The 56,477-nt window shown below is 69.3% G+C and carries 47 protein-coding genes, 1 tRNA gene and 1 pseudogene (2 of these 49 cut by a window edge); 17 read left to right on the plus strand and 32 right to left on the minus strand.

Annotated features, from left to right (window positions below; all coding sequences use genetic code 11):
* From M3M27_RS14485 to murJ, 17 genes are all read right to left on the minus strand, one after another.
* Positions 1 to 2,259, minus strand: partial view of an RHS repeat-associated core domain-containing protein gene (locus M3M27_RS14485; RefSeq protein ID WP_434026084.1) — the beginning only. Its footprint begins 2,325 nt before the window's first position; the window shows 2,259 of its 4,584 coding nt (coding positions 1-2,259); it begins with the start codon at positions 2,257 to 2,259; its stop codon lies off the left edge, out of view.
* Positions 2,260 to 2,314: 55 nt separating this feature from the next.
* Positions 2,315 to 2,683 carry a hypothetical protein gene (locus tag M3M27_RS14490; RefSeq protein ID WP_140722843.1) on the minus strand — a complete coding sequence of 123 codons (369 nt, stop codon included), beginning with the start codon at positions 2,681 to 2,683 and terminating at the stop codon, positions 2,315 to 2,317.
* Positions 2,684 to 2,702: 19 nt separating this feature from the next.
* Positions 2,703 to 7,544 carry an RHS repeat-associated core domain-containing protein gene (locus M3M27_RS14495; protein WP_434026085.1) on the minus strand — a complete coding sequence of 1,614 codons (4,842 nt, stop codon included), beginning with the start codon at positions 7,542 to 7,544 and terminating at the stop codon, positions 2,703 to 2,705.
* Between the two features lie 22 nt (positions 7,545 to 7,566).
* Positions 7,567 to 7,695: a hypothetical protein gene (locus M3M27_RS14500; protein WP_256661910.1), complete on the minus strand. Its 129-nt coding sequence runs from the start codon at positions 7,693 to 7,695 to the stop codon at positions 7,567 to 7,569.
* Entirely contained in the window at positions 7,692 to 9,302 is a 1,611-nt protein-coding gene (locus M3M27_RS14505; protein WP_434026087.1) for a hypothetical protein, read from the minus strand. The genes M3M27_RS14500 and M3M27_RS14505 overlap by 4 nt, the downstream gene beginning before the upstream one ends.
* A 19-nt stretch (positions 9,303 to 9,321) precedes the next feature.
* A complete protein-coding gene (locus tag M3M27_RS14510; RefSeq protein ID WP_434026088.1) occupies positions 9,322 to 11,565 on the minus strand; it encodes a type VI secretion system Vgr family protein in 2,244 nt (747 codons plus the stop codon).
* Positions 11,566 to 11,727: 162 nt separating this feature from the next.
* A complete protein-coding gene (locus tag M3M27_RS14515) occupies positions 11,728 to 13,617 on the minus strand; it encodes a M61 family metallopeptidase (RefSeq protein WP_140722855.1) in 1,890 nt (629 codons plus the stop codon).
* A 261-nt stretch (positions 13,618 to 13,878) separates the two neighbouring features.
* Complete coding sequence (gene cyoD / locus M3M27_RS14520) at positions 13,879 to 14,220, minus strand: cytochrome o ubiquinol oxidase subunit IV (protein WP_140722858.1); 342 nt, start codon at positions 14,218 to 14,220, stop codon at positions 13,879 to 13,881.
* Positions 14,220 to 14,861 (minus strand): cytochrome o ubiquinol oxidase subunit III, encoded by a 642-nt coding sequence (cyoC, locus tag M3M27_RS14525; RefSeq protein WP_140722861.1) that lies wholly within the window; start codon positions 14,859 to 14,861, stop codon positions 14,220 to 14,222. The genes cyoD and cyoC overlap by 1 nt, the downstream gene beginning before the upstream one ends.
* Entirely contained in the window at positions 14,858 to 16,858 is a 2,001-nt protein-coding gene (gene cyoB / locus M3M27_RS14530; RefSeq protein ID WP_140722864.1) for a cytochrome o ubiquinol oxidase subunit I, read from the minus strand. Before cyoB ends, cyoC begins: the two co-directional genes overlap by 4 nt.
* Positions 16,858 to 17,802, minus strand: coding sequence for a ubiquinol oxidase subunit II (gene cyoA / locus M3M27_RS14535; protein WP_140722868.1), 945 nt, complete (start codon positions 17,800 to 17,802; stop codon positions 16,858 to 16,860). Before cyoA ends, cyoB begins: the two co-directional genes overlap by 1 nt.
* 286 nt (positions 17,803 to 18,088) lie before the next feature.
* Positions 18,089 to 18,164: transfer RNA gene (locus M3M27_RS14540), tRNA-Thr, on the minus strand.
* 100 nt (positions 18,165 to 18,264) lie between these two features.
* Complete coding sequence (gene ispH / locus M3M27_RS14545; RefSeq protein ID WP_140722872.1) at positions 18,265 to 19,215, minus strand: 4-hydroxy-3-methylbut-2-enyl diphosphate reductase; 951 nt, start codon at positions 19,213 to 19,215, stop codon at positions 18,265 to 18,267.
* A 55-nt stretch (positions 19,216 to 19,270) separates the two neighbouring features.
* Positions 19,271 to 19,774, minus strand: coding sequence for a signal peptidase II (lspA, locus tag M3M27_RS14550; RefSeq protein WP_140722875.1), 504 nt, complete (start codon positions 19,772 to 19,774; stop codon positions 19,271 to 19,273).
* Positions 19,775 to 19,953: 179 nt separating this feature from the next.
* A complete protein-coding gene (gene ileS, locus M3M27_RS14555) occupies positions 19,954 to 22,785 on the minus strand; it encodes an isoleucine--tRNA ligase (protein ID WP_434026089.1) in 2,832 nt (943 codons plus the stop codon).
* Positions 22,782 to 23,927: a bifunctional riboflavin kinase/FAD synthetase gene (locus M3M27_RS14560; RefSeq protein WP_434026091.1), complete on the minus strand. Its 1,146-nt coding sequence runs from the start codon at positions 23,925 to 23,927 to the stop codon at positions 22,782 to 22,784. Before M3M27_RS14560 ends, ileS begins: the two co-directional genes overlap by 4 nt.
* A gap of 127 nt (positions 23,928 to 24,054) precedes the next feature.
* Positions 24,055 to 25,647, minus strand: coding sequence for a murein biosynthesis integral membrane protein MurJ (gene murJ, locus M3M27_RS14565; protein WP_434026092.1), 1,593 nt, complete (start codon positions 25,645 to 25,647; stop codon positions 24,055 to 24,057).
* Between the two features lie 116 nt (positions 25,648 to 25,763).
* Between murJ and rpsT the strand changes: the two genes are divergently transcribed.
* Complete coding sequence (gene rpsT / locus M3M27_RS14570) at positions 25,764 to 26,033, plus strand: 30S ribosomal protein S20 (protein ID WP_140722889.1); 270 nt, start codon at positions 25,764 to 25,766, stop codon at positions 26,031 to 26,033.
* A gap of 224 nt (positions 26,034 to 26,257) precedes the next feature.
* On the opposite strand, the gene obgE is transcribed toward rpsT, so the two are convergent.
* From obgE to rplU, 3 genes are all read right to left on the minus strand, one after another.
* Positions 26,258 to 27,304 (minus strand): GTPase ObgE, encoded by a 1,047-nt coding sequence (gene obgE / locus M3M27_RS14575; protein WP_434026093.1) that lies wholly within the window; start codon positions 27,302 to 27,304, stop codon positions 26,258 to 26,260.
* Between the two features lie 201 nt (positions 27,305 to 27,505).
* Positions 27,506 to 27,763 carry a 50S ribosomal protein L27 gene (rpmA, locus tag M3M27_RS14580; RefSeq protein WP_140722896.1) on the minus strand — a complete coding sequence of 86 codons (258 nt, stop codon included), beginning with the start codon at positions 27,761 to 27,763 and terminating at the stop codon, positions 27,506 to 27,508.
* A gap of 19 nt (positions 27,764 to 27,782) precedes the next feature.
* The gene (rplU, locus tag M3M27_RS14585; protein WP_140722899.1) at positions 27,783 to 28,091 is read right to left on the minus strand and encodes a 50S ribosomal protein L21; all 309 of its coding nucleotides are present in this window, start codon (positions 28,089 to 28,091) and stop codon (positions 27,783 to 27,785) included.
* Between the two features lie 258 nt (positions 28,092 to 28,349).
* Between rplU and M3M27_RS14590 the strand changes: the two genes are divergently transcribed.
* The 3 genes from M3M27_RS14590 to M3M27_RS14600 all read left to right on the plus strand — a co-directional run bounded on the left by M3M27_RS14590 (position 28,350) and on the right by M3M27_RS14600 (position 33,386).
* Positions 28,350 to 29,834 carry an OmpA family protein gene (locus M3M27_RS14590; RefSeq protein ID WP_434026094.1) on the plus strand — a complete coding sequence of 495 codons (1,485 nt, stop codon included), beginning with the start codon at positions 28,350 to 28,352 and terminating at the stop codon, positions 29,832 to 29,834.
* A gap of 190 nt (positions 29,835 to 30,024) precedes the next feature.
* The gene (gene uvrA / locus M3M27_RS14595; RefSeq protein ID WP_434026095.1) at positions 30,025 to 32,979 is read left to right on the plus strand and encodes an excinuclease ABC subunit UvrA; all 2,955 of its coding nucleotides are present in this window, start codon (positions 30,025 to 30,027) and stop codon (positions 32,977 to 32,979) included.
* Complete coding sequence (locus tag M3M27_RS14600) at positions 32,976 to 33,386, plus strand: acyl-CoA thioesterase (protein ID WP_140722908.1); 411 nt, start codon at positions 32,976 to 32,978, stop codon at positions 33,384 to 33,386. The genes uvrA and M3M27_RS14600 overlap by 4 nt, the downstream gene beginning before the upstream one ends.
* Positions 33,387 to 33,473: 87 nt before the next feature.
* Here M3M27_RS14600 and M3M27_RS14605 read toward each other — a convergent pair whose 3' ends face one another.
* On the minus strand, positions 33,474 to 33,917 hold the full coding sequence (locus M3M27_RS14605; protein WP_434026097.1) for a copper chaperone PCu(A)C: 444 nt from the start codon (positions 33,915 to 33,917) through the stop codon (positions 33,474 to 33,476).
* A 38-nt stretch (positions 33,918 to 33,955) separates the two neighbouring features.
* Between M3M27_RS14605 and M3M27_RS14610 the strand changes: the two genes are divergently transcribed.
* From M3M27_RS14610 to M3M27_RS14625, 4 genes are all read left to right on the plus strand, one after another.
* Positions 33,956 to 34,729: an enoyl-CoA hydratase/isomerase family protein gene (locus M3M27_RS14610; protein WP_434026098.1), complete on the plus strand. Its 774-nt coding sequence runs from the start codon at positions 33,956 to 33,958 to the stop codon at positions 34,727 to 34,729.
* A 48-nt stretch (positions 34,730 to 34,777) separates the two neighbouring features.
* Positions 34,778 to 35,683 (plus strand): acyl-CoA thioesterase II, encoded by a 906-nt coding sequence (gene tesB, locus M3M27_RS14615; protein WP_140722917.1) that lies wholly within the window; start codon positions 34,778 to 34,780, stop codon positions 35,681 to 35,683.
* Positions 35,684 to 35,699: 16 nt separating this feature from the next.
* A complete protein-coding gene (locus M3M27_RS14620; RefSeq protein ID WP_434026099.1) occupies positions 35,700 to 36,224 on the plus strand; it encodes a putative signal transducing protein in 525 nt (174 codons plus the stop codon).
* 73 nt (positions 36,225 to 36,297) lie between these two features.
* Positions 36,298 to 37,461 carry an RNA polymerase sigma factor gene (locus M3M27_RS14625; protein WP_434026100.1) on the plus strand — a complete coding sequence of 388 codons (1,164 nt, stop codon included), beginning with the start codon at positions 36,298 to 36,300 and terminating at the stop codon, positions 37,459 to 37,461.
* Between the two features lie 152 nt (positions 37,462 to 37,613).
* Here M3M27_RS14625 and M3M27_RS14630 read toward each other — a convergent pair whose 3' ends face one another.
* The 3 genes from M3M27_RS14630 to M3M27_RS14640 all read right to left on the minus strand — a co-directional run bounded on the left by M3M27_RS14630 (position 37,614) and on the right by M3M27_RS14640 (position 40,745).
* On the minus strand, positions 37,614 to 38,846 hold the full coding sequence (locus M3M27_RS14630) for an acetylornithine transaminase (protein WP_434026101.1): 1,233 nt from the start codon (positions 38,844 to 38,846) through the stop codon (positions 37,614 to 37,616).
* Between the two features lie 147 nt (positions 38,847 to 38,993).
* Positions 38,994 to 39,812 (minus strand): SDR family oxidoreductase, encoded by an 819-nt coding sequence (locus M3M27_RS14635; RefSeq protein ID WP_434026103.1) that lies wholly within the window; start codon positions 39,810 to 39,812, stop codon positions 38,994 to 38,996.
* Positions 39,813 to 40,085: 273 nt separating this feature from the next.
* The gene (locus M3M27_RS14640; protein WP_434026104.1) at positions 40,086 to 40,745 is read right to left on the minus strand and encodes a serine/threonine-protein kinase; all 660 of its coding nucleotides are present in this window, start codon (positions 40,743 to 40,745) and stop codon (positions 40,086 to 40,088) included.
* A 194-nt stretch (positions 40,746 to 40,939) separates the two neighbouring features.
* On the opposite strand from M3M27_RS14640, the pseudogene M3M27_RS14645 reads away from it, so the two are divergent.
* Positions 40,940 to 42,925 (plus strand): annotated as a pseudogene (locus M3M27_RS14645) (VTT domain-containing protein); the annotation flags it as partial.
* Positions 42,926 to 43,173: 248 nt separating this feature from the next.
* Here the strand turns inward: M3M27_RS14645 and M3M27_RS14650 are convergent.
* The 3 genes from M3M27_RS14650 to M3M27_RS14660 form a co-directional block, all read right to left on the minus strand.
* Positions 43,174 to 43,755 (minus strand): LON peptidase substrate-binding domain-containing protein, encoded by a 582-nt coding sequence (locus tag M3M27_RS14650; RefSeq protein ID WP_434026105.1) that lies wholly within the window; start codon positions 43,753 to 43,755, stop codon positions 43,174 to 43,176.
* A complete protein-coding gene (gene mpl / locus M3M27_RS14655) occupies positions 43,755 to 45,074 on the minus strand; it encodes a UDP-N-acetylmuramate:L-alanyl-gamma-D-glutamyl-meso-diaminopimelate ligase (RefSeq protein ID WP_434028025.1) in 1,320 nt (439 codons plus the stop codon). The genes M3M27_RS14650 and mpl overlap by 1 nt, the downstream gene beginning before the upstream one ends.
* A gap of 438 nt (positions 45,075 to 45,512) precedes the next feature.
* Positions 45,513 to 46,076: an adenylate kinase gene (locus tag M3M27_RS14660; RefSeq protein WP_140722944.1), complete on the minus strand. Its 564-nt coding sequence runs from the start codon at positions 46,074 to 46,076 to the stop codon at positions 45,513 to 45,515.
* A 146-nt stretch (positions 46,077 to 46,222) separates the two neighbouring features.
* Here M3M27_RS14660 and M3M27_RS14665 point away from each other — a divergent pair, with 146 nt between their 5' ends.
* Positions 46,223 to 47,479 carry a 6-phosphofructokinase gene (locus M3M27_RS14665; RefSeq protein ID WP_434026106.1) on the plus strand — a complete coding sequence of 419 codons (1,257 nt, stop codon included), beginning with the start codon at positions 46,223 to 46,225 and terminating at the stop codon, positions 47,477 to 47,479.
* A 426-nt stretch (positions 47,480 to 47,905) separates the two neighbouring features.
* Here M3M27_RS14665 and M3M27_RS14670 read toward each other — a convergent pair whose 3' ends face one another.
* The gene (locus M3M27_RS14670) at positions 47,906 to 48,502 is read right to left on the minus strand and encodes an EF-hand domain-containing protein (protein ID WP_434026107.1); all 597 of its coding nucleotides are present in this window, start codon (positions 48,500 to 48,502) and stop codon (positions 47,906 to 47,908) included.
* Between the two features lie 194 nt (positions 48,503 to 48,696).
* On the opposite strand from M3M27_RS14670, the gene M3M27_RS14675 reads away from it, so the two are divergent.
* On the plus strand, positions 48,697 to 49,464 hold the full coding sequence (locus M3M27_RS14675; protein WP_140722953.1) for an arginyltransferase: 768 nt from the start codon (positions 48,697 to 48,699) through the stop codon (positions 49,462 to 49,464).
* 162 nt (positions 49,465 to 49,626) lie between these two features.
* Here M3M27_RS14675 and purT read toward each other — a convergent pair whose 3' ends face one another.
* Entirely contained in the window at positions 49,627 to 50,814 is a 1,188-nt protein-coding gene (gene purT / locus M3M27_RS14680; RefSeq protein ID WP_140722956.1) for a formate-dependent phosphoribosylglycinamide formyltransferase, read from the minus strand.
* 117 nt (positions 50,815 to 50,931) lie between these two features.
* Between purT and M3M27_RS14685 the strand changes: the two genes are divergently transcribed.
* From M3M27_RS14685 to M3M27_RS14710, 6 genes are all read left to right on the plus strand, one after another.
* Entirely contained in the window at positions 50,932 to 51,804 is an 873-nt protein-coding gene (locus M3M27_RS14685) for an SPFH domain-containing protein (RefSeq protein WP_434026108.1), read from the plus strand.
* A gap of 13 nt (positions 51,805 to 51,817) precedes the next feature.
* On the plus strand, positions 51,818 to 52,099 hold the full coding sequence (locus tag M3M27_RS14690) for a hypothetical protein (protein ID WP_140722962.1): 282 nt from the start codon (positions 51,818 to 51,820) through the stop codon (positions 52,097 to 52,099).
* Positions 52,096 to 52,290 carry an Arc family DNA binding domain-containing protein gene (locus M3M27_RS14695; protein WP_140722965.1) on the plus strand — a complete coding sequence of 65 codons (195 nt, stop codon included), beginning with the start codon at positions 52,096 to 52,098 and terminating at the stop codon, positions 52,288 to 52,290. Before M3M27_RS14690 ends, M3M27_RS14695 begins: the two co-directional genes overlap by 4 nt.
* On the plus strand, positions 52,287 to 52,466 hold the full coding sequence (locus tag M3M27_RS14700; protein ID WP_140722968.1) for a DUF4177 domain-containing protein: 180 nt from the start codon (positions 52,287 to 52,289) through the stop codon (positions 52,464 to 52,466). Before M3M27_RS14695 ends, M3M27_RS14700 begins: the two co-directional genes overlap by 4 nt.
* A gap of 204 nt (positions 52,467 to 52,670) precedes the next feature.
* Positions 52,671 to 53,216 (plus strand): PH domain-containing protein, encoded by a 546-nt coding sequence (locus M3M27_RS14705; protein WP_434026110.1) that lies wholly within the window; start codon positions 52,671 to 52,673, stop codon positions 53,214 to 53,216.
* A 9-nt stretch (positions 53,217 to 53,225) separates the two neighbouring features.
* Positions 53,226 to 54,041: a M15 family metallopeptidase gene (locus M3M27_RS14710; RefSeq protein ID WP_434026111.1), complete on the plus strand. Its 816-nt coding sequence runs from the start codon at positions 53,226 to 53,228 to the stop codon at positions 54,039 to 54,041.
* Between the two features lie 171 nt (positions 54,042 to 54,212).
* Here M3M27_RS14710 and M3M27_RS14715 read toward each other — a convergent pair whose 3' ends face one another.
* The 3 genes from M3M27_RS14715 to M3M27_RS14725 all read right to left on the minus strand — a co-directional run.
* Positions 54,213 to 54,887, minus strand: coding sequence for a DNA-3-methyladenine glycosylase family protein (locus M3M27_RS14715; protein WP_140722978.1), 675 nt, complete (start codon positions 54,885 to 54,887; stop codon positions 54,213 to 54,215).
* Between the two features lie 11 nt (positions 54,888 to 54,898).
* Positions 54,899 to 55,270, minus strand: coding sequence for a DUF423 domain-containing protein (locus tag M3M27_RS14720; RefSeq protein ID WP_140722981.1), 372 nt, complete (start codon positions 55,268 to 55,270; stop codon positions 54,899 to 54,901).
* 140 nt (positions 55,271 to 55,410) lie between these two features.
* Positions 55,411 to 56,477, minus strand: the 3' portion of a protein-coding gene (locus M3M27_RS14725) for a polyketide cyclase (protein ID WP_434026112.1). Its footprint extends 94 nt past the window's final position; 1,067 of the gene's 1,161 nt are visible here — the last part of the coding sequence; its start codon lies beyond the right edge, outside the window — the gene reads right to left on this strand; the stop codon is at positions 55,411 to 55,413.

Below are 56,477 nucleotides of genomic sequence, written 5' to 3' on the forward strand. Positions count from 1 at the left end.
CGATTCGCAAACGATGCGTCCCAATGCATCGCGCTGCAGCGAGTAGGTCTGGCCGGTGGCATTGGTCACCTCCAACAGTCGTTCTTCCGTGTCATAGCGGTAGCGGACATCGCTACCATCCGGATGCACACGGCGGCCGAGTTGGCCGATGCCCACGTATTCCAAGCGGGTCGTCCGTTCCGCCTCGTCCGTATAGCCGATCAGCTGATCCTCGGCGTCGTACTGCAAGCTCGCGACCATGGTCGTCTCCATCCGCACCGACAGAAGACGTCCCTTGCGATCGTAGGAGAGCAGCGCGACATTGCCGTCGGCACCGTGTTGCCGCAACACCCTGCCAAGGGCATCGCATTCGAACCGTCCCTTGTCGGCCCGATCATCCGCAATACGGATCAGGTTGCCGTAGCGATCGTATTGCAGCCTGGTTTCCACTCCAGAAGCATCGATGTGCCGGCATAACTGCCCGAAAGCATCGTATTCATAGCGCGAGACGGCCCCCATCGGAGTGATCTGTTCGAGCAATAGATCACGCTCGTCCCAGGCCTGCCGCCATACGGCATTGCCTGGCTCGATGAACGACCGCTCGTGATCGAGTTCATCGTATTCGCAACGCAGCACGCTGCCGTCCGGCCGCGACAACGCAACCAGATTCCCCCGCTCGTCATACTCGAATCCCGTCCGCAAGCCTTCCGGGTCCGTCACCGCCACGGTGCGGCCGAAGTCGTCGTACTCGAACACGGTGACGCCGTCGAGCGGATCGATCTCGCACAGCGGCAGGCGATGCTCGTCGAACTTCACCACCGTGGCGTGGCCGAGCGAATCGGTCAGGCGGGTCTCGCGGAGCAGGTCGTCGTATTCGAAGCGGTAGTCGTACAGTCCGCCATCGCCCCAGGAATGCACCACCCGCCATTGGGCGTCGTAGGCGTAGTGGAACGACAGACCGACCCGGTCGGTGTGGCGCACCATCCGGTGCTGGCGATACTCGAACGTGCGCGCCGCATCGAGCGCGTCCAGCGCCGCGGCCAGGTCGCCGTCCGCGTAGCGGTAGGACACCAGCGGATGGTTCAGGCCGGTGGCCGGGTCGTGCAGCTGCAATCGCTCGATCCGCCCCTGCCGCGCTTCCACTTCGATGAAACGCCCCTGCAGGCCGTCGATGCCGCTCTCGACGATGCGCACCAGGTGCCCGTCGCGGCGCTCGAAGCGCCAGTGGTTGCCGCAGGCATCCTCGATGCGCGCGATCGGTAGCGTGCGGTCGCCCGGCAGCACCGCCACGCCGGGAGCGGGCGCGTGTTCGAAGCGATAGCGGCGGCCGTCCTTGAAGCGCACCAGCAGATGCACGCCTTCGCGATACAGGCGCGCGCCGTCGACGAAATCCAGCACATGGTGGGCCATGCCGTCGCCGGCCGGCAGCTGGGGAAACAACGCCGCCTCGTCCGGCCCCGACAGCCAGGCGCTGCCGTCCGCCGACAACTGCAGCCGGATGTCGGCCGGCGTCTGCCAGCCATGGCCGCAGTTGCCCGCATGCGCGGCCTCGCGCGAGCTGTACACGCGCCGCCACGGCAACGGCAGCCGCCCGGGAATCGAGAAGTCCTCGTGCGTCACCGAGACGCTGCCGTCGCGGATGTCCACCGGCTCGGCGCGCAGCACCTTGCACTTCAGGAATCCCGGCGGCAGATTGCCCCACTTGGCCCTGCGCCAGTTGGCGAACGCGTCCAGCTTCTTGCGCACGAAACTGGCCTTGCGCAGCTTGCCGAGCCCGGCGAACAGGCCGCGGAACGCCAGCGCCGTCCACGACACCGTCGGCGGGCCACCCACCGTCACGTTGGTCGGGATCGCCACGTTCAACCCCGTCGGCAGCGACAGCGCGCGCAACGGCTTCTTCGGCTTCTTGCGCCGGAACGGCACCACCAGGCCCACCAGGTTGCAGTCCAGCACCGGCATCGCCAGCCGCGAGAATGGCTCGCCGTCCGCCGACACCGTCCGGCTCCCCATGAAGATCTCCTCGCCGTCGAACTGCGGCCCCATCGGCGCGGCCATCGGCGGCGCCCACGCGCCCAGCGGGATGTGGATGTCCAGCCCGCCCGTGCCCGCCGTGGCCCGGTGCACGCCCCCCACCTTCACCGTCGAACCGATGAACGGCAGGTAGTCGAACGGGTCCAGCACCAGGCCGATGTGCGGCGTCGGCAACGGACACGGCGGCATCGCGTACATGTGGATGTCGATGCCCAGCTGCGGGTCGAAATGCTTGGCGGCGATGCTCATGTGGCTCCCTCGGCAACGTCTGTGTCGCGGCGCCGTCCTGGCGCGCGGGTTCCCGTCAAGGCGGGTCGTCGTCCAGGCCCACCAGTTCGGGCAGTCCGGCCTCGCGGCGCTTGGTGACGATGTACTGCACGTACCACTCCGGGTTCTCGCTGTTGCGGCGCACGGACTTGATGATGCGCAGCCAGCGGTCGTTCCAGGTACCGCCGTCCGAGAGCCGGTGGCCGCGCCGCTCCATCGCGATGTTGGCGTCGTAGGCCATCGCCGCGTCGGCGCGCTGCCCGGGGGTGTCCAGCAGGATCGTCTTGCCCGTGCCGTCGCGCCGGTAGTCGATGCCGCTGCCATTGCCGGAGAACGCCTTGGCGCAGGCCCCGAGCAACAGGGCCGCCAGCCCGGCGGCGATCAGGAGCCAATACCAGATGTTCATGCGCACGTGCCTCCGTCCTTCAGCCATTCGGGAACGTCGGTCCGGGGAAATCGCCGGTACCCAGGCCCAATCCGTTCTGATTATGGATGCCCACGGTCCTGATCGGATTAATGCGGCGTACCTGCGAGACCCACTGCCCCGGGTTGTTCGAGGCGTACAGGGGCGCGATGTCGCCGACCGGCTGGATGTAGCGCCATTCGGCGAGGTTGGCCCCGTTCAGCGCTTCGGCCGCGGTGTTGTAGCTCACCGCCGGGCTGCGCAGCACCACGGTCGATCCCGGCGGGATGTGCGCGGCCGAACGCACGACGGTGGCGGCGCCCTGGCTGTGGCCGACGATGGTGACCGGGTGGTCGAGCTGGCGCAGCCCGTCGATGAAACCCTGGGTCAATGGATCGCCGCCGCGCCCGAACTTCTGCACCGCGGTCTCGAACACGTCGCCCATGCCGCCGATCGGCCCGCGCAGGAAGCCCGGTATCCACCGCGGCAGGCCTTCCGAGAAGCTGGGGTTGTAGTAGTAGGCGACGCCGCGGCTGTTCGCCAGCTCCACCGCGGCGTCGCGGCTGCCCATGATGCCGTTGGTGTAGATCACGTCGTAGTCGTTGACGTTGCGCGAGTCGCCTTCGGGAAAGATCCACTCGCCGCGCCGGCACGGAGCGAGGCCCAGCGGATCCATCCAGCGGAACGGATTGCCGTGGCCGTAGTCGTAGAGGTTCTCGCCGGCGGCGAGCAGCATCGGGTCTGCGCCGGCATAGCACCCGACCTGCGGGTCGTAGTAGCGCGCCAGGTTGTAGCAAAGCCCGCTCTCGGCGTCGTAGTACATCCCCGGCAGGCGCAACGGCTGCGCCAGGCGCGCATCGCGCAACCGTGCCCGCACCTGCCCCCACGGCGCCGAAGCCGCGGCCCAGGCCAGTTCGCCATGCGCATCCAGCAGGCGCAACGGACTGCCGTTGACGTCGTTGCAGTAGTAGTAGATCCGCCGCACTTGCAGGGTGCGCGAAGCGGGCGCGGAGGCGTCCACCGCATCCGCCGCACCGGCCTGCGCAGGTCCGGCCGGCTTCGCGGCATCCGGGCCGGACCGCACCGGGGCACGCGGTGCATCGTTGGCCGGGGATCTCGATGGAAACAGCGTGGCGCTGCCCAGGGCCCCCAGCGTCCGCGCGGCCGGCGCGGCGCCGGCAGGCCGCGCCGGTTCCTCGGTGGGACCGTCCGTGGCTGGCGGGCCGGCAGGGCCCGGCGCTCCTCCCAGCCGCATGCCGCCGCCGAGCGTCGCGCCCAGTCCGTTGCTCGGTTCCTGCCGCGGCCGGGCCGGGCCGGCAGGTGCCTGCGGGATCGGCTTGGTTGGCGGAAGCGGCTCTTGCGGGCTGGCGCCGGTCCTCGCCTCCGGCGCGGGCGCCCGCGCTTGTTCGTTCCCTGCTGCAGCGGCGGGGACCACCGTCACCGTCTCCGGCACGATCAGCAGCAGGGGTTCGTAGCCATGCGGCCGGTACACGTATTCGCGCACCTGGGCATGCAAGTCCTGCAAGCGCTTGCGCCGCCGCCGCGCCTCGTACAGGTCGGCGACATTGCCGTCCCACAACGACGAGGGGGCCGGATCGTCGCAGGTCACCTCGCCCAGCAGCACGTCGCCATCCCAGAAGAACCAGGTCGTGGCCTGCGGCGTGCGCTTGCAGACCCGGCGGCCCAGCGCGTCGTAGGCGTAGCGGGTGGCGTCCTGCCGGCCTTCCCAACGACTCTCGACCAGGCGCTGCTGGGCATCCCAGCGCAACGAGAGCGTCGGCTGGCCGGCCTGCCGGCGCAGGCTGCGCGCCACCAGGTTGCCGGCACGGTCGAAGCGATAGCCGATGCCGTCGCACTCGCCTTCCCGCCACCATTCCTCGATCACGCCGGCGTCCGCGCCCGCCACGGCCCGCCGCGCCACGACGCGGGTGGCCAGGCGATTGCCCGCCGCGTCGTGCGGGAAACTCCGCTCCCCCTCCATCGCACTGTCGTGCGCCACGAGCCTGCGCGCGACGTCGTAGCCGTAGCGATCCTCGCCGAACACCGAATCCTGGCGCGCGACGGCATTGCCGGCGGCGTCGTACTCGTGCGCGATCGCGAACAGTTCGCCGTGCGCGCCCTGCCACTGTTCCAGCGCGACCATGCCGGACAGGTCGTAGCCGAGATTGCGGGACAGGTGCTCGCCCAGGCGTTCGAGCACGGCCTGGTTGCGCCGGTTGCGCACGCTCTCCAGGGCGTCCTCGCCGTTGACCCGCATCCGCTGCAGGCGCCCGAGCGGGTCGTACTCCATCGCCAGCGTGTTGCCTGCATCGCTGCTTCGGCCGACGCGGTTGCCCACCGCATCGTAGGCATGGCGCACGGCGAAGCCGTTCTGCACTTCGCTGAGCAAGCGCCCGGCGGCATCGTATTCGCACAGGACATGGGCTGCCGCATTGCGCGCTTCCAGCAAGCGGCCCTCGCTGTCGTAGCGCAAGTGCTCGGCATGCCAGCGCTGCGGATCGGCGTCATCGCGATGGCGGCGCCGCACGACGCGCCCCATCGCGTCCAGTTCCAGGTGCACGCTGCGTCCCAAGGGATCGATGGTGCGCACGACGCGGCCCGCGGCATCGCGCTGGTAGCGGCGGACCTGCCCCCAGTAATCGACCTCGGCGATCACGCAACCGCGCGCATCGCGCTGCCACGCGTAGGTCTGCCCGTTGGGATCGACCAACTCGCGGATGCGGCCTTCCTTGTCGTAGCGGTACTCGGTGGTCGCGCCGTCGGGCCGTACCCGCCGCGACAGCCAGCCCAGCCCCGTGTAGTCCAGGCGGGTCGATGCGCCATCCATGTCCAGGTGGCGCACGAGCTGTCCTTCGCCGTCGTAGTGGTACTGGCTGCGCCTTCCGTCCGGCGCCTGCACCGCGCGCAGGCGGCCGGCCGCGTCGTGCTCGTAGACGAAGAGGTTGCCGCCCACGTCCCAGCGCCGCAGGATGCGCCCGAGCGCGTCGTGCTCGGCGCGCTCCTGCTGGCCCAAGGCGTCCTCGCGCAGCGCCAGCTTGCCGTAGCGGTCGTAGCGCAGCCGGGTGACATGGCCCAGCGCATCGGTCGTCTCGGCCAACTGCCCGCTGGCGTGGTAGGCGAAGCGGGTGGTCGCGCCGAGGGCATCGGTCATCGCCGCCAGCAGGCCCCGCTCGTTCCACTCGAAGCGGGTGGCCGCCCCGCATCCGTCGATGCGCTGCAGCAGCCGGTCGTCGTCGTCGAACCGCCGTTGCAGCGTGCTGCCGTCGGGGCGGCGCCATTCGAGGAGGTTGCCGCGTTCGTCGTAGGCGAAACCGTGGCGCAGGCCATTGGCGTCGGTCACGGCGACGGTCCGGCCGGAGCCGTCGTACTCGAACAGGGTGACCCCATCGAGCGGGTCGATCTCGCACAACGGCAGCCCCGCGCCGTCGAACTTCACCACGCTCGCATGTCCGGCGGAATCGGTGACGCGGGTTTCCCGCAGCAGTTCGTCGTATTCGAAGCGGTAGTCGTACAGCCCGCCATCGCCCCAGGAATGCACCACCCGCCATTGGGCATCGTAGGCGTAGTGGAACGACAGACCGACCCGGTCGGTGTGGCGCACCATCCGATGCTGGCGATACTCGAACGTGCGCGCCGCATCGAGCGCGTCCAGCGCCGCGGCCAGGTCCCCGTCCGCGTAGCGGTAGGACACCAGCGGATGGTTCAGGCCGGTGGCCGGATCGTACAGTTGCATCCGCTCGATCCGCCCTTGCCGCGCTTCCACTTCGATGAAACGCCCCTGCAGGCCGTCGATGCCGCTTTCGACGATGCGCACCAGGTGGCCGCCCTGGCGCTCGAAGCGCCAGTGGTTGCCGCAGATGTCCTCGATGCGCGCGATCGGCCAGCGATCCGACCCGGCCGCCTGCTCGAACCAGTAGCTCACGCCGTCCTTGCAGCGCACGACCCAATGGCCTTCGCGCTGCGACAGCCTGGCGCCCTCGACGCATTCGAGCACCACTTCCCCGCCCTGCGGCAATGCCGGGAACAAGGCCTCGCCGGACGGGTCGTGGAAGGCGACCCAGCCGTCGCCCTCCAGCACCAGCCGGATATCCGCCGGCGTGCGCCAGCCATGGCCGCAGCTGCCGGACTCGTCGCGATTGGACCGATAGGCGCGCACCCAGGCCAGCGGCAGCCGACCGGGCACGCTGAAATCCTCGTGCGTCACCGAGACGCTGCCGTCGCGAATGTCCACCGGCTCGGCGCGCAGCACGTTGCACTTGAGGAAGCCGGGCTTGAGGTTGGAGAACACGCTGCGGCGCACGTTGCGGAACGCCTCGGCGGCCCGCGCGCCCAGCCGCGAGCGGCGCAGCTTGCCGAGCCCGGCGAACAGGCCGCGGAACGCCAGCGCCGTCCACGACACCGTCGGCGGGCCACCCACCGTCACGTTGGTCGGGATCGCCACGTTCAACCCCGTCGGCAGCGACAGCGCGCGCAACGGCTTCTTCGGCTTCTTGCGCCGGAACGGCACCACCAGGCCCACCAGGTTGCAGTCCAGCACCGGCATCGCCAGCCGCGAGAACGGCTCGCCGTCCGCCGACACGGTCCGGCTCCCCATGAAGATCTCCTCGCCGTCGAACTGCGGCCCCATCGGTGCGGCCATCGGCGGCGCCCACGCGCCCAGCGGGATGTGGATGTCCAGCCCGCCCGTGCCCGCCGTGGCCCGGTGCACGCCCCCCACCTTCACCGTCGAGCCGATGAACGGCAGGTAGTCGAACGGGTCCAGCACCAGGCCGATGTGCGGCGTCGGCAACGGGCACGGCGGCATCGCGTACATGTGGATGTCGATGCCCAGCTGCGGGTCGAAATGCTTGGCGGCGATGCTCATCGATCGTCCCCTCGCGAGCGCGCTACAAGGCGCGCAACAGCGCGCGCAGGAACTGCTTGACCTCGTCGCGGTACTCCACGCCGATCCAGGCCACCACCGCCATGCCCAGCAGCACGGCCACGCCCATCACCATCCATTTGCTCGAACTCATGCCGCCGCTTCCGCGCTCCTTTCTCCGTTCTGGGTTTGGCCGGACGCCTGCAACAACGGCGCCGGGTCGGGCAAGGGCTGCATCGCCGGCGGTTCGCTCCAGGCGGCCACTTCGTGGTCCAGCGGATGCTGGATCGCCGGCAGGCCGTTCCAGGCGGGATCGAGGAACTCGCGTCCCACCGCGACCACCTTGCGGAAGAATTCGTCCCCGCCCTGGATCAACTGCTCGCGTTCCCGCCCGGCGCGATGGAAGGCCTGCTCCAGCGCCGCCTGCAGTTCGTTCTCGATGCGGTCCAGTTGCGCGGCGGGCGGGCGTGGGCCGAGCGCGGCGGCCTGCTCGTCGGCGTGCCGGTGCAGTTGGGTGGCCTGCGCCAGGTAGGCGGGGACCACCTGCTCCAGCTTCTTCGCGCGGGCCTTGTCCTGCAGTTGCAGCAGTTCCCACAGCACCTGCGGCAAGGTGGTGGCCTGACGGTCCTGGACCGACAGCGGCTTGGCGGCGCGCACGGCTTCGAGCAGGTGCTCGCGCGCGGCATCGCGCTGGCCGTGCTGGAGCAGGCACCACCCCGCCATGCGCCGGCCCTCGATATCGAACATCGGGTGCGGGATCTCCGCGGCCGACTGCGCGGCCGACAGGTAGGCCTGCGCGGCGCGCTCGGGCTGCTGCGCGGCCAGCCAGCAGCCGGCCTCGCCGAACCAACTCTGCATCGCCAGTTGCGGCGCGGCGGCATGGCCCAGCGCGGCGGCCGATTGCGCGGCGCTGCGCGCCTGGCGATAACCGGCGATCGCCTGTGCATGGTCGCCGCCCTTCAGCCAGGCGCCGGCCACCATCATCTGCACGGCGGCCTGCTGGTCGTGCCAGCCATGGCGCTGCGCCAACCCCAGCGCGCGCTCGGCGCGCTCGGCGACCTGCTGCGGGCGGCCGCGCTCGATCAGCAGCATCAGGTCGGTCAGCAACTGCCGGTACATCACTTGCGGACCGCTGCCGCCGGATTGCGCCGCGGTATCGCGCGCCAGGTCGAACATGTCCACCGGCGCGGTGACGATCGCGGCGTTGTTGCCGTGGCGGTCCAGCAGCGGCTGCCAGCGCGGCTGCTCGCGGCTGTCCACCAGCACCAGCCGCAGCTGCTGCGGCAGCACCGCCAGCGCCGCCTCGATCCATCGCTGCAGGCCTTCTTCGTAGCTGGCCCGTTCCGGCTCCAGCACCACCGCCAGCAGCCGCAGGTGCTCGCCATGGTGGCGCGCGAAGTCCTGCCAGACCTCCACGGTGCCTGCCGCGGTATCGGCATGCGCCGGCTGCGGGCCGCGCCAGCCCAGGGCCACGCCCTGGTCGCGCAGTTCCGCCTGGCTGCCGAGGTAGCGTTCCAGCAACGCCTGCTTGAGCGCGCGGCTGTAGCCGAAACCGGTGTCGAACGGCGTGTCCAGGCGCAGGAAGTAATCGGGCACGCTCCAATCGCCCTCGTGCTCCTGCATCTGCAGGAATGCGGCCAGCAGGCGCGCGGCGTTGGCCGGCAGCCGCCACACCAGCAGCCTTTTCGCCGGATCGGCGCTGGCTTCCAGCCAGGCGTCGCGCAGTGCCTCGACGCCGCGCAGCATGGGATTGGATTGCATCGGCGGTCTCCTGGCCGGTTCAGCAGTTGAGCTTGATCTCGCTGCCGTTCACCGACACGCCGCCGGCGTTGATGACCACCTCCGAGCCGCCGGCGCTGATGCGGATCTCGCCGTCGACCACCTCGATGAAGGCGCCGCCCACCGCCGCGGTCAGCTTGGTCCCCGACGCCAGCGTCATGTCGCTGCCCGACATCTGCTCGTGCTTGCCGCTGACGCCCTGCTCGAAATCGCCTTCCACGCCGACCGTGCGCGCTCCCTTGTTGGTGTCCTCCACGGCGCCCTCGACGCCACGCCGGTCCAGCCCGACCACGGCCACCTCGCGCCCGCCCTGCAACGTCTCGGACAGCTTGCCGACCACCTCGCGAGTCGAGGTGCTGGTCACCGTCTCCTTCCAGCTGCCGGTGCGCTGGCTGACGTAGTCGCCGGTCAGCGTGGTGGTGAAGTTGCCGGTGATGGTCTCGGTGTAGCCGGCGGAGGCGATCGTCTTGGTCTGCCCGGCCTGGTAGTTCTGCGTCACCGCGCCGGTGACGTTGGTGGTGCGCGTGCCGGTGACGCCCAGCGTGTCGTTGCCGGTGACCGTGATGCCGCGATTGGCGCCGACGGAGATGTCCTGGTTGGCGCCCACGCTCATGTTGTGGTTGGCGGCGACGCTGGTGGACTTGTTGTTCTGGATGGTCGCGTTCTGGTCGTTGAGCACGGTGGTGACCATGTCGCGCTGGGCGCGCATGTTCAGCAGCTCGCCGCCGGCGCCGTCGTGCATGCTGATCTCGTTCCAGCCCTCGCCCTTGACGGTCTTCGACTTCAGGCCGCTGACCTCCATGCCGAACGGCGGCATGTTGTCCTCGTTGTAGACCCGCCCGGTGATGATCGGGCGGTCCGGGTCGCCGTCGAGGAAATCGACCACCACCTCCTGGCCGACGCGCGGCGGCGACACGCCGCCCATGTCGGCGCCCGCCCACGGGCTGGCGCTGCGGATCCAGCACGAGCTGTTCTCGCGCCTGTCGCCCTGGCGGTCCCAGTGGAACTGCACCTTGACCCGCCCGTAGCGGTCGGCGTGCAGTTCCTCGCCGGGCGGGCCCACCACCGTGGCGGTCTGCGGACCGGGCATGCGCGGCCACGGCGTGCGCCGCAGCGGCCGGTACGGGATCTTGCGGCGCAGCACCTCGGCGCGGATTTCGTGGCTCGGCGACTCGGCGTCGCCATAGTCGCTGGAGAAGTTGTTGCGTCCCTCGCGCTGCAGCTTGACCACGAAGAACTGCCGGTCCTCCTCGCTACGGCCGATGAAGTCCGGATAGCGCTCCAGGGTGAAACAGCTGCCCGCCTGAAGCCCGGCGACGTTGCCCTCGCATTCGAACAGCTTGGTCGGCCATACCGCTTCCTCGCTGCGCACCGCCGCCAGCGCCGTGCCGACCTGGCTGTCGGCGAAGCGCGCGGCGCCGTCGTAGCGGTATTGCTCCAGCTCCGGCAGCGCGCCCATCGGGATGCTGCGGCCGTTGCTGGCCAACAGGGCGCTGCGCGGCTGCTTGAAATCGAAGCTCTTCAACGACTGCGCGCTGGGCCCCACCCGGCGCCGCGCGCCCCAGCGATGCAAGCCCGGGCGCGCCAGCACGCCCTGGTCGGAGACGAATTCCACTTTGGCCGGCTCGCCATGGGCGGCGCTGGCGGTGGAATCGTCGCACAGCACCAGGGTGTGGCCCTGGTCGTGGTGGCGGAAACCGTAGTGGATGCCGGCATCCTCGAGCAGGCGCGAGACGAAGGCGAAGTCCGACTCGTTGTACTGCACGCAATACGGCAGCTTGGGCAGGCGCCCGGCGTTGAGGTCGAACTGGTAGTCGGCCAGTTGCGGGTAGGCGTCGAACACCTGCTCGACGATCTCCAGCACGCTCAGGTCCTGGAAGATGCGGCAGTTGCTGGTGTAGTCCAGGAACGCGAACCAGGGCGCGATCTCGGCGCGATAACTGCTCAGCTGCGCCTCGCTGCCGGTGCTGGCGAACTCGCGCACGTACCCGTGCACGCTGCGGCCGCCGAACTCGTCGCCCAGTTGCAGGCGCAGCGGCTGGCCCACCAGCTGCTTGAGCTCCAGCCGCGATTGGCCCGACAGCAGGTCGATGCGGTAGGAGAACGGTTCCGAAACCGCCTCGCTGCCTTCGAAGCGCTTGACCAGGAAGGTGTCCGGATCGAGCACCGTATCGACGCGGATCAGGCGCCGGTCCTGGTTCAGGCGCGTGAAGGCGTCCAATGGCGTGAGAGCGGCGGCATGCATTGCTGGCGTTCCTTCGTCCCATGACCGGAAGCCGCAAATTTGCCATCGCCGACATGAAACGCCAAGATTTTGACGCAGCTTTTTTCCGCACGGCTTGCTGAATCCATTCAGTGCCGCGAAAGCTGCGATGGCCGTCACACCGACGGCCATCGCGCGGGCGCGTCAGCGCGCCTTGTACAACTCGCTCAACCGGTCCGGCTTGCCGGCGATGCGCACCAGGTTCGGGTACAGCAGGCCGCCGTGGTAATCGACCTTGATCGTGCGGTAGCGGTCGAACTGCTTCACCAGCAGCTCGATCGGCGCCGGGCTGTCCTTGGCCGCGGCCACCGCGTCCTTGATCGCGTCCGGGCTGAATTCCTTGCCGTTGACCGCGACGATGGTCATGCCGGTGCCGATGCCCGCATTGAACGCCGGGCTGTCCCACAGCACGTCGGAGATATCGCCCTTGGCGCCGGTCGCCACGCCCAGCGAGTAGGTCAGGTTGGCGCCCTTGCTGCGCTGCTCGCCCGCCTTGAACGCCTCGTTGGGCTTGTCGGTGTAGACCAGCTTCCAGCCGGCGGCCTCGATCCCGTCGACGATCGGGCCGTGTCCGTCGATGCGCTCGCGCAGGAAGCCGGCCCAATCGTACGGCGCGATCCGGTCGAGCGTGGCGACGATGTCCTCGAAGGTGTACGGATTGACGTCCCAGGCGCCGTTGTCCATGCCGAAGAAGGCCTTGGCGAAGTCGTCGATCGAACGCTTGTCGCCGCTCAGCTCGCGCAACTTGCCGTCCACCGCCAGCCACACCATCTGGCCGCCGGAGTAGTAGTCCTCGCTCATCTGGTAGTTGCGGAACGCACGCGACGCGCGCCGTGCGATGGTCGGGTCGTTGGTGGTGTCCTGGATCGTGCGCCACGCCAGGCCCGGGCGGCCGCGATCGTAGGTGGCCGCGACGCCGGCCAGCATGTCGCGCGCCTGCTCCTGGCTCCACAGGCCCGAGCGCGCCGCGACGACGTGGCCGAAGAACTGGGTCTGGCCCTCGTACAGCCACAGCAGCGAGTCGCCCATCGGCACGTTGAAGTTGGGCGTGGCCAGGTCGGCGCCGCGGCGGTACTTGCCGTTCCAGGAGTGGTTGAACTCGTGCGCCAGCAGGTCGCGGCCGGCCCAGGTCTTGTCCCATTCGGTGAAGTACCCGGTCGCGCCGCTGTTCTCGCTGGACCGGTGGTGCTCCAGGCCGATCCCGCCGAGCTTGTCGGTCAGCGCCAGCAGGAACTCGTAGTGGTCGAAGTGGCGCGCCCCGTACAGCTTGTCCATCTGCTGCACCAGGGCCTGGTGCGCCTTGACCTGCTCCGGCCTGGCCTCCAGGTACTTGGCCTCGTCGGCGAACACGTTGAGATAGACCGGCTGCTTGCCCGCCGCGTCCAGCGCGTAGCGCTTGTGGTACCTGCCGGCGAAGATCGGCGAATCCACCAGGTCGTCGTAGTCGATCGGCTTGAAGGTCACCTTGTTGCCGTCGCGCCGTTCGGTCTCCAGCGCGGTGGCGTACTCCCAGCCCTGCGGCAAGGTCACGCTCGCCACGGTCTTGATGTTGCGCGCGTAGTAGCCGGCCGGATACAGCGAAGCGGTGTTCCACTGCAGGTTCAGCATCTCCGGGGTCATCGTCACGCGCCCCTGCCCGTCGCCCTGCGAGGACAGGAACTGGAACTCGGCGCTGATCGCGCGCGAGCCTTCCGGCACGTCAACCTTGAAGGCGTAGACGTCGTACGGGTCGCGCGTCCACTTCAGCACCTTGCCCGCATCGTCCTTCACCACCAGCCCGGCGACCTTGTCGATCGGGCCGCTCGGCGCATGGTTGCCCGGGATCCATTGCGGATACAGCAGGGTCATCGTGCCGGGCGTGGCCGGCATGGTGGCGCGCACCCGGAAGATGCGGCGGTCGATGTCGGTGGCATCGACGTCGATGCGCAGCACGCCGTCGAAAGGCACGTCGCGCGGCGGCGCGGTCTGGGCCTGCGCGGCGGGCAGCGAGAGGACGGCGAGCAGCGAAAGCGCCAGGACGGTGGGGGTCTTCATCTGAACTCCAGCAGCAGGATGGACGGCGACGGAAAACGCCGATGCTACGCCGCCGCGGTCCCGCACCGGCCTGCCATAGGTCATACCCGCACCCCTTGCCGCTCGGGGGGAACCGAACCCTTGCGGGAAGGACTTCGGTCCCGACAGCGCCTGTATTCGAATCCCCGCACATGGATGTGCGGGCTCCTGCAGAGGGACCTGCACAAAAGAAAGGCCGCCAATCGCTTGGCGGCCTTCGGCAACGTGGGGGGACGTCGCGCCTCAGTGCATCATGTTGACGTTGAGGTTGTGCATGACCCACAGCGAGCCGATGATCACGATGCCGATGATCAGGATCGAGAACAGGCCCACGTGCACGTTGGAGCGCTGTTCCGGGGAACGGTCCATGTGCAGGAAGTAGACGATGTGCACCAGCATCTGCACCGCCGCCAGCACCGAGATGACGATCACGGTCGCGCCCTTGGAGAACGCGCCGCTCATCACCATCGCGAACGGGATGACGGTCAGCACCACCGCCATCGCGAAGCCGATCAGGTAGGACTTCAGCCCGCCGCCGTGCGAATCGGCGGCATGGGTGTCGGAATGGTTGTCGTGGTGGGCCATTACAGTGCTCCCAGCAGGTAGACGACGGTGAACACGCCGATCCAGATGATGTCCAGGAAGTGCCAGAACAGGCTCAGGCACGCCAGGCGGGTGCTGTTGCGCGCGGTCAGGCCGTTCTTGGCGATCTGGATCACCAGCACCAGCATCCACAGCAGGCCCGAGGCCACGTGCAGGCCGTGCGTGCCGACCAGCGTGAAGAACGCCGACAGGAACGCGCTGCGGCCGGGGCCGGCGCCTTCGTGGATCAAGTGGCGGAACTCGTAGATTTCCATGCACAGGAAGCCGATGCCGAACAGCGCGGTCACCGCCAGCCAGCCATACAGGCCGCCCATCTTGCGCTTGTGCGCGGACAGCATCGCGAAGCCGAAGGTCAAGCTGCTGAACAGCAGCAGGAAGGTCTCCACGAGCACGAACTTCAGGTCGAACAGCTCCTTCGCGGTCGGCCCGTCCACCGTCGCGCCGCTGAGCACGGCATAGGTGGCGAACAGGCCGGCGAACAGGATGCAGTCGCTCATCAGGTACACCCAGAAGCCGAAGACGGTGTTGCCGCCGGCATCGTGGTGACCGTGGTCGTGGTCGTGGTGGCCGCCCGCGTGGGCGGCCCCGTGGTGGTCGAGTGTGGTGGTGGACATGGGTCTCATCCTGCCTTCGCGGCGTGGGCCGCCTGGTGCTTCTCAAGCTGGGCGAAGCGCTCGTTCTCGATGCGCTCGACCTCGGCCGCAGGCACGTAGTAGTCGATGTCGTTGTCGAAGGTGCGGGCGATGAAGCTGCCGATCATGCCGACCAGGCCGACCACCGCCATCCACCAGATGTGCCAGGTCAGGCCGAAGCCGAGCGCGATGCTGAACGCACCGATCCAGAAGCCCGCCGCCGTGTTGCGCGGCATGTGGATGTCCTCGTACTTGGCCGGCTTCACCCAGCCCTTGCCGCGCTGCTTGTCCTCCCAGAACTGGTCGATGCTGTCGACCTTCGGCAGGTGGGCGAAGTTGTAGAACGGCGGCGGCGAGGACGTGGCCCACTCCAGGGTGCGGCCGTCCCACGGGTCGCCGGTGACGTCCAGGTTCTTCTTGCGCTGGAAGAAGCTGACGAACAGCTGCGCCAGGTTGAAGAAGATGCCCAGCGCCACGATCGCGGCACCCGCGGCGGCCACGTGCAGCCACGGGATCCATTCCGGGTTGCTGTAGGTGTTCAGGCGACGGGTCATGCCCATGAAGCCCAGCACGTACAGCGGGGTGAACGCCACGAAGAAGCCGACGATCCAGCACCAGAACGAGGCCTTGCCCAGCTTCTCGTTGAGCTTGAAGCCGAACGCCTTGGGGAACCAGTAGGTCAGGCCCGCCAGGTAGCCGAACACCACGCCGCCGATGATCGCGTTGTGGAAGTGCGCGATCAGGAACAGGCTGTTGTGCAGCACGAACGACACCGCCGGGATCGCCATCATCACGCCGGTCATGCCGCCGATGGTGAAGGTGACCATCGCGCCCAGCGTCCACATCACCGGCGAGGTGAAGTGCACGCGGCCGCGGAACATCGTGAACAGCCAGTTGAACAGCTTCACGCCGGTCGGGATCGAGATGATCATCGTCGTGATGCCGAAGAACGCGTTGACGTTGGCGCCGGCGCCCATCGTGAAGAAGTGGTGCAGCCACACGATGAAGGACAGCACGCCGATGCACGCCGTCGCGTACACCATCGAGGTGTAGCCGAACAGCTTCTTGCGGCTGAAGGTGGCGATGACTTCCGAGTAGATGCCGAACGCCGGCAGCACCAGGATGTACACCTCCGGGTGGCCCCAGATCCAGATCAGGTTGACGTACATCATGGCGTTGCCGCCACCGTCGTTGGTGAAGAAGTGCGTGCCGAGGTAACGGTCCGCGCCCAGCAGCGCCAGCGCCACGGTCAGGATCGGGAACGCCGCGATGATCAGGATGTTGGTGACCAGCGCGGTCCAGGTGAAGATCGGCATCTTCATCAGGTTCATGCCCGGCGCGCGCATGCGCATGATCGTGACGAAGAAGTTGATGCCGGTCAGCAACGTGCCCAGGCCGGATATCTGCAGGGCCCATATGTAGTAGTCGACGCCGACCCCCGGACTGTATTCCAGGCCCGACAGCGGCGGGTACGCCAGCCAGCCGGTCTGCGCGAACTCACCCACGCCCAGCGAGATGTTGACCAGCGCCACGCCGGCCACGAACAGCCAGAAGCTCAGCGAGTTCAGGAACGGATAGGCCACGTCGCGCGCGCCGATCTGCAGCGGCACCACGAGGTTGATCAGGCCCGTCATGAACGGCATGGCCATGAAGAAGATCATGATCACGCCGTGCGCGGTGAAGATCTGGTCGTAGTGGTGCGGCGGGAAGATGCCCGGGTTGCCGTCGTGGGCGATCGCCAGCTGGGTGCGCATCATCGCCGCGTCGGCGAAGCCGCGCAGCAGCATGACCAGCGCGACGATGATGTACATCACGCCGATCTTCTTGTGGTCCACCGAGGTGATCCACTCGCGCCACAGGTAGCCCCACAGCTTGTACTTGGTAACGAGGGCCAGTATCACCAGGCCGATCAGACCGGCGCCGCCGAGGGCGCCCATGATGATCGGCTCGTGGTACGGGATCGCCTCGAGCGTGAGTTTGCCTAGCATCACTTGCCTCCGGAGGTGCACATGGCGACCGGCTCGGCGGCCATCGCCTGATGGTCATGGCCTTCCATGCGGTGGCCCTTGCCCATCATGTATTTGTCGATCAGCGACTTGAACATGCCGTCCTGCACCGACGAGTAGTAGGTGACCGGGTAGTCGCTCTTGTCGTTGCGGTTGGCCGCCAGCGCCTGGTACTCGGCGGCCTGCAGCGACTGCGGCGCGGCCTTGACCTTGGCGACCCAGGCGTCGAAGCCGGCCTGGTCGGGCGTGGCGCGGGCGACGAAGTTCATCTTCGAGAAGCCGTGGCCGCTGTAGTTCGCCGAGATGCCCGGGAAGTCGCCCGGCTCGTTCGCGATCAGGTGCAGCTTGGTCTCCATGCCGGCCATCGCGTAGATCTGCGTGCCCAGGTGCGGGATGAAGAACGAGTTCATCACCGTGTCGGAGGTGATCTTGAAGTTGATCGGCGTGTCGACCGGGAAGGCGATCTCGTTGACCGTCGCGATGCCCTGCTCCGGATAGATGAACAGCCACTTCCAGTCCATCGCGACCGCTTCGATCGTGATCGGCTTGACGTCCGACTGCAGCGGCTTGTACGGGTCCAGCGCATGCGACGAGCGCCAGGTCAGCACCGCCAGCACCAGGATGATCAGGCACGGAATCGACCAGACCACCACCTCGATCGCCGTGGAGTGCGACCAGTTCGGCTCGTAGCGCGCCTTGGTGTTGGAGGCCCGGTACTTCCAGGCGAACGCGATGGTCATCACGATCACCGGGACGACGACCAGCAGCATCAGCACCACGGCGGTGATCAGCAGGGTCTTCTCATCCTGGCCGACCTGGCCCTTGGGATTGAGGATGGCCGAGTTGCAACCCGTCAGCAGCAGAAGCAACGACGGCAGCAGCAGGCCTGGACGAAGTACACGCCCGGGGAGTTTCAACGGAATCATCGGTCGATCCAATTGCGAGGGGGCGCCAACCCCCGTCCGGCCTCGACGGGACGCACCGGATGTTGCATCCGGCCCGCACGGAGCGAATGGCCCGACTTGGACGTGGGTTAACAGGGCAATTTTATTGCGTGCTGCAACCGCACGAAAGCGGTTGACAATGATTCGGCTCAACCAAAGCCGCGCAACAGGCTGCGACATATTGCCGCACAGATGCGGCGGCGCGCGCGCAACGCGCATGCCACAAAGCAAACGGGCCGTCCGCGATGCGGACGGCCCGGTGCTGGAGTGGTGCCGGAAACAGGAGTCGAACCTGCGACCTACGCATTACGAATGCGCCGCTCTACCAACTGAGCTATTCCGGCCGAGCCGCGAATTCTAGGCGCTCGCGCCGGGGTCGGTCAATCGCCCGGGACCGCGCACGGCGGAGCGGGACGGCCCCGCCACTTCGCCGCGGGCGGACGCTTACCCGACCAGCTGCAGCCGCAGTTCCTTGGGCAGCGCGAACACCATCGATTCGGGTTCGCCGGCCAGTTCGGACACGTTGCCCGCGCCGAGTTCGCGCAAGCGGGCGATCACGCCGTCGACCAGCACCTGCGGCGCGGACGCGCCCGCGGTCAGGCCGACCCGCCGCTTGCCGGCGACCCAGGCCGGATCGATCTCCTGCGCGCCGTCGATCAGGTAGGCCTCCACGCCCTCGCGGCGGGCCAGCTCGGCCAGCCGGTTGGAGTTGGAGCTGTTCGGCGAGCCGACCACCAGCACCAGGTCGCACTGCTGCGACAGCTCGCGCACCGCGTCCTGGCGGTTCTGGGTGGCGTAGCAGATGTCGTCGTTCTTCGGCCCCTGCATCGCCGGGAAGCGCTCGCGCAGCGCCTCGATGATGCCGCGGGTGTCGTCCACCGACAGCGTGGTCTGGGTCGTGTAGGCCAGGTTCTCCGGCTGCGCCACGTCCAGCGCGGCGACGTCGTCGATATCCTCGACCAGGTAGATGCGTCCGGCGCCCGCCTCGCGGTTCCACTGGCCCATCGTGCCCTCCACCTCCGGGTGGCCGGCATGCCCGATCAGCACCACGTCGCGCCCGGCGCGGCAGTGCCGGGCCACTTCCAGGTGCACCTTGGTGACCAATGGGCAGGTCGCGTCGAACACCTTCAACCCGCGCCGCTCGGCCTCGCTGCGCACCGCCTGCGAGACCCCGTGCGCGCTGAAGATGACCGTGTTGCCGTCGGGCACCTCGTCCAGTTCCTCGACGAAGATCGCCCCGCGCTGCTTGAGGTCGTCGACCACGAAGCGGTTGTGCACCACCTCGTGGCGCACGTAGATCGGCGCGCCCAGCGTCTCGATCGCGCGCTTGACGATCTCGATCGCGCGGTCGACGCCGGCGCAGAAGCCACGGGGATTGGCGAGCAGGACGTCCATAGGTTCGGCGGGCCCGGCCACGGCGGGCCGGATCTTCAGCAGGGTTGGCCCGGCATTATCCCGCTTTTTGCTTGCGCTTGCCGTCGAACAGCCCGGACAGCACGATTCCCACGGCGCCTGCGACGATCGCCGAGTCGGCCACGTTGAACGACGGCCAGTAGTGGTCGCCGACGTACCACTGGATGAAATCCACGACGTGGCCGTGTACCAGCCGGTCGATCACGTTGCCGATCGCCCCGCCGATCACCAGCGCGTACGGCAGCGCGCTGCGCCAGTCGCCGCGCGGGGTCCGCGCCAGCCACACCGCCATCAAGCCGCTGATGCCCACCGCCAGCAGCGTGAAGAACCAGAGCTGCCAGCCGCCGGCGTCGCTGAGGAAACTGAACGCCGCGCCGGTGTTGTAGGTGCGGTACCAGTTCCAGAACCCGTCGATCACCGGGACCGGCGTGAATTCGGGCAGGCTGGACAGCACCCAGGCCTTGCTCCACTGGTCCAGGCCGATGATCGCCGCAGACAGCAGCAGCCAGATCAGGGCATCGGGTTTGGGTCGTGCGGTCATGGAATCACCTTGCTGTTCCTTCTCCCGCCGGCGGGAGAAAGCGCCCGGAGGGCGGATGAGGGTAGTCAGAGCCGGGGGCGCCGTCGAGCGTCCTCATCCGGCGCCTTGCGCCCCCCTTCTCCCGCCTGCGGGAGAAGGAAAGGACAAGATTCCCGCGGGCGGGAGAAGGGAAAAGCAGGTCAGAACCAACGCCGGTCCTCGCCGGGGCCTTCGACGTTGCTCGCGCAGCGCCCGCACAGCTCCAGATGCCCCGGGTCGGCGCCGACGTCCGCGCGGTGGTGCCAGCAGCGCACGCACTTCGGCTTGTTCGTGGGCTGCGCGCTGACGAAGATGCCGTCGGTGCTGGCCGGCGCGACCACCACGTCGCCGCTGATGAACAGGAAACGCAGTTCGTCGGCCAGCGGCTGCCAGCGCGCGGCGCTGACCGCGTCGGCGGCGACGGTGATCTCCGCTTCCAGCGCCGCGCCGATCGCGCCGTTGGCGCGCATCGGCTCGAGCACCTTGGCGACCTGCTCGCGCAGCGCCAGCAGCCTGTCGAAATCGGCCGCGTTCAGCTCGGCATCGGCCGGCAGCGGGGCCAGGCCGTCGTACCAGGTCTCGAACAGCACGTTGGCCTTGCGCTCGCCGGGCAGGTAACCCCACAGCTCGTCTGCCGTGAAGCTCAGCACCGGCGCGATCCAGCGCACGAACGCCTCGGCCACGCGGTACATGGCGCTCTGCGCCGAACGCCGGCCGCGCGAGTCCTCGGCCATCGTGTACAGGCGGTCCTTGGTCACGTCCAGGTACAGCGACCCCAGGTCCACGCTGCAGAAGTTCAGCAGCGCCTGCACGATGGTGGCGAAATCGTAGCGCTCGTAGGCGGCCTTGATCTTCTCCTGCACCTCCCAGGCGCGGTGCACGATCCAGCGGTCCAGCGCGACCATGTCCGCGAGCGGGCGCAGGTGCGCGGCCGGGTCGAAGCCGGCCAGGTTGCCGAGCAGGAAGCGCGCGGTGTTGCGGATGCGGCGGTAGGCGTCGGCGTTGCGCTTGAGGATCTCCTGCGACAGCGACATCTCGTTGCTGTAGTCGGCCGAGGCGATCCACAGGCGCAGGATGTCCGCGCCCAGCGTCTTCATGATGTCCTGCGGCTCGATGCCGTTGCCGAGCGACTTGGACATCTTGCGGCCGTGCTCGTCGACGGTGAAGCCGTGGGTCAGGCACTGCCGGTACGGCGCCGCCTTGTCGATCGCCACGCCGCTCAGCAGCGAGGACTGGAACCAGCCGCGGTGCTGGTCCGAGCCTTCCAGGTACAGGTCGGCCGGCTTGGGCAGGCCGCGGTCGGGCAGCACCGCGTCGTGGGTGACGCCGGAATCGAACCAGACGTCGAGGATGTCGGTGATCTTCTCGTACTCGCCGGCCTCGGCGCCGAGCAGCTCGGCCGGGTCCAGCGCGTACCACGCGTCGACGCCGCCCTGCTCCACCTTGTCGGCGACCTGGCGCATCAGCTCGACGCTGCGCGGATGCGGCTCGCCGGTCTCGCGATGCACGAACAGCGCGATCGGCACGCCCCAGGTGCGCTGGCGCGAGATCGTCCAGTCCGGGCGGCCCTCGACCATGCCGGCAATGCGCGCCTGGCCCCATTCCGGGTACCACTTCACGCCCTCGATCGCCTTGAGCGCGTCGGCGCGCAGGTTGGCCTGCTCCATCGAGATGAACCACTGCGGGGTGGCGCGGAACGCGATCGGGGTCTTGTGGCGCCAGCAGTGCGGGTAGCTGTGCTCCATCTTGCCGGCCGACAGCAGCGTGCCGTTGCCGCGCAGCGCCTCGATGATGGCGTCGTTGGCCTTCCAGATGTGCAGCCCGGCCAGCTCGACGCCGTTGAACGCCGGGGTCGAGGGCAGGTACACGCCGCGACCGTCGACCGGATTGATCTGCGCGGCGGTATAGCGATCGATCAGCCCGTACTGGCGCGAGACCTGGTAGTCCTCCTGGCCGTGGCCGGGCGCGGTGTGCACCGCGCCGGTGCCGTCCTCGTCGGAGACGTGCTCGCCCAGCAGCAGCGGGATGTCGCGTTCGGCGTAGGCCGGGTGCGCCAGCAGCAGGTTCTCCAGTACGGCGCCCTTGACATGGCCATGCACGACCTCGCCGGCGACGCCGTAGCGCTGCAGCGCCTTGGCCGCCAGGGCGCTGGCCAGCACCAGCCAGCGCGGCTTGCCGTCGCGCGCCGGACCTTCGACCAGCACGTAGTCCAGCTCCGCGCCCAGCGTCACCGCCAGCGAGGCCGGCAGCGTCCACGGCGTGGTGGTCCAGATCGGCACCGCGACCTCGACGCCTTCCGGCAGCACCACGCCGAACTTCGCCGCCAGCGCGGCCGGATCGCGCGCCGGATAGGCGATGTCGACGGTGGGCGAGACCTTGTCGGCGTACTCGATCTCGGCCTCGGCCAGCGCCGAGCCGCAATCGAAGCACCAGTGCACCGGCTTCACGCCACGGGTCAGGTGGCCGTTGTCGACCACCTTGGCCAGCGCGCGGATCTCGTTGGCCTCGAAGCGGAAATCCAGCGACTTGTACGGGTTGTCCCAGTCGCCGATCACGCCCAGGCGCTTGAAGTCGCGGCGCTGCAGGTCGATCTGCTCGGCGGCGTATTCGCGGCACTTCTGGCGGAACTCGGGGGCGTCCAGCTTCACGCCGACCTTGCCGTACTTCTTCTCGATCGCGATCTCGATCGGCAGGCCGTGGCAGTCCCAGCCCGGGATGTACGGCGCGTCGAAGCCGGCCAGGTACTTCGACTTGACGATGATGTCCTTGAGGATCTTGTTGACCGCATGGCCGAGGTGGATCGCGCCGTTGGCGTACGGCGGGCCGTCGTGCAGTACGAACAGCGGCCGGCCCTTGGCGTTCTCGCGCAGCCGCGCGTACAGCCCCTCGCTCTCCCAGCGCTCCAGGATGCCCGGCTCGCGCTTGGGCAGGTCGCCGCGCATCGGGAAATCCGTCGCGGGCAGGTGGAGGGTGGTCTTGTAGTCTTGAGTCACGGGAATCTACCGTTTATTGAAGAGTCCGCACATGGATGTGCGGGCTTTTGCGAGGGACTCGCACCATCGGCGTCCGCGCATGAATGCGCGGGCTTTTGCGAGGGACTCGCACCATCGGCGTCCGCGCATGAATGCGCGGGCTTTTGCGAAGGACTCGCGCCATCGGCGTCCGCGCATGGATACACGGGCTTTTGCGAAGGACTCGCATGGAGAATGCGACGGGCCTGCTCGGCGTCGCGATGCATCTGTTCGGTCAGGGCGTCCAGCCCGGAAAATTTCTCTTCGTCGCGCAGCTTGGCCACGAACTCGACCTCGATGTGGCGGCCGTACAGGTCGCCCTGGTAGTCGAACAAGTGGGCCTCCAGCAGCGGCTCGACGCCGGCCACGGTCGGGCGCGTGCCGAAGCTGGATACCGACGGCCACGGCCGGCTCCCGTCGGGATCGCCGGACACGCCGTGCACCCAGGTGGCATAGATCCCCGCCAGCGCCGGCGTATGCGGGAAGCGCAGGTTGGCGGTCGGGAATCCCAGCGTGCGGCCGAGCTGCCGGCCGCGCACCACCCGCCCGCCGATCGCGTACGGCCGGCCCAGCAGGTCGGCCGCATGGGCGAACTCGCCCGCCACCAGCAGTTCGCGGATGCGCGTGGCGGACACGCGCTCGCCATGCTGGTGCACCGGCTCGATCTCGCCGGCCTCGAAGCCGAGCGCCCCGCCCATCCGGCGCAGCAGTTCGATGTCGCCGCCGCGCTTGTGGCCGAAACGGAACTCCGGCCCGATCCACACTTCCTGCGCCTGCAGCCGCTTGGCCAGCACTTGGCGCACGAAGTCCTCGGCGCTCATCGCCGAAAGCCTGCCGTCGAAGCGGATCAGGCCGACCGCATCGGCGCCGAACCGGCGCAGGCCTTCGATCTTGGCGCGAGCCAGGGTCAGGCGCGGCGGCGGTTCGCCCTTGGCGAAGAACTCGCGCGGCAGCGGCTCGAAACTGAGCGCCACCGCGGGCACGCCCCGCTGGCGCGCGCGCGCGGCCGCGTGGCGCACCAGCGCGCGGTGGCCCAGGTGCAGGCCATCGAAGGCGCCGATGCAGACCACGCTTCCGTGCGGGAACAGCGTCCCGCCCTCGACGTCTCTAAAAAGCCTGCTCATTCCGGTCGGACATTCGGCCCGCAAGGAGCCATCTTGGTTCGTTGGTCGATAGTTAAGGGCCCGGCACATGGATGTGCCGTGCTCCTGTGAGGGATTCACATTCAAGTATAGCCGGCCGCTCCCGCGATCAATGCCCGCGCAGGTCGCGCGGGCGGAAACCCAGCGCCAGCTGCGCCAGCGCGTAGGCCGCGCCGCCGGCCGCCACCAGGCCGAGCAGGCCGCCGATGCGGTGCCACTTGTCCATGGCCGTGAACTCCGGCAGCCAGTGCAGGCCCGCGCCGACCACCGCCGCCATCGCCAGGCACGACACCGCCAGCCGCAGCAGGAATCGCAGCCAGCCCGGCTTGCGCTGGTACACGCCGGCCTTGCCGAGCCAGTACCACAGCAGCCCCAGGTTGATGTAGCTGGCCAGCGCGCTGGCCAGCCCCAGCGCCAGGTGCAGGCCCGGCGTGCGCTTGAGCGCCTCCATCACCCCGAGCGCACGCACTTCCGGCGCCACCATCAACTGGTAGATCAGCGCCAGGAACGCGATGTTGAGCACCATGTTGGCCACCAGCGAGACCACGCCCGCGCGCACCGGCGTGCGCGTGTCCTGGCGCGCGTAGAACGCCGGCAGGATCACCTTGACCAGGGCGAAGGCCGGCAGGCCGAAGCTCAATCCCAGCACCGACAGGGCGGTCATCTGGGTCGAGAACGCGGTGAACTTGCCGTACTGGAACATCGTCGCCACCAGCGGCGTGGCCAGCAGCATCAGCCCGACCATCGCCGGCACCGCGATCAGCAGGGTCGTGCGCAGCCCCCAGTCCAGCGCCGCCGAGAAGCCTTCGCCGTCGGTCTTGACGTGGTGCCGGGACAGCGCCGGCAGGATCACCGTGCCCAGCGCCACCCCGAACAGGCCCAGCGGCAGCTCGAGGAACCGGTCCGCCTGCGACAGCCAGGACTGCGAACCGTCGTACAGGCGCGCGGCGATCACCGTGTCCAGCAGCAGGTTGATCTGGGCGATCGACGAGCCGAACAGGGTCGGCACCATAAGCGTCATCACCCGGCGCACGTCGGGATGGTTCCAGCCCCAGCGCGGCAGCGTGAGCAGGTCGATCCGCTTCAGCGACGGGAACTGGAACAGCAACTGCAGCACGCCGGCCAGCAGCACCGCCCAGCCCATCGCCAGGATCGGCACCTGCAACCGCGGCGCCAGCCACAGCGCGCCGGCGATCATGCACAGGTTGAGGATCACCGGGGTCAGCGCCGGCAACGCGAACTTCTGGAAGCTGTTCAGCGCCCCGCCCGCCAAGGCCGTGAGCGATACGAACAGCAGGAACGGGAAGGTCAGCCGCAGCAGGTCCTTGAGCAACTCGTATTTCTGGGGATCGGCGGCCTGGCCGTCGCTGAACAGCGCGGCCAGCTGCGGCGTCAGCAGCAGCCCCAGGGCGGTGACCACGAGCAGCGCCGCCCCCAGGGTGCCGGACACCCGCGACATCAGCTCGCGCAGTTCGGCGTGGCTGCGGGTCTCCTTCACTTCCGTGAACACCGGCACGAACGCGGTCGAGAACGAGCCTTCCGCGAACAGCCGGCGCAGGAAGTTGGGGATGCGGAAGGCCACCCAGAACGCGTCGGTGACCGCGTTGGTACCGAAGCTGTAGCTGATCGACCAGTCCCGGACCAGGCCCAGCACGCGGGAAATCATGGTCATGCTGCTGAACGACAGCACCCCCCGCAACATGCGCGACGAGCTCAAGGCCGGCCCCCCTTGACAACTGACTTGACGTACATTTCAGATCCGATCATAATTTCGCGCTTGCTTTTTCCATCACACCGATTTTTCAGGAAACCACCACCGTGGCCAATATCAAGTCCGCCAAGAAGCGCGCCAAGCAGACCGTCGTGCGCAATGCGCGCAACACGGCTCAGCGTTCGCAGCTGCGCACCGCCGTCAAGAAGGTGATCAAGGCCCTTGACGCCAACGATGCCGCCGGCGCCGAAGCCGCCTTCGCCGTCGCCCAGCCCCTGCTCGACCGTTTCAGCGCCCGTGGCCTGATCCACAAGAACAAGGCCGCTCGCCACAAGAGCCGCCTGACCGCCCGCATCAAGGCCCTCAAGGCGGCCTGATCCGGCGCTGCATCCGGCGGCCACGCCGCCGGCAGCACAAGAAAACCCGGCGGAAGCCGGGTTTTTTGTTGCCTCGCCTTTTGCGGCAGCGGCTCCTGCAGGAGCGGCTTCTTCAGCCGCGATGAGGCTCCGCCATTTGAATCCCCGCATATGGATGTGCGGCGCTCGTGCGCGGGATTCGCATGAAAGCCCCTTCGCGACTGAAGCCGCTCCTACAGGGGCGGTCACGCGTCCCGCTCCGCCTGCTCGGCGCGCTGGCGGTCGAAGAACGCCATCACGTCCTTCATGATCGGCCAGGTGCCCTCGCGGCCGAGCGCCGAGACCAGATACCAGGGGCCGGTCCAGCCCAGCTCGGCGATCACCGCCTCGGCCGCCGCCCTGGCCTCGTCCTCGAACATCAGGTCGGCCTTGTTCAGCACCAGCCAGCGCGGCTTGTCCAGCAGTTCGGGATCGTGGCGCTCCAGCTCGCTCTCCAGGATGCGGACCTGCTCGGCCGGCGACACGCCCTCCACGCCCCCTTCCATGGGCGAGACGTCCACGAGGTGCAGCAGCAGGCGGGTGCGCTGCAGGTGGCGCAGGAACTGCGTGCCCAGGCCGGCGCCTTCGGCCGCGCCCTCGATCAGGCCCGGCACGTCGGCGATCACGAAGCTGCGGTGCGGCTCGACGCTGACCACGCCGAGGTTCGGGTAGAGCGTGGTGAACGGATAGTCCGCGACCTTCGGCGTCGCCGCCGAGACCGCGCGGATGAAGGTGCTCTTGCCCGCGTTCGGAAAGCCCAGCAGGCCGACGTCGGCGAGCAGCTTCAATTCCAGCTTGAGGGTGCGCTGCTCGCCCTCCTCGCCCGGCGTGGCCTGGCGCGGCGCGCGGTTGACCGAGCTCTTGAAATGCATGTTGCCCAGGCCGCCCTTGCCGCCCTTGGCGACCAGCAGGCGATCGCCGTGGCGCGTCAGGTCGCCGATCACCTCGTCGGTATCGACGTTCATCACGACGGTGCCGACCGGCACGGTGATGATCCGGTCCTCGCCGGCCTTGCCGTACATCTGCCGGCCCATGCCGTTCTCCCCGCGCTGCGCCTTGAAGATGCGCTCGTGGCGGAAATCGACCAGCGTGTTGAGGTTCTCGTCGGCGACCAGCCAGACGCTGCCGCCGTTGCCGCCGTCGCCGCCGTCGGGCCCGCCGAGCGGGATGAACTTCTCGCGCCGGAAGCCGACGCAGCCATTGCCGCCGTTGCCGGCGATCACCTGGATTTCAGCTTCGTCTACGAGTTTCATAAGGCCGTGATTGGTGATTCGTGATTGGTGATTCGGTCAGAAGCGCAAAGCGCCTCTTCGATTGTGCGCGAATCGGACAGGCGGCGGTGATCCGGCCCTTGCGAATCACCAATCACCAATCACGAATCACGGCTTTCCCAAACAAAAACCCCGCCGGAGCGGGGCTTCGTGTCGGTGGGACCGAAGTCCCGTCGGCAAGCCTCAGGCCTGCACGACGCTGACGGTGCGGCGCTTCTTCGGGCCCTTGGTGGAGAACTCCACCGTGCCGTCGACCAGCGCGAACAGCGTGTGGTCGCGGCCCAGGCCGACGCCGGCGCCCGGATGGAACTGGGTGCCGCGCTGGCGCACGATGATGTTGCCGGCCTCGATGGACTGGCCGCCGTAGATCTTGACGCCCAGGTACTTCGGGTTGGAGTCGCGGCCGTTGCGCGAGGAGCCTACGCCCTTTTTGTGTGCCATGACGATTTCTCCTTGATGCTTAGCCGGCGATGCCGGTGATTTCGATTTCGGTGTAGTGCTGCCGGTGGCCCTGGTGCTTCATGTGGTGCTTGCGGCGGCGGAACTTGATGATGCGCACCTTGTCGGCGCGGCCGTGGGCGACGACCTTGGCGGTGACCGAGGCGCCCTTCAGCGCGTCGCCGACCTTGATGCCGTCGCTGTCGCCCAGCAGCAGGATGTTGTCGAACTTGATCTCGGAGCCGGCCTCGGCCTCGAGCTTTTCCACGCGGAGCGTTTCGCCCTGCGCGACGCGGTATTGCTTACCGCCGGTGACCAGAACTGCGTACATGTCGTCGTCTCTTCTGTAGTTATTCTAAATTGCTTGGCCCGCCTGCCGGGCGCAGGCCTGGCAGAAGGATCGGCGATTCTATCCGGCCCGGCCCGGCCCGGTCAAATCCCCCCTCTCCCGGCGCCCTCACTCCGGCCCCACGTCCGCTGCCCTAGCCTCGGCCCGGTTCTCCTCCCCTCGAGCCCGGGATCGCCCGCCCCGCCTTTGCGCGGGCGGGAATGCTGTCCCCAGCCACATCCATTCGAGAGGAGCACGGAAATGTTCGACAGCCTGATGGAAGACGTGGCCGGGCGCACCGGCCTGAGCGCCGACAAGGCCCGGCAGTTGCTAGGGGCACTGACCGCATTGATCTTCGACGAGAAGCAGGGGGGATTCGCCGGCTTCATCGACCGGTTCCGGCAAAAGGGGCTGGGCGAACTGGTGCAATCGTGGGTCGGCACCGGCCCCAACCAGCCCATCACCCCCGCCCAGGTGCAGGACGTGTTCGGCGCCCCGCTGATCGGCGGCATCGCCAGCCGGCTGGGCCTGGACAGCGCCGCCACCGCCGGCGCCATCGGCGGCGCGCTGCCCGGCCTGGTCGACCGGCTCAGCGCCGACGGCCAGGTTCCGGCCGGCCTCCCCGACACGCTCAAGGGCTGGGTGGCCAGCGCCGGCGACTGGCTGGGCGACCTGGGCTCGCATGGCTGGGGCGCATTGGCGGGCGGCGCGGCGGCCGTTGGCGGCGCACGCGCGGCCGGCCATTCCGCGGGCGCGGGAGCCCGCGCCGTCGCCGATGCCGCTCGCCAGACCGGGCGAGGCACCGGCCGCCTGCTGCCCTGGCTGTTGCTGGCAGCGGCGATCATCGTCGCCTTCCTGCTGCTGCGCGGCTGCCACCGCCCGGCCGAGCCGGCCGGTTCGGCGAGTTCCGCCACCGAATCGGCGGCTCCCGCACCCCCGGCCCCGGCCCCAGCCTCCCCGGCCGCGACGGCAGGCGCCCCTGCACCGGGCACGGCGCCTGCCAGCACCGCCCATGCCGCGCTGGATTTCGGCAAGGACAAGCTGGCCGTGAGCGGCGAACTGGGCAGCGATGCCGAGCGCACCCGCCTGATGGACGCCCTGCGCAAGGCCTACGGCGCCTCCGCCGTGGACGGCGACCTCAAGGTCGCCGCCGGGCTCGCCCCGGCGCCCTGGCTGGACAAGCTGGTCGCGGCGCTGCCCAGCCTGCGGATTCCGGGCCTGTCGCTCGGGCTGGAAGGCAACCGGGTCGACATCAAGAGTGGCGGCCTGCCGGAAGCGGAGCGCTTCGCCGCCTCCCAGGCCGTGCGCGATGCGTTCGGCGGCTTCGACATCACCGGCCAGTGGGACCGCGCCTCCGCCGCGCTCGGTGCGCTGACTCCGCAATCCAGCCCCGAGGACCTGGCCAAGGCCCTCAACCTGCTGACGATCGGCTTCGCCACCGGCTCGGCCACCATCACCGCCGACAGCGCCGAGACGCTCGAGCGCGCCGCCACGGCCATCGCCGCGATGCCGGCCGGCACGCGCATCGAGGTCGGCGGGCATACCGACAACACCGGCAATGCCGCGGCCAACCTCAAGCTGTCGCAGGACCGCGCCGACGCGGTGCAGCACAAGCTGGTCGAGCTGGGCGCGCCGGCCGACCGGCTGACGGCGAAAGGCTACGGCCAGGACGCACCGGTGGCCGACAACGCCACCGAGGAGGGCCGTGCGCAGAACCGCCGCATGATCTTCACCGTGCTGAAGTGAACCGCGGCCGCGGGCACCGTCCGGAGGGCGCCTTCGCGGGCGCCCTCTTGCGTGGGGCTCCGTCTCAGATCCTGCGACGGTCGTCGCCGAGACTTCCGTTCCGCTCATTTGCCCCCATCCTGTCCAGCCGATAGGCTTGTCTATTGGCCCGGATTTCCCCGCACTGCCCCTCCCCGCTCGAAGGCACCCGATGGCGCTGGACTACATCCGCATCCGCGGCGCGCGGACGCACAATCTCAAGAATCTCGATCTCGACCTCCCCCGCGACAAGCTGATCGTCATCACCGGCCTGTCCGGCTCGGGCAAGTCGTCGCTGGCGTTCGACACCATCTACGCCGAAGGCCAGCGCCGCTACGTCGAGTCGCTCTCCGCCTACGCCCGGCAGTTCCTGAGCGTGATGGAGAAGCCGGACATCGACCACATCGAAGGCCTGTCGCCGGCGATCTCGATCGAGCAGAAGTCGACCTCGCACAACCCGCGCTCCACGGTCGGCACGATCACCGAGATCTACGACTACCTGCGCCTGCTGTACGCGCGCGTCGGCACCCCGCGCTGCCCGGACCATGGCTACCCGCTGGAGGCGCAGACGGTCAGCCAGATGGTCGACCAGGTGCTCGCGCTCGACGCCGAGCAGCGTTACATGCTGCTGGCGCCGGTGATCCGCGAGCGCAAGGGCGAGCACGCGCAGGTGTTCGAGCAGCTGCGCGCGCAGGGCTTCGTGCGCGTGCGCGTGGACGGCGAGCTGTACGAGATCGACGCGGTGCCGGCGCTGGCGCTGCGCCAGAAGCACACCATCGAGGCGGTGATCGACCGCTTCCGCCCGCGCGAGGACATCAAGCAGCGCCTGGCCGAGAGCTTCGAGACGGCGCTCAAGCTGGGCGACGGCATGGCCGCGGTGATGTCGCTGGACGATCCCAAGGCGGCGCCGCAGCTGTTCTCCTCCAAGTATTCCTGCCCGGTCTGCGACTACTCGCTGCCCGAGCTGGAGCCGCGCCTGTTCTCGTTCAACGCGCCGATGGGCGCCTGCCCGTCCTGCGACGGGCTGGGCGTGGCCGAGTTCTTCGACCCGGCCAAGGTCGTGGTGCATCCGGAGCTGTCGCTGTCGGCCGGCGCGGTGCGCGGCTGGGACCGCCGCAACGCCTACTACTTCCAGCTGATCGCCTCGCTGGCCAAGCACTACAAGTTCGACGTCGACGCGCCGTGGCAGTCGCTGCCCGAGCAGGTGCGCAAGGCGGTGCTGTACGGCAGCGGCGAGGAAGTGATCACCTTCACCTACTTCACCGAATCCGGCGGCCGCACCCAGCGCAAGCACCGCTTCGAGGGCATCATCCCTAACCTGGAGCGCCGCTACCGCGAGACCGAGTCGCCGGCGGTGCGCGAGGAGCTGGCCAAGTACATCAGCGAGCAGCCCTGCCCCGAGTGCCGCGGCGCGCGCCTGAACCGCGCCGCGCGCAACGTGTTCGTCGCCGACCGGCCGCTGCCGGAGATCGTGGTGATGCCGATCGACGAGGCGCTGTCGTTCTTCCGCGAGCTGAGCCTGCCGGGCTGGCGCGGCGAGATCGCCGCCAAGATCGTCAAGGAGATCGGCGAGCGGCTGGGCTTCCTGGTCGACGTCGGCCTGGACTACCTCACGCTGGAGCGCAAGGCCGACACCCTGTCCGGCGGCGAGGCCCAGCGCATCCGCCTGGCCTCGCAGATCGGCGCCGGCCTGGTCGGGGTGATGTACGTGCTCGACGAGCCGTCGATCGGCCTGCACCAGCGCGACAACGAACGCCTGCTCGGCACGCTCACCCGCCTGCGCGACCTCGGCAACACCGTGATCGTGGTCGAGCACGACGAGGACGCGATCCGCCTGGCCGACCACATCCTGGACATCGGCCCCGGCGCCGGCGTGCACGGCGGCGAGATCTGCGCGCAAGGCACGCTGCAGGACATCCTCGCCTCGCCGCGCTCGCTGACCGGGCAGTACCTGTCCGGCAAGCGCCAGATCGAGATCCCCAGGCAGCGCCACAAGCCGAACCCGAAGATGACGCTGCACCTGCGCGGCGCCACCGGCAACAACCTCAAGAACGTCGACCTGGACATCCCGGCCGGCCTGCTGACCTGCGTGACCGGCGTGTCCGGCTCGGGCAAGTCGACGCTGATCAACGACACGCTGTTCGCGCTGGCCGCCAACGAGATCAACGGCGCCTCGCACCCGGTGGCGGCGTACCGCGAGGTCGAGAACCTGGACCTGTTCGACAAGGTCGTGGACATCGACCAGTCGCCGATCGGCCGCACGCCGCGCTCCAACCCGGCCACCTACACCGGCCTGTTCACGCCGCTGCGCGAGCTGTTCGCGCAGGTGCCGGAGGCGCGCGCGCGCGGCTATTCGCCCGGCCGCTTCAGCTTCAACGTGCGCGGCGGCCGCTGCGAGGCCTGCCAGGGCGACGGCATGATCAAGGTCGAGATGCACTTCCTGCCCGACGTGTACGTGCCCTGCGACGTCTGCCACGGCAAGCGCTACAACCGCGAGACGCTGGAGATCCTCTACAAGGGCCACAGCATCAACGACGTGCTGGAGATGACCGTCGAGGACGCGCTCAAGCTGTTCGAGCCGGTGCCGGCGATCGCGCGCAAGCTGGAGACGCTGGTGGACGTGGGCCTGAGCTACATCAAGCTGGGCCAGAGCGCGACCACGCTGTCCGGCGGCGAGGCGCAGCGCGTCAAGCTGTCCAAGGAGCTGTCGCGGCGCGATACCGGCCGCACGCTGTACATCCTCGACGAGCCGACCACCGGCCTGCACTTCCACGACATCGAGGCGCTGCTCGGCGTGCTGCACAAGCTGCGCGACGAGGGCAACACGGTGGTGGTGATCGAGCACAACCTGGACGTGATCAAGACCGCGGACTGGATCGTCGACCTCGGCCCCGAGGGCGGCCACCGCGGCGGCACGATCCTGGTCGCCGGCACGCCCGAGGACGTGGCGGCGCACCCGCAGTCCTACACCGGCCAGTTCCTCGCCAAGATGCTGCCGTCGATCGCCGCGCGGCCGGGCAAGCCCGCCGCCGTCGCCAACAAGCCCGAGGCGCTGCCGCCGCGCAAGGCCAAGGCCGAGAAGGCGCCCGCCAAGAAGACCTCACCGAAGAAGAAAGCCGCACGATGAGCGAGAACACCCCCAAGATCCTGGCGCGCGTCCCGATCAGCGTGCGCTGGCGCGACATGGACAGCATGGGTCACGTCAACAACGCCAAGTACATCTCCTACCTGGAGGAGGCGCGCGTGCGCTGGATGCTGGGCGTGCCGGGCGTGTCGATGAGCGACCGGATCGCGCCGGTGGTGGCCGCGACCAACGTCAACTACCGCCGCCCGATCGTGTGGCCGGACGACATCCTGGTCGAACTGTTCGTCGAACGCCTCGGCAACAGCAGCGTCACCATCGGCCACCGCATCGTCGACCAGAAGGACGAGTCGGTGCTGTACTCGGACGGCAACGTGGTGGTGGTGTGGATGGACACCCAGACCGGCAAGAGCGCGCCGCTGCCGGAGGCGGTCCGCGCGGCGTCGAGCTGAACACGGCCACCAGGCATTTTTGTGGGGGCGGCCTCAGCCGCGATGAGGCCTCCCCGATAAGCCGCTCCCACAGGAAACGCGCGTCGCCTACGGCGCCGCCTTGCGCACTTCCAGTTCGCCGAGCACCTCGCGCCCGTCGCGCAGCTTGAACGCCACCGGCAGCCGCTCGCCCTCGCGCAGCGGCTGCTTCGCCTGCATCAGCATCAGGTGCAGGCCGCCCGGGCGCAGCTCGGCCTTGCCGCCGGCCGGCAACGGCAACGCCTCCACCTCGCGCATCCGGTTCACTCCGTCGACCTGCGTGGTCTCGTGCAGCGACACGTCGCCGAAGGCCGGGCTCGATGCCGATACCACCTCGGCCTGCGCCTTGCACACGTTGGCGAAACGCCCGAAGCCGGCACTCATCGGCATCGCCGCGTTGGCGGGCAGGCGGATCCAGCCGCCCTCGAAGCGCGGCAGGCACTGGGGCGCGGCGTGGGCCGCGAACGAGGAGGCCAGGAGCCATCCGGCGACGAGCGCGAGGGTCGTTTTCATGCCGACTATCATAGGCAGACCGCCAGCCGGAGCAACGCATGAGCCTCGAGATCCTCGACCACGGACCGATCCGGGAGATCCGCCTGGCCCGGCCGCCGGCGAACGCCCTGGACACGGCGCTGTGCCGCAGCCTGGCCGCCGCGGTCGCGCAGGCCCAGTCCGAAGGCAGGCACGGCATCGTGCTGTCCGGCGGCGAACGCATCTTTTCCGGCGGGCTGGACGTGCCGCACCTGCTCTCGCACGGCGCCGACCGCGGCAAGCTGCTGGACAGCTGGAGCGCGTTCTTCGCGGCCGCGCAGGCGCTGGCGGACTGCGAAGTCCCGGTCGCCGCCGCGCTCACCGGGCATGCGCCGGCCGGCGGCTGCGTGCTGGCGCTGTGCTGCGACTACCGGGTCATGGCGCGCAGCGTCGATCCGGCGCGTCCCTACGCGATCGGCCTGAACGAGGTGCAGGTGGGACTGGTGGCGCCGGAAGGCATCCAGCGCCTGCTGCGGCGCGTGGTCGGCGCGCACCGCGCCGAGCGGCTGCTGGTCGCCGGCGAGATGGTGCCGGCCGAACGCGCGGCGCAGATCGGCCTGGTCGACGATCTGGCCGACGGCGAGCAGGTGGTCGCGCGCGCCGTCGCCTGGCTGCAGGCGCTGCTGAAGCTGCCGCGCGAGCCGATGCTGGCCACGCGCGCGATCGCCCGCGCCGACCTGCGCGAGGCGCTGGCGCCGCAGCACATCCGGCTGGACCGCTTCGTCGAGGCCTGGTACGCGCCGGACGCCCAGGCCGCGCTGAACGCGCTGGCGGAACGGCTGCGCAAGGGGTGAGCGCCCCGCCGGTATAATCCGCGGCCACGCTGCCCAAGATCCCGTCCCTTGTCCGACAACGTCGTCACCGTCGTCTCCGAACTGATCAGCCTGCTCTCGCTGGAGCGGCTGGAAGACAACCTGTTCCGCGGCGAGAGCCGCGACATCGGCACCAAGTACGTGTTCGGCGGCCAGGTGCTGGGCCAGGCGCTGGCGGCGGCGCAGGCGACGGTCGAGAACGGCCGCCGCGCGCACTCGCTGCACGCCTATTTCCTGCGCGCCGGCGACATCGAGCACCCGATCGTCTACGACGTGGACCGCACCCGCGACGGCGGCAGTTTCTCGGTGCGCCGGGTGACCGCGATCCAGCACGGCAAGGTGATCTTCTTCTGCGCCGCCTCGTTCCAGGAAGAGGAGCCGGGCGCCGAGCACCAGGCCAAGATGCCCGTGGTGCCGCCGCCGGAGGACATCGAGCAGACGCCTCCGGTCGCGCCGGAGGTGATGGCCAAGCTGCCGCCGAAGGTGCAGCGCTGGCTGACCCGCGGCGGCCCGTTCGAGTTCCGCCACGTCTATCCGCGCGACGAACTCAACCCGCCCAAGCGCCCGCCGTTCCAGCAGATGTGGCTGCGCCTGAACGAGCCGGTCGGCGACGACGTCGGCCTGCACCAGGCCTTGCTGGCCTACGCATCGGATTTCCAGTTGCTGGGCACGTCCACGTTCCCGCACGGCATCAGCTACTACACGCCGAACGTGCAGATGGCCTCGCTCGACCACGCGCTGTGGTTCCACCGCCCGTTCCGCACCGACGACTGGCTGCTCTACTCGCTCGACAGCCCGACCGCGCAGGGCTCGCGCGGGCTGGCGCGCGGCCAGTTCTTCACCCGCGACGGCGTGCTGGTCGCCAGCACCACCCAGGAGGGCCTGATCCGCGTCGTGCGCGACGGCAGCGCGGCATCGGTGCCGGCCAAAGACTGAGAGCGATCCCCGAACGATGCGCAAGATCTTCAGCAGCCAGCGCGTGGAAACCGCCGAAGGCGTGGCGCAGTTGCTGCGCGACGCCGGCATCGAGGTGCGGGTGAGCAACGGCCGCTCCTACCAGAGCAAGCGCAGCGGCCAGTTCAGCTACCTCGAACAGGGCAACGCGCAGAACTATCCGTCGGTCTGGGTCGTGCACGCCAACGACCAGGCACGGGCCCGCGAGATCCTGCGCCAGGCGCGCCTGCTCGACACCACGCGGCGCGACCTGCCCGATGCCGATTACGGCTTCGCCGGGCTGCCCGGCGCCGGCCAGCCGCCGCGCGCCAACTGGGCCTGGCGCATCAGGATCGCGCTGCTGGCGGTGATCGGCGCGATCGCGCTGTTCATCGCATTGCGCCATCGCGCGCCCCCGGCACCGGCCGCGCCCTCGCCCCCGCCGGCGGCCGCGCCGGCGCAGCCGCCGCAACAAGCTCCGCAGCCGCAGGCCCCGCAGCAGGACGAGCAGGAACAGCGGGTCCGGATCGAACCCACCCGCTAGCCAGGGCTTGCGCCCGGGCGGTCACATCCGCCGCCCGGCTGCGTCATGATCGCGTACGGAACGGAGCGCGCCGATGAACGCCCAGACGCTGGACCTGATGCTGCAACGCGACCTGCCGATCGCCCGCGGCGGCTGCCCGCAGGCCTATGGCCGGATCGTGGCGGCCTGCCAGAACACGGTGACCGCCATCGCGCTCGCGATCACCCGCGACGTGCAGGCCAGCGAGGACATCGCGCAGGAGGCGTTCCTGCGCGCCTGGCAACAGTTGTCGCGGCTCAACAACACGGCCAGCTTCATGCCCTGGCTGCGCCAGATCACCCGCAACCTGGCGCGCGACTGGTTGCGCGCCCACCGCCATCGGCCGATGAGCGGCGAGGCGGCCGAGATCGCCATCGGCATGGCCGCCGATCCCGGCCCTTCGCCGGCGGACCGCCTGCTGCGGATCGAAGAGGAAACCGTCGCGGCCGACATCATCTCCGCGCTGCCCGAGGACAGCCGCGAGGCCTTGCTGCTGTACTACCGCGAAGGCCAGCGCTCGCAGCAGGTCGCCGACCTGCTGGGCCTGAGCGACGCGGCGGTGCGCAAGCGCCTGTCGCGGGCGCGCGCCATGGTGCGCGAGGAACTGCTGCAGCGCTTCGGCCGCTTTGCCTGCGGCAGCGCGCCCGGCGTGGCGTTCGGCCAGGCGTTGGCCCTGGCGGTTGCCACCGCCAAGCCCCCGCTGGGCCTGGGCGTGGAAGCGGTCGGCGCCGGCCTGGGCGCGGGCCTGGCGGCCAAGTCGTTGCTCGGCACCGGCACGGCAAGCGGTACCGCCGTGCTCGGCGGGCTGCTGGGCGGCATCGCCGGCAGCGGCATCGTGTTCTGGCTGTGCAGCCGCCTGCTGTTCTCCTATACCGAGACCGAGCAGGAGCGCCTGCAGGTGTGGCGCGCCTATCGCCGCTACATGGTCCACGCCGCGATCGCGGTCGCGGCGGCCGCCGCGATCGGGCTGCTCACGCACGGCCCGTGGCCGCTGGCGCTGGCCCTGCTCGCCGGGCTGGTGGTGCTCAACTACGACCTGATCGTGACGGTGCCGAGGGTGATGGCGCCCCTGCTCGCCCGCGATGCGGCGCGCGCGCCGCAGACCGCCGGGCGCCGCCAGCTGGTCTATCGGCTCAACTTCGGAACCAGCGGCCTCATCGTTTCCAATATCGGCGTCGTACTGATGGCCTTGCCGCTCATACTGAACAGGGCGGTCTGAAACCAGGCAACCGAGCAATAACGATGTAGGAGCCGCTCCGGGTGGCCCAGGGGCCATCGGCCGCGATGAAGCGCTACCGGCAAAGCCTCATCGCGGCTGTCGCCACGCCTGCGGCGGGCAGGCGCGGCATGGGAAGCCTGCGCCTTCCGCCTTCAAGCCTTGCGCGTGCCCAGGTAGGCGGCGACGGCCTTGCGCAGGCGCGCGATGCCGTCGGCCATCTCGGCGTCGGTGATGTTCAGGGCCGGCACGAAGCGCAGCACGTCCGGGCCGGCCTGCAGCGCCAGCAGGCCCTGTTCGGCGGCGGCGTCGAGGATCGCGCCGGCCTGGCCGGCATGCGCCGGCGCCAGCACCGCACCCAGCATCAGGCCGCGGCCGCGCACCTGCGTGAACATGCCGCTTTCCTTGCCGATCGCCTCCAGCGCGCTGCGCAGCGCCTGCGCCTGCCGGCTCACGTTGCTCGCGATCTGCGGCGAGGCCAGCTTGCGCAGCGACGCGCGCGCCACCGCCGCCGCCAGCGGATTGCCGCCGAAGGTGGTGCCGTGCGCGCCGAACTGCATGGTCTCGGCCACCTTCGGCCCGGCCAGCATCGCGCCGATCGGGAAGCCGCCGCCCAGCGCCTTCGCCAGCGTCACGATGTCCGGCGTGACCTGGTCCTGCCAGTGCGCGAACAACGTGCCGGTGCGGCCCATGCCGCACTGGATCTCGTCCAGCACCAGCAGCGCGCCGTGGTGGTCGCACAGCTCGCGCACGCGTTGCAGGAAGCCCGGCTTGGCCGGCATCACGCCGCCCTCGCCCTGCACCGGCTCGATCATCACCGCGGCGACGTCGCCGGCGGCCATCGCGGTCTCCAGCTGGACCTCGTCGTTGAAGTCCACGTAGCGGAAACCGCCCGGCAGCGGCTCGTAGCCCTCCTGGTACTTGGGCTGCGCGGTGGCGGTCACCGCGGCCAGGGTGCGGCCATGGAAGCTGCCGCGGAAGGTCACGATCACCCGGCGGTCGGGCGTGCGCCCCTGGCTGGCGGCCCACTTGCGCACCAGCTTGATCGCGGCCTCGTTGGCCTCGGTGCCGGAGTTGCACAGGAACACCTTCCGCGCGAAGCGCGAGGCGTTCACCAGTTCCTCGGCCAGCCGCAGCGGCGGCTCGCTGTAGAACACGTTGCTGGTATGCCAGAGCTTGCCGGCCTGCTCGGTCAGCGCCGCGGCCAGGTCGGGATCGCCATGGCCCAGGCCGCATACCGCGATGCCCGCGGACAGGTCCACGTACTCGCGGCCCCGGTCGTCCCACAGCCGCGATCCCTGGCCTCGCTCCAGCACCACCTGGCGCGGGCGGTAGACCGGCAGGTAGTAGTGCGCGAGGGACAGCGGGGAATCGGTCGTGGTGCTCATGGCGGTAGGGATGGCTCGGGAAGTCGCCCGGAAGCGGGCCTGGCATTCTCGCGCATTCGCCGGCCCGCGGCACATGGCTTGCGCACCGGTCCGGGCGCCTGCCGCGCCGGCCGCAGCGCGCATCCCGGCGCGCGCGGGCAGCCGGGTTCAATCCAGGAACAGGTCCGGCAGCAAGGGCGCGTCGGGATCGACCGCGTAACCGGAGAAATCGCGCGTCCCGGCTTCCGCCAGCACCTGCTCGTCGATCAGGAACCGGCCGCTGAACCCGGCCGCGGGCCGGGTCAGCACCGCATGTGCGGCGTCGGCGACGATCTCGGGGCGGCGGCCGTTGCGGGTATCCACGCCGGGGATCATGTTCAACGCATCGGTGGCGATCAGCGTGCGCGGCCACAACGCGTTGACCGCCACGCCTTGCGGCCCGAACTCGGCGGCCAGGCCGATCGTCACGAAGCTCATGCCCATCTTCGCCAGCGTGTAGCCGGTGTGCGGGGCCCACCAGCGCGGATCGAGCGAAGGCGGCGGCGCCAGCGTCAGGATGTGCGGATTGGCCGCCTGCAGCAGATGCGGCAGGCAGGCCTGCGCGCACAGGAAGGTGCCGCGCGCGTTGACCTGCTGCATCAGGTCGAAGCGCTTCATCGGCGTGTCGAGCGCACCGCGCAGCCAGATCGCGCTGGCATTGTTGACCAGGATGTCGATGCCGCCGAACGCATCGACGGTGGCTTCCACCGCCGCGCGTACCTGTTCCTCCTCGCGGATGTCGCATTTCAGCGCCAGACCCTGCCCGCCGGCCGCCACCACCGCCTCGGCCGCGGAATGGATGGTGCCCGGCAGCTTGGGATTCGGCACCGACGACTTGGCCGCGATCGCGACGTTGGCGCCGTCGCGCGCAGCGCGCAGCGCGATCGCCAGCCCGATGCCGCGCGAGGCACCGGTGATGAAGAGGGTCTTGCCTGCGAGCGTGGCCATCGGGAAACCTCGGGATTCGGGATTCGGGATTCGGGATTCGGGATTCGGGATTCGGGATTCGGGAGAGCATCTTTGCCTGGCCTTGGCTGTCAAGCGATTCGATGCTTTCTCTGCCGTTCTTTGGGCTTTCTTGTGGGAGTGGCCTCGGCATGCCGGGGCCGTTCAGTCCCGACGGAGGGCCGACAAAGCCCATCGGGACCGAAGTCCCTCCTGCGGCGGCCATTCCCCGACGCAGGCTCTTCCGGGCCCCGGTCCCGGGTCCCAAGCCCAACTTCAAGGCTTCGGCCCCTGCCCTTCGTTGTCCTCCCAATGCAGGATGCGCCGGGTAACGAAGCGATAGACCGGCTTGCCGCTGGCGAACCACAGACTGCGCACCCAGGAATGCCGCCGGAGCAGGCGCTTCTCGACCGGCGTCAGCGCCTCGCCGCAATACATCCGCTTGTGCTTGAGCAGGTGGCGCAGGTCCTCGCGCGCGAGCAGGCGCATCCAGCGCGAGCGTGGATGGCCACGCACCGCCAGCTGGAAGTCGATCAAGGCCGGGCTTCCATCGTCCAACACCAGCCAATTGGCCTCCTTGGCCAGGTCGTTGTGGGCGATCCCGCGCCGGTGCACCTGCTGCAGCAAGCGGCGCGCGGCACGGAAGTAGGCCAGGTCGCCGCGCGGCGGGCGCTGGTACATCGCCTGCCCCGCCATGAAGCTGCGGTCCAGCCAGGTGCCGTCCCAGCCCAGCAGGCGCGGCGTGGCGGGCATGCCGTCGAGCTGGCGCAGGGCCGATGCCTCGCGCCGCGCCAGCCACCAGGCGGGGACCCGCAACCACCATGGCGAGGCGCTCAGGTCGCGCCGGACGAAGGTCCCGGACGGCCCGCGCACCAGCAGGATGCGGCCGAAGCTGTCGGACTTGAGCGCGGAGCTGTCGGGAGGCAGGGGCTTCATCGGGACATTCTAGGCGCTCGCCCCGGCTTTCCCGCCGGAGGCTCGCCGCTCCGGGCGCCAGGAGCGCATCGCGGCGGCCGTGAACTTCCGGCCGCGCGCGCACTCCAACGTCGTTCCAGGCCACGAGCCCTCCTCCCTGCCGGCCCCCTCCGGGCTCCGGCCAGACAGCAACGACGCCCGCCTATAATCGCCCGATGAATTCATCATGGATCGACACCACGCTGGAGTGGATCGGCAACCACCCCACTCTGGCGGGTGCGGTCATCTTCGCCATCGCCTTCAGCGATGCCGTCATCATCCTGGGCGCGATCGTGCCGGCGCTGCCGCTGCTGTTCGCGGTAGGCGTGCTGATCGGCCTTGGCCAGATCAACGGCCCCTATGCGGTCGCCTGCGCCGCCCTCGGCGCCTTCTTCGGCGACGCCCTGAGTTACTGGATCGGCCATCGCTGGGGCCACCGGCTGCGCGGGATCTGGCCGTTCAGCCGCTACCCGCAGTTGCTGGACCGGGGCGAGGTGCTGTTCAGGCGCAACGCCTTCAAGAGCATCCTGGTGGCCCGCTACGTGGGCGCGATCCGTCCCTTCGTGCCCGCCATCGCCGGCATGGCGCGCATGCCGCTGCGGCGCTACGCCCTGGCCAGCGGCATGGCCTGCATCTCGTGGGCCGTGCTGTTCCTCGCCCCCGGCTGGGTGCTGGGCCAGGCCTACGACGCCGTCGCCGCGGTCGCCGGCCGGCTGTTCGTGGTGGTGGCGCTGCTGCTGGCGGTGCTCGGCCTGGTCTGGGCGGGCGTGCTGTACGGCTACCGCTGGTCGGCCGCGCACCTGGATGTGCTGCTCGCTCGCCTGCTCGACTGGTCGCATCGCCATCCGCTGATCGGCAACTGGTCCGGCGGCGTGCTCGATCCGCGCCGGCGCGAGTCGGTGCCGCTGGCGGTGCTGGCGGTGATGCTGCTGTTGCTCGGCTGGGGCTGGTTCGTGCTGCTGATGGTCGTGCTCGCGCACGGCGAGCCGCTCGGCCTCGACCTGGCCGTGCACGACCTGATGCTGGCGTTGCGCAACCCGCTCGCCGACTACCCGATGGTGGCGCTGGCCTCGCTCGGCGACTGGCAGGTGCTGGCCCCGGCGATCGCGGTCGCGATGGGCTACCTGGCCTGGCGGCGGCGCTGGATGTCGGTGCTGCACTGGCTGGCCGCGCTCGGTTTCGGCCTGGCCCTGACCAAGCTGCTCGGCACCACCGTGCACGTGGTGCGTCCGCCCGCGGCCAGCAGCGGCTTCGGCTTCCCGTCGGTGGCGGTGACGATGGCGACGATCACCTTCGGCTTCTTCGCGGTGCTGGTCGCGCGCGAGCTGCCCGGCCGCAACCGGGTCTGGCCCTACCTGGTCTGCGGCGCGATCGTCTCCGTGATCGGTTTCGCCCGCCTCTACCTCGGCGCGCACTGGCTCAGCGACGTGGTCGGCGGCATGTTGTTCGGCGTGTTCTGGCTGCTGGTGCTGGGCATCGCCTACCGCCGCCGCTTCAATCGTTCGTTCTGGGTCAAGCCGGTGTCGTGGCTGTTCTATGGCAGTTTCCTGCTCGCGGCGGTGGTGTTCGCGCCGCGCAACCTGGAACGCAAGCTGGCCAAGTTCGAACCGCCGCCGCCGATCCCGGTCGCGCTGCAGGCCGATGCCTGGTGGCAGCACGAGTGGCGGCAACTGCCGGCCCGCCGCAACGAGTTCGACGACGACCAGCGCTGGCCGCTGGACGTGCAGCTGGCCGGCCCGCTGCAGCCGCTGCAGCGGCAGCTGCAGGCGCAGGGCTGGCGCCTGCAGCCGCAGGCCGGCTGGGAGCAGGCGCTGCAGGTGCTCAATGTCGGCGCCACGCCGGACGAGGTGCCGGTGTTGCCGGCCACGCTGGACACCCAGGTCGAGTCGCTGTTGATGGTGCGCCGGGGCGAACGCGACGACGAACTGCACGTATTGCGCCTGTGGCCCGCCGCGGCGCGGCTGCAGCCGGGCGACGTGCCGCTGTGGCTGGGCAGCACCCAGACGCTGCATTACAGCCGCCACTTCAGCCTGATCGGCCTATGGCATCCGATGCGCGGCGTCGATCCGGCGCTGCAGGCGTTGCGGCAATCGCTGGGCGGGCTGCCGCACCGGATCGAACAGCGCCCGAACTCGGATGTGCCGCTGTTGTTGATCGATGCCCGTTAGATTCGGGATTCGGGATTCGGGATTCGGGATTCGGGATTCGGGATTCGGGAAAGCATCTTTGCCTGACTTTGGCTGTCAAGCGATTCGATGCTCTTCGCAGGTTTCTTGCTTCCCGCTTTACTGTGGGAGGGATTTCAGTCCCGGCAGGGTTTTACCGGCCATCTGTCGGGACTGAAGTCCCTCCCACACCGACACCCAGTCCGAAGCGGGCCTGTCGCTCTTCCGGATCCCGGGCCCCGGCTTCAAGGCATCCACGCCAGCAGCTGCTCCAGCCGCTGGTGCGGGTCGTCCATCTGCAATAGCGCGAGCCGCTGTTCCTCGGCCAGCGGCAGCAGTTCGGCCAGTCGCCAGCCGACCCAGGCGGCCTCGTCCAGTTGGGCCGGGCCGACCGACGCGTACTCGCCGCCGACCTGTTCGAGCATGTGCTCCAGCACCGTCGCGAGCAGGCCGTGTTCGGGACGCAGTTCGTCGTCGCTGTCCGGCTCGCACCACTCCACTTCGCCCACGACCAGGCCGTTGTCGCGCACCCGCGTGCGCACGGCGTGGAAGCGCCGGGTGCCGCGCAACTTCAACACCAGCACGCCGTCGCCGCCGACGTCGAAGTCCTCGATCTTCGCCTCCACCCCGTACGCCGCCGGCGTGGCCGGCGCGCCGACCTCCTCTCCCTCCAGGATCAGGCATACGCCGAAGCCGCCGCCGTTGCGGCCGCACTCGCGTACCAGGTCCAGGTAGCGGCGCTCGAACACCCGCAGGCCGATCGCCGCGCCCGGCAGCAGCACGCAATGCAGCGGGAACAGCGGCAGCGTCGCGACCGCCTCCGCCATCAGGACAACCGCTCCAGCAACCGGCGCGGCGCGCCGTCGAAGCCGCCGTTGGACATGAACACCACGTGGTCGCCGGCGCGCACCTGCGCGGCCAGCGCATCCAGCAGCGCATCGACGTCCGCCACCGCCTGCGCCTGCCCGCGCACCTGCGCGATCACCTTGCCGGCGTCCCAGGGCAGTTCCGGCCGCGCCAGGAACACCACCGCATCCGCCACATCCAGCGACGGCGCCAGCGCCTGCGCGTGCGCGCCGAGCCGCATCGAATTGCTGCGCGGCTCCATCGCCACCACGATGCGGGCGTCGCCGACCCGCGCACGCAGGCCTTCCAGCGTGGTGCGGATCGCGGTCGGGTGGTGGGCAAAGTCGTCGTAGACGGTGATGCCGCGCGGCTGCCCGAGCATTTCCAGGCGTCGCTTGACGCTGCGGAACTCGCGCAGCGCCGGCATCACCCCGGCCGGGTCGACGCCGACCGCATGCGCGGCCGCGAGCGCGGCCAAGGCGTTGAGCACGTTGTGGCGGCCGAGCAGCGGCCATTCCACGCGACCGATCTCCACGCCGGACTTCAGCACCACGAACATGCTGCCATCGGCCTCGACCAGGCGCGCGCTCCACTCCATCGCGGGATCGAAGCCGAACCGCTCCACCGGCGTCCAGCATCCCATCGCCAGCACTTCGGCCAGGTTCGCGTCCTCGCCGTTGACGATCAGGCGGCCGTTGCCAGGCACCGTGCGCACCAGGTGGTGGAACTGGCGCTGGATCGCGGCCACGTCCGCGAAGATGTCGGCGTGGTCGAACTCCAGGTTGTTGAGGATCGCCACCTTGGGCCGGTAGTGCACGAACTTGCTGCGCTTGTCGAAGAACGCGGTGTCGTACTCGTCGGCCTCCACGACGAACTCGCGCCCCTTCCCCAGCCGCGCCGACACGCCGAAATCCTCGGCCACGCCGCCGACCAGGAAGCCGGGCTCGCGCCCCGCCGCCTGCAGCAGCCAGGCCAGGATCGTCGTGGTCGTGGTCTTGCCGTGGGTCCCGGCCACCGCCAGCGTGTCGCGGCCCGGCAGCACCCGCTCGGCCAGCCACTGCGCGCCGGAGGTGTAGCTGCGGGCGTCGTCCAGCACCGCCTCCACCGCCGGGTTGCCGCGTGAGAGCGCGTTGCCGATCACCACCTGGTCGCAGTCGGCGGCGATGTTGCCGGGCGCGTAGCCCTGGGCCAGCGCGATGCCGAGTTTCTCCAGTTGGGTGGACATGGGCGGGTAGATCGCCTGGTCGCTGCCCTCCACCTGCACGCCCAGCTCGCGCGCCAGCGCCGCCACGCCGCCCATGAAGGTGCCGGCGATTCCGAGGATATGGATCTTCAAAACGGTACTTCCGTAGTCATTCGCGCCACTTTAGCCGAGCCCGGCCGATCCGGCACCGCCCGCCGGCCTCGCGGCGCGGCCCTCGCTCCGCCGGAAAAACGCTCGCCGGCGCATCAGGGAAATCTGACAAATTGTCAGGAACTCCCTGATATCGCCAGGGCGCATTCATCGACACAATCCGTTACGCCAGTCGCAGTATCCCATTCGGTCCTACTCCCCAAGAGGCCATCCCCAAGGGAGCTCATGCTGCGGGGGCCCTGAGCAAGCCCTGTCACTGGCTCTTACAACAAACCCCGGTCTGCCAGGCAGCACCGGGGTTCTTTTTTGCGGCTTCGGCCGGCCGGCGGCGGCCTGCGCCTGCCGAGCGACCGCGCAGCCGGGACATGATCCCGGCACGCAGCGTCAGCGCTTGATCGCCGCCATGATGCGGTCCAGCACCTCGTCCAGCGAGCCCACGCCGTCCACGCGCGCCAGGGTGCCGCGCTGCTCGTAGAAACCGATCACCGGCGCGGTCGAGTCGTTGTAGACCTGCAGGCGCTTGCGCACCGACTCGGGATTGTCGTCCTCGCGGCCTTCGGCCTTGGCACGGCCGGCGATGCGCTCGACCAGCAGGTCGGTCGCCACGTCCAGTTGCACCACCGCGTCGAGCGGCTGGCCGATCTCGGCGAGCAGCTTGGTCAGCGCGTCGGCCTGGGCCAGGTTGCGCGGGTAGCCGTCGAGGATGAAGCCCTTGGCCGCATCGGGCTGGCCCAGGCGCGACTTGAGCATGCCGAGCAGGATGTCGTCGGACACCAGCTCGCCCCGCGCCATCACTTCCTTGGCCTGCAGGCCGAGCGGCGTCCCGGCGGCGACTTCGGCACGCAGCAGGTCGCCGGTGGAAATATGCGGAACCTGCAGCTTTTCCTTCAGGCGTGCCGCCTGCGTCCCCTTGCCCGAGCCGGGTGGCCCCAACAGAACCAATCGCATCAATGTGACTCCATAGGTGAAAACCAGGGGGCGGCGCGCGGCGTTAGACTCATCGGCATCGCCTACGTTGCACCGCAATGTCGCCCAGCTTACCGCATCCGGGCAATGTCCCGGCAATGTCCCCTTGACCCAGGAGCTGCACCCACATGGCCCAAGGCACCCTGCTGTATGCCCAGTCCGGCGGCGTCACCGCCGTCATCAACGCCACCGCCGCGGCGGTGATAAGCGAGGCCCGCGCGCGCAAGGTCAAGGTGCTGGCCGCGCGCAACGGCATCCTCGGCGCGCTGCGCGAGGAGCTGATCGACACCTCCAGGGAATCGATCGCGGCGGTCCGGGCGCTGGCCCACACCCCGGGCGGCGCGTTCGGCTCGTGCCGCTACAAGCTCAAGTCGCTGGAAGCCGACCGCGCCAAGTACGAGCGCCTGCTGGAGGTCCTGCGCGCCCACGACGTGCGCTGGTTCCTCTACAACGGCGGCAACGATTCGGCCGACACCGCCTGGAAGGTCTCGCAGCTGGCCGAGGCGTTCGGCTACCCGCTGCACTGCATCGGCGTGCCCAAGACCATCGACAACGACCTGGCGATCACCGACACCTGTCCCGGGTTCGGCTCGGCGGCCAAGTACACCGCGGTCTCGGTGCGCGAGGCGGCGCTGGACGTGGCCGCGATGGCGGAGACCTCGACCAAGGTCTTCATCTACGAAGCGATGGGCCGCCACGCCGGCTGGCTGGCCGCCGCGGCCGGATTGGCCGGGCAGTCGCCGGACGAGGCGCCGCAGGTGATCCTGCTGCCCGAGCGCCCGTACGACGAGGCCGCCTTCCTGGCCCGGGTGGATGCGGTGGTGAAGAAAGTGGGTTGGTGCGTGGTGGTGGCCAGCGAGGGCATCCATACCGCCGACGGCCGCTTCGTCGCCGATGCCGGCGGCGGCACCGACGCGTTCGGCCATGCCCAGCTCGGCGGCGTCGCCTCGTTCCTCGCGCAGCGGGTGAACCAGCAACTGGGCTACAAGGTGCACTGGACGTTGCCCGACTACCTGCAGCGTTCGGCGCGCCACGTCGCGTCGAAGACCGACTGGGAGCAGGCGCAGGCGGTCGGCAAGGCCGCGGTGCAGTACGCGCTGAAAGGCATGAACGCGGTGATGCCGGTGATCGTGCGCACCTCCGACGCCCCCTACCGCTGGAAGATCGAACCGGCGCCGCTGAGCAAGGTCGCCAATGCCGAGCGCAAGATGCCGGCCAATTTCCTGAGCAAGGACGGCTTCGGCATCACCGAACGCGCCCGCCGCTACCTCGCGCCGCTGATCAAGGGCGAGGCCCCGCTGCCCTACGGCAGCGACGGCCTGCCCAAGTACGTGGCGTTGAAGAATGTCGCGGTGGCCAAGAAGCTGCAGGCTTGGGAAGGCTGATCGTCGTGCCGTAGGCATAGCCGCCGTTCCCGCACGAGCGTTCCTGGGCGTGTCGACGGCCAGGTCGTTGTTTCGGGCTTGCCTTCCGCTTTCCCGGGGCCCATGCGGACGACGGTAAAGATGCCAAGCTTCGCCCCATGCCCTCATCCGCCCTTCGGGCACCTTCTCCCGCGAGCGGGAGAAGGAAAGCGCGGGGATGCTCCAGCTCGACATCGCCCCCTTCTCCCGAGAGCGGGAGAAGGAAAGATCCGGGTCGTCGAACGGAACGCGTGGGGCTAACGGGGACTGGAGCCCGTGCCACAACGGCCATCGCGCCGGCGCCGTGGTCGCAGCGATCGACGGCGCATGGAATTCCCGATCCCGAAAAAACAGGCCCCGGCATCGCTGCCGGGGCCCGGTCGAATCGGCGCCTTGTTGCGATAGAACCTACTGCTGCTGCGATCCCGCCGGCTTGGCCGGCATCGGATGCTTGCCATCGCGCAAAACGTGATGGCCCCACAATCCCCCCCGCTTGGCGGCCGCCGCATCGAACTCGGCCTTGCTCAGCTTGCCGTCCTTGTCGGTATCGGCCGCGGCGAACCAGGCGTCGCGGCGCTGCTTGGCCAGGGCCTCGAAATCGGCCTTGTCGACGTAGCCGTCCTTGTTCGCGTCCATCTTGTCGAAGCGCGCGGCGAACTTCGGGTCGGCCTTGGCTTCCTCGCGGCTGATGCGGCCGTCCTTGTTGGTGTCGAGCTTGGCGAACAGCTCGCCGGGGCGCCCGTGGCCGCGATGGCCGAAGCGGAGCTCGTCCGGCGAGAGCTTGCCGTCCTTGTTCCTGTCCAGCTCGTCGAACTTGGCCGCCAGCCGCGGATCGGCCGCGGCCTCGCTGCGATCGATGACGCCATCGCCGTTCTTGTCCAGCGCGGCCAGCCTCGTCTTCATCGGGCTCGTGCCGGCGGCAGGCGGCGGATCGGCGGCGAACGCGGTACCGGCCGACAAGGCGGCCAGCACGGCGAGCGCGAGGAGGGGTTTGCGATAGGTCATGGGTTTGCTCCGTGAGAGGTGGACTGCACGATCCCGTCGCCGGGATCCGACAGGTCACGATCCGTACCGTGCAGGCCGATCGCGCCATCGCGGAGATCAACGAACCATGACGGCCGGCGTTGACCACATCGGGGCCGCATTCATCTACCGGACAGTCGCGGCGGCTGCGACGTCCAGGCGCTATGCTCATCGCCATGGCCATCCATGCCGACAACCGCGACGACCTGCGCCTGTTCCAGACCGGGCAGCATGCGTGCGGCTACTGGCCGGAGCGGCTGGCGCGCGACCTGGTGCTGGACCCGAACGATCCGCGGCTCGGTTCGATCTACCCGCAGGCGCTCGGCTGGGGCTTCCGCCGCTCCGGCGACCTGGTCTACCGGCCGCATTGCGAACACTGCCGGGCCTGCGTGCCGGTGCGCATCCCCGTGCGCGCGTTCGTGCCCGATCGCAGCCAGCGCCGCTGCATGGCGCGCAACGCCGACCTGGTCAGCCGCATCGTCGCCGCGCAGCGCACCGACGAGCAGTTGGCGCTGTACCAGCAGTACCTGCGCCACCGGCATCCCGGCGGCGGCATGGACGACCACGGTGCCAGCGAGTTCGACCAGTTCCTGATCGGGCGCTGGTCGCACGGGCGATTCATGGAGATCCGCGAACCGGGCGACCCGGGCCGGCGCGGCCGGCTGCTCGCGGTGGCGGTGACCGACGTGACCGAGCACGCGCTGTCGGCGGTCTACACGTTCTATGCGCCGGATGCCGCGGCGCGCGGGCTGGGCACGCTCGCGATCCTGCGGCAGATCGAATGGGCGCTCCGCGACGGCCTGGACCACCTCTATCTCGGCTATTGGATCCGCGGCCACGCCAAGATGGACTACAAGCGCCGCTTCCGTGCCCTGGAAGCCTACGACGGCCGGCAGTGGCGCGATTTCGCGTCAGCCTGGGGCGCGGTCAGCGCGATCCGCTGACGTTTCCGCAGGAACTGCTTCTGTGCGGGAGCGGATGAGGCTTTCCCATTTGAACCCCTGCACAAGGATGCGCAGGCTGTTGCAGAGGGATCTGCATGAACGCCGAAAGCCTCATCGCGGCTGAAGCCGCTCCCACAAAAAGCCGCCCTGCGAAAGCGCTGCTCAGGCCTTCAGCTCGATCGCGATCGCTTCGGCCGCCTCGCGCGCCGCCTGGCGGGCCGCATCGGTACTTTCGCCGCGCGCCAGCGTCACGCCGACGCGGCGATGGCCATGCACGCTCGGCTTGCCGAACAGGCGCAGTGCGGTGTCCGGCTGGCGCAGCGCGTCGGCCACGCCATGGAACACCGGCACGCCCTCGCCGTGCGCCAGCATCGCGCACGAGGCCGAGGGCCCGTTCTGGCGGATCGTCGGGATCGGCAGGCCGAGGATCGCGCGCGCATGCAGCGCGAACTCGCTCAGTTCCTGCGACACCAGCGTCACCAACCCGGTGTCGTGCGGGCGCGGCGAGACTTCGGAGAACCATACCCGGTCGCCCTTCACGAACAGCTCCACGCCGAACAGCCCCCAGCCGCCGAGGTCGTCGGTGACCGCCCTGGCGATGCGCTGCGCCTCGGCCAACGCGGCCGGCGACATCGGCTGCGGCTGCCAGCTCTCGCGGTAATCGCCGTCCTTCTGCCAGTGTCCGATCGGATCGCAGAACGAGGTGCCGCCGGCATGGCGCACGGTCAGCAAGGTGATCTCGTAGTCGAAGTCGACGAAGCCCTCGACGATGCAGCGCCCGGCGCCCGCCCGGCCGCCGGTCTGCGCGTATTCCCATGCCGGCTCGATGTCGGCGGCGCTGCGCAGCGTGCTCTGGCCCTTGCCCGAGGAGGACATCACCGGCTTGACCACGCACGGCATGCCGATCTCGGCCACGGCGGCGCGGTACTCCTGCAGCGTATCGACGAAGCGGTACGGCGACGTCGGCAGGCCGAGCGTCTCCGCGGCCAGCCGGCGGATGCCCTCGCGGTCCATCGTCAGCCGCGCCGCGCGGGCGGTCGGCACCACCTTCTGGCCGTGTTCCTGTTCGAGCTGCACCAGCGTCTCGGTATGGATCGCCTCGATCTCCGGCACGATCAGGTGCGGTTTTTCCAGCGCGACCAGCTGGCGCAGGGCCATCGCGTCGAGCATGTCGATCACATGCGAGCGGTGGGCGACCTGCATCGCCGGCGCGTCGGCATAGCGGTCGGCCGCGACCACTTCCACGCCGAAGCGCTGCAGTTCGATCGCCACCTCCTTGCCCAGCTCGCCCGAGCCGAGCAGCAGCACGCGGGTCGCGGACGGGGACAACGGCGTACCGAGCGTGGTCATGGCGGATCCGGGCGGGAAAGGGGCGCCAATTCTACCGGCCGGCGCCTGCCGGGACCGGCACTTGCATATTGATATCAATTTGATATCTTCCCGCCAACAACCCAAGGACGCCCCGCCATGAAAGAGAAGCCCCTCGCCTCGCTCCCCGGCATTCCGCTGGTCGTCGCCATCGTTGCGGTGTTCCTGGCCGCGGCCTGGGCGATCGTGGCGGCCGTCCTGGGCCACGCCCCGCTGCCGGGGCTGGTGATCACGATCGCTGCCGTGGCCTGCGCGGTCGGCATCTTCCTGCTGGCCGGCCTGTACATGCTCGAGCCCAACCAAGTCGCGGTGCTGAGCCTGTTCGGCAAGTACGTCGGCACCGCCAAGGACAGCGGCCTGCGCTGGAACAACCCCTTCTACGCGAAGAAGAAGGTCAGCCAGCGCGTGCGCAACTTCGAGAGCGGCCGGCTCAAGGTCAACGAGCTGGACGGCTCGCCGATCGAGATCGCCGCGGTGATCGTCTGGCAGGTGATGGACGCCTCCGAGGCGGTCTACAACGTCGACGACTACGAGAGCTTCGTGCACATCCAGTCCGAGGCCGCGCTGCGGGCGATGGCCACCAGCTACCCCTACGACCAGCACGAGGACGGCCAGATCTCGCTGCGCAGCCATCCCAACGAGATCAGCGAGCAGCTCAAGCGGCACCTCGACGAACGCCTCACCCAGGCCGGCGTGGACGTGATCGAGGCGCGCATCAGCCACCTCGCCTACGCCCCGGAGATCGCCCAGGCGATGCTGCAGCGGCAGCAGGCCAACGCGGTGATCGCCGCGCGCACCCGCATCGTCGCCGGCGCGGTCGGCATGGTCGAGATGGCGCTGGCCGAGCTGCAGAAGAACGGCGTGGTCGACCTCGACGAGGAACGCAAGGCGCACATGGTCAGCAACCTGCTGACGGTGCTGTGCTCCGATCGCGGCACCCAGCCGATCGTCAACGCCGGCTCGCTGTATTGACGGGGGGCGCCGGATGGACGTGATCGCGCCCCTGGTCCTCGCCCTGTCGGGCCTGCCCGCGCTGGCCATCGCGGCCTGGACCGGCCGCGCCGGGGATGCGCGCTCGCGCGGGCTGGGCCTGCGCTGGGCCCTGCTCGGCCTGGCGATCCTGCTGGGCGCGGTCGCCCTGTACTGGGCCGGCGACAGCCACCCGCGCATCTACGCCGTGGTCATCGCGCTGGTCGTGGCGGTGAACGCGCTGGCGCTCTCGATGGTGCGGCACCTGCGCCGAGGCGGGCCGGGATCGGACCGGTGAGCGAGAAACCGGAAAAGAAAGCCTACCCGCTGCGCATCAGCGCCGAGGTGCTGGCGGCCGCGCAGCGCTGGGCCGACGACGAGCTGCGCAGCCTCAACGCGCAGATCGAATACGTGCTGCGCGACGCACTGCGCAAGGCCGGCCGGCTGCCGAAAGCCGGCGATACTCCAGGCAAGGAAGAGACGCCATGAACGAACGCTGGCAATACCTGACCGTCGAGATCAAGCCCGGCCTGATGGGCGGCTTCAAGCGGGACGCCCTGCAGGAGGTCCTGAACAAGCACGGCCAACTGGGTTGGGAACTGGTGAACTTCGTGGTCATCAACTCGGTGTCGCCGTCGTTGGCGATCTTCAAGAAGGCGATCTGAGATGGCCCGCCACCTTGCGCTGCTGCCGTTGTCGATGGCATCGGTCGCCTCAGCGGCCGAACCGCAGCAAGCCGCGATGCGGTGGCCCGATCATCTCTGCATGGCCGACCGCGATACGTCCAGCCCGCCCGAGTACCGCCTACCTGCACACACCGGCACCCGTCTCGTCGGCGGCGGCACGCATGTATGGCCCGGTGCATCGCCATGAACGCCCGTTCCCGGCCCGATACGTCGCGCCGCTATTCGCTCGCACCCGCGGGGCGCTGGGGCCTGGTGCTGTGGCTATGGCTCCCTCTGCTCGCGGCCGCGGGCGCAGTGGCCTACGCCGCTCCGCACGACCGCACCTGGCTGCATGCCGGCATGCTCCTGGCGATCGCCATTGCGGGCTCGCTCGCGTTCCTGCGGCGCGGCATCGACTTGCAGGGGCTGGAACTCAAGGTCCGCTCGACCCTGTTCACCAAGCGTGTGGCGGTCCCGTCCATGCGGCTCGACGCCGCACGCATCGTCGATCTGGCCGAGCGCACCGACCTCAAGCCAGGCCTGAAGAAAATGGGCTTCGGCTATCCCGGTTTTTATTCCGGCCGGTACCGCACGCATGGCGGCCAGAACGCGTTCTGCCTGATCACCGACAGCCGCCGCGTACTAGCGATCCCGCTGCACGACGGCGGCTGGCTGCTCACCAGTCCGGAACGCCCGCGCCAATTGCTGCAAGACCTGCAACAGTTGGCCGGAACGCGCCGTACGCCCTAAGCTCTGCGCGTGCATACCGCTCCCACCCTGCTGGTCAACACCGCCGAGATCGAACTGTGGCCCGCGCCACTGCTGCGCGCGCGCAGCAACGCCGATGCGCGCGCGCTCGCGCGTTCGGACTGGCTGCTGCGACGCAAGCGCGATGGCCGGTACCTGGCGGCCGCATCGGCGCGGGCCCTGCACCCGCTGCTGCCGCGCCTGATGCGCGAACCCGGCATCGAAACGGCGCTCGATGCGCTGGACAGCCTGCTGTCCGGTGCCCGCCACCGTCTTCCGGAAGGCGCCCTGCCGCTCGACCGGCTCGAACGGCACCTGCAGCGGCTTGGACTGGATCCGGCGGAGTACGCGCAGGCCACCGGGCTCGCCACCGAGGCCGAACCCGCGCACCTCGTACTCGCCGGGTTCGATCGCTACCGCAGGCCGTTATGGCTGACCGCCGGCGCCGCGCGCGGCTGGCAGCGCATGCGCGATGCGGCCGGGCGCGACGGCATCGCGCTCGATGCGATCTCCGGCTACCGCAGCCACGACTACCAGCTCGGCATCTTCGAACGGAAGCTCGCGCGCGGCCAGGCCTTGCCGCAGATCCTGCAGGTCAACGCCGCCCCTGGCTTCAGCGAGCACCACAGCGGCAACGCGCTCGACATCGGCGCGCCGGGCGAGCCGCCGGCCGAGGAGAGCTTCGAGCGCACGCCCGCCTTCCATTGGCTGTCGCGCCACGCCGGCGATTTCGGCTTCCGCATGAGCTACCCGCGCGACAACCCGCATGGCATCGTCTACGAGCCCTGGCACTGGTGCTTCCGATCCGATCCCGCGCGGCCCTTGTAGGGCCGGCTTTCGTGGGAGCGGCTTCAGCCGCGGTGGGCTTTACTTTTCAATCCCCGCGGATGGATGTGCGCGCTTTGCGGAAGGGCCTGCACGTAAAGCCCCATCGCGGCTGAAGCCGCTCCCACAGAAGCAGGCTCCCGCAAAAACCGTTCCTGCAAGGAGACACTTTCCTCAGTCCTGCGAACGGTTGGTCGGCGCCTTCGCGCCCTCGACGAAGTCGGCGATCTTCCAGAGATACAGCCCGGCGTAGGTGCGATACGGCCCCCAGCGCTCGCCGCGCGCCGCCAGTTCCTTCGGGGTCGGCGCCGTTTCCAGCCGGTCCACGCGCTGGGCGCCCTTGCGGACGCCCAGGTCGTCCACCGGCAGTACGTCCGGGCGGCCGAGCCGGAACATCAGCATCATCTCCACCGTCCAGCGGCCGATGCCGCGGATCGGCACCAATGCCTCGACGATCGCGTCGTGATGCATGAACGCCATCTGCCGCAGCGACGGAATCTCGCCGGCCAGTTCGCGCCGCGCCAGGTCGCGCAAGGCCAGCATCTTGTTGCCGGACACGCCGCAGGCGCGCAGGGCGGCATCGTCGATCCGGCCCAGCGTGTCGGCATGCAGCCGCGTGCTGCCGATCGCGGCCTCGACCCGTCCGACGATGGTGGCCGCGGCCTTGCCGCTGAGTTGCTGGAACAGGATCGCCCGCGCCAGCGCATCGACCGGATCGAACGGCTTGCGCCATCCGGGTGGCGGCTCGACCGGCCCGATCCTGCGCATCCATGCCGCCAGCTTGCGATCGCGGCGCGACAGGTACTCGAACGCCGCCTCCACATCGAAACCACGTGCGTGCCTCGCCATCGGGCAGCTCCTCAGCGTCGCATCGCGTTGAACGCGAACAGCACCCAGCCGGCCATCATCGCGATGCCGCCGGCCGGGGCGAACCGGGTCGACCAGCCCCATAGCGCGCCGCCGAGCAGGCTGCCCGAGAACAGCAGCGTGCCGACCAGCAGCAGCGACAGCGCCAGCGTCTCCAGCAGGCGGTCGGCCTTGCGGCCCAGCGCGGCGAGCGCCACGCCGTGGCCGAAGGCATACAGCGCCGCAGTCTGCAGCCGCGACTGCGCGCTCGGATCGGCCACGCCGTGCGCGGCATAGGCCGCGAGCCCGATCGAGGCGGCGGCCAGCAGCCCGCCGATGCAGGCCAGCAGCGAAGGTTTGCGGGAACGGCGGTCGATCATGCGCATGGGGTTTCCAACGATAAGGCGGATCCGCGCGGAAACCCGTGCTCGCGGGGGAACACGCATTTCCGGGGCCGCAACGAAAAAGCGCGCCGCATTGCTGCGGCGCGCTCGTGTGACGGATCAACTCATCCGGCGTTCCGGGCTTACTTGATCGCCCAGTACACGTCGTAGGTGCCGTCGGTGGTGAACGACTTGTCCACGCCGCCCTTCCAGGCTTCGTACGGACGGTCCACCACGTCGTAGCCGCTGGTGACGGCCCAGGCACGCAGCGAGTTGCGCACCACGTCCAGGCCCGCCATGTGGCCGGTGAAGGTGCCGAACGCGGAACGGTGCGGCTCGGTGCGCATGTACTGCACCGGGGCGCCGGACGGCACGTTGACCTTCAGCTTGTCGCCGGTGGCGGCGACCGGGGTCGCATCGGCGGCGGCCGGGGCCTCGTCCTTCTTGGCGTCGTCCTTCTCGTCGGCCTTCGGCGCGGCACCGGCCTTCTTGCGCACCGGCTGCACGACGTCGAACGCGTACTTCTCGGCGGCGAAGTCGGTGGTCACGATGCGGACCGGACCGGCGGCCTCCAGGCCGTTGGCGTCCATGACGCGCTTGATCCACTCCTGGTTGTCCTTGATCGACTTCTTGATGGTGTCGTTGTCGCGGTCGATGTTGCCCGCGTTGACCACCAGCAGGTCCTCGGCCGGGACGTCGACGATCTTCAGGTCGCCCAGGATCGGCTTGCCGTCGATCTCGGTGCGGTAGTCGAAGTTCGGCACCGTCGCCAGGATGTTGCTCAGGCGCGACAGGCCCAGCTTCAGGTCGTCGCCGACATGGCGGCTGACGTACAGGCCGGCATAGCGCCCGAACAGGTTCCAGCCGTACTTGACGCTGTAGTCCTGGGTGATCTTGACGTTGCGGTTGTTCTTGCCGGTCGGCTGCAGCGCGAAGGAGGTCACCTTGTCATGGCCGCGGGTCGGATCCTCGATCGCGATCTCGATGCGCTCGTTCTTGACGCTGTCGGTGATCGTCCAGCTGCCCTGGCCGATGTAGCCTTCCTGCGAGCTGTAGTCGATGCGGGCGCCCTTGCCGTTGGCCGGGCCGGATACCTTCAGCTGGATCTTGGGATCGCGCAGCACCAGCGGGTTCCAGTCCTTGAAGCGCTGAAAGCCATTCAGCGTGTCGTACACGATCGTCATCTTGCGGTTGGTCTCGACGCTCTCGG

The organism is Xanthomonas boreopolis (assembly GCF_046529185.1).
In the GTDB taxonomy this organism is placed as follows: Bacteria; Pseudomonadota; Gammaproteobacteria; order Xanthomonadales; family Xanthomonadaceae; genus Pseudomonas_S; species Pseudomonas_S boreopolis.

What these genes read in the sequence shown, in the direction of transcription:
- M3M27_RS14490 (WP_140722843.1), bottom strand. Translation starts at nt 2,683, where the DNA reads ATGAACATCTGGTATTGGCTCCTGATCGCCGCCGGGCTGGCGGCCCTG.
- M3M27_RS14495 (WP_434026085.1), bottom strand. Translation starts at nt 7,544, where the DNA reads ATGAGCATCGCCGCCAAGCATTTCGACCCGCAGCTGGGCATCGACATC.
- M3M27_RS14500 (WP_256661910.1), bottom strand. Translation starts at nt 7,695, where the DNA reads ATGAGTTCGAGCAAATGGATGGTGATGGGCGTGGCCGTGCTGCTGGGC.
- M3M27_RS14505 (WP_434026087.1), bottom strand. Translation starts at nt 9,302, where the DNA reads ATGCAATCCAATCCCATGCTGCGCGGCGTCGAGGCACTGCGCGACGCC.
- M3M27_RS14510 (WP_434026088.1), bottom strand. Translation starts at nt 11,565, where the DNA reads ATGCATGCCGCCGCTCTCACGCCATTGGACGCCTTCACGCGCCTGAAC.
- M3M27_RS14515 (WP_140722855.1), bottom strand. Translation starts at nt 13,617, where the DNA reads ATGAAGACCCCCACCGTCCTGGCGCTTTCGCTGCTCGCCGTCCTCTCG.
- cyoD (WP_140722858.1), bottom strand. Translation starts at nt 14,220, where the DNA reads ATGGCCCACCACGACAACCATTCCGACACCCATGCCGCCGATTCGCAC.
- cyoC (WP_140722861.1), bottom strand. Translation starts at nt 14,861, where the DNA reads ATGAGACCCATGTCCACCACCACACTCGACCACCACGGGGCCGCCCAC.
- cyoB (WP_140722864.1), bottom strand. Translation starts at nt 16,858, where the DNA reads ATGCTAGGCAAACTCACGCTCGAGGCGATCCCGTACCACGAGCCGATC.
- cyoA (WP_140722868.1), bottom strand. Translation starts at nt 17,802, where the DNA reads ATGATTCCGTTGAAACTCCCCGGGCGTGTACTTCGTCCAGGCCTGCTG.
- ispH (WP_140722872.1), bottom strand. Translation starts at nt 19,215, where the DNA reads ATGGACGTCCTGCTCGCCAATCCCCGTGGCTTCTGCGCCGGCGTCGAC.
- lspA (WP_140722875.1), bottom strand. Translation starts at nt 19,774, where the DNA reads ATGACCGCACGACCCAAACCCGATGCCCTGATCTGGCTGCTGCTGTCT.
- M3M27_RS14560 (WP_434026091.1), bottom strand. Translation starts at nt 23,927, where the DNA reads ATGAGCAGGCTTTTTAGAGACGTCGAGGGCGGGACGCTGTTCCCGCAC.
- murJ (WP_434026092.1), bottom strand. Translation starts at nt 25,647, where the DNA reads ATGTTGCGGGGGGTGCTGTCGTTCAGCAGCATGACCATGATTTCCCGC.
- obgE (WP_434026093.1), bottom strand. Translation starts at nt 27,304, where the DNA reads ATGAAACTCGTAGACGAAGCTGAAATCCAGGTGATCGCCGGCAACGGC.
- rpmA (WP_140722896.1), bottom strand. Translation starts at nt 27,763, where the DNA reads ATGGCACACAAAAAGGGCGTAGGCTCCTCGCGCAACGGCCGCGACTCC.
- rplU (WP_140722899.1), bottom strand. Translation starts at nt 28,091, where the DNA reads ATGTACGCAGTTCTGGTCACCGGCGGTAAGCAATACCGCGTCGCGCAG.
- M3M27_RS14590 (WP_434026094.1), top strand. Translation starts at nt 28,350, where the DNA reads ATGTTCGACAGCCTGATGGAAGACGTGGCCGGGCGCACCGGCCTGAGC.
- uvrA (WP_434026095.1), top strand. Translation starts at nt 30,025, where the DNA reads ATGGCGCTGGACTACATCCGCATCCGCGGCGCGCGGACGCACAATCTC.
- M3M27_RS14600 (WP_140722908.1), top strand. Translation starts at nt 32,976, where the DNA reads ATGAGCGAGAACACCCCCAAGATCCTGGCGCGCGTCCCGATCAGCGTG.
- M3M27_RS14605 (WP_434026097.1), bottom strand. Translation starts at nt 33,917, where the DNA reads ATGAAAACGACCCTCGCGCTCGTCGCCGGATGGCTCCTGGCCTCCTCG.
- M3M27_RS14610 (WP_434026098.1), top strand. Translation starts at nt 33,956, where the DNA reads ATGAGCCTCGAGATCCTCGACCACGGACCGATCCGGGAGATCCGCCTG.
- M3M27_RS14620 (WP_434026099.1), top strand. Translation starts at nt 35,700, where the DNA reads ATGCGCAAGATCTTCAGCAGCCAGCGCGTGGAAACCGCCGAAGGCGTG.
- M3M27_RS14625 (WP_434026100.1), top strand. Translation starts at nt 36,298, where the DNA reads ATGAACGCCCAGACGCTGGACCTGATGCTGCAACGCGACCTGCCGATC.
- M3M27_RS14630 (WP_434026101.1), bottom strand. Translation starts at nt 38,846, where the DNA reads ATGAGCACCACGACCGATTCCCCGCTGTCCCTCGCGCACTACTACCTG.
- M3M27_RS14635 (WP_434026103.1), bottom strand. Translation starts at nt 39,812, where the DNA reads ATGGCCACGCTCGCAGGCAAGACCCTCTTCATCACCGGTGCCTCGCGC.
- M3M27_RS14640 (WP_434026104.1), bottom strand. Translation starts at nt 40,745, where the DNA reads ATGAAGCCCCTGCCTCCCGACAGCTCCGCGCTCAAGTCCGACAGCTTC.
- M3M27_RS14650 (WP_434026105.1), bottom strand. Translation starts at nt 43,755, where the DNA reads ATGGCGGAGGCGGTCGCGACGCTGCCGCTGTTCCCGCTGCATTGCGTG.
- mpl (WP_434028025.1), bottom strand. Translation starts at nt 45,074, where the DNA reads ATGGGCGGCGTGGCGGCGCTGGCGCGCGAGCTGGGCGTGCAGGTGGAG.
- M3M27_RS14660 (WP_140722944.1), bottom strand. Translation starts at nt 46,076, where the DNA reads ATGCGATTGGTTCTGTTGGGGCCACCCGGCTCGGGCAAGGGGACGCAG.
- M3M27_RS14665 (WP_434026106.1), top strand. Translation starts at nt 46,223, where the DNA reads ATGGCCCAAGGCACCCTGCTGTATGCCCAGTCCGGCGGCGTCACCGCC.
- M3M27_RS14670 (WP_434026107.1), bottom strand. Translation starts at nt 48,502, where the DNA reads ATGACCTATCGCAAACCCCTCCTCGCGCTCGCCGTGCTGGCCGCCTTG.
- M3M27_RS14675 (WP_140722953.1), top strand. Translation starts at nt 48,697, where the DNA reads ATGGCCATCCATGCCGACAACCGCGACGACCTGCGCCTGTTCCAGACC.
- purT (WP_140722956.1), bottom strand. Translation starts at nt 50,814, where the DNA reads ATGACCACGCTCGGTACGCCGTTGTCCCCGTCCGCGACCCGCGTGCTG.
- M3M27_RS14685 (WP_434026108.1), top strand. Translation starts at nt 50,932, where the DNA reads ATGAAAGAGAAGCCCCTCGCCTCGCTCCCCGGCATTCCGCTGGTCGTC.
- M3M27_RS14690 (WP_140722962.1), top strand. Translation starts at nt 51,818, where the DNA reads ATGGACGTGATCGCGCCCCTGGTCCTCGCCCTGTCGGGCCTGCCCGCG.
- M3M27_RS14700 (WP_140722968.1), top strand. Translation starts at nt 52,287, where the DNA reads ATGAACGAACGCTGGCAATACCTGACCGTCGAGATCAAGCCCGGCCTG.
- M3M27_RS14705 (WP_434026110.1), top strand. Translation starts at nt 52,671, where the DNA reads ATGAACGCCCGTTCCCGGCCCGATACGTCGCGCCGCTATTCGCTCGCA.
- M3M27_RS14715 (WP_140722978.1), bottom strand. Translation starts at nt 54,887, where the DNA reads ATGGCGAGGCACGCACGTGGTTTCGATGTGGAGGCGGCGTTCGAGTAC.
- M3M27_RS14720 (WP_140722981.1), bottom strand. Translation starts at nt 55,270, where the DNA reads ATGCGCATGATCGACCGCCGTTCCCGCAAACCTTCGCTGCTGGCCTGC.